The organism is Variovorax sp. FG153 (genome assembly GCF_057809595.1).
This window is the reverse complement of the sequence record NZ_JBMDKG010000023.1, coordinates 1-53667: the sequence shown is the minus strand read 5'-3', so window position 1 is coordinate 53667 and position 53667 is coordinate 1. Positions and strand designations below refer to the sequence as shown.

Sequence of the window (53667 nt, the reverse complement as noted above, 5' to 3'; positions counted from 1 at the left end):
CCCCTGGAGATCGCGCTCGCGTTGATCGATGCCGATCCCGACCAGCCGCGTCGCCGCGTTGGCGAGCAGGCTCTGGTCGAGCTGAGCGAATCGATTCGTGTGCACGGGGTGCTCGAGCCGGTGTCCGTGCGAGCGAACCGGGCTGCAGCTGGACGCTATCTGATCAACCGCGGCGAGCGGCGCGTGCGTGCCGCTCGACAGGCAGGCTTGATCACGGTGCCCGCGTTTCTGGACGATCGAGCGGACCCCTTCGCTCAGGCTGTGGAGAACCTGCATCGCGAGGACATGTCCCCACTGGACCTCGCGCTGTTCGTCCAACTGCGCGAGGCCGAGGGAATGTCGCGCGCGGACATCGCTCGCAGGCTGGCCAAGTCCCGATCTTTCGTCACGGAGGCGGCCGCGTTGAACGATATGCCGCCGCCGCTCAGGCAAGCGATCGACGAAGGGCGCATCGGCCTTGACCTTCGTGGCCTCTACCGACTTGTGACGGCCTGGCGCCGGGCGCCAGAAACGGTGGCGGCCGCCTTTGAGCGGGACGCACCGACCACCCGCGCGGAGGTTGAAGCGATGCTGGCCACGCAGGAAGCGCCAGGGCCTGCTCCGACGGAGAAGGCCGAGCGCTCTGTTGCCCGGGCGACAGCGACGCGCAGCGCGGGCCGTACGGTGCTGGTGGTCGAACACGGCGGGCGCCGGGGGACATTGCGCATCAAGGCCCACGACGCCGACAAGGGTGAGGTGCGCTTTGCCGACGGGAGTCATGCGGCGCTGCCACTGAGTGAGCTGCGCTTGGTGTGCTGGGCCGCGCAGGAGTAGTGATCGCATCGCAGCGGCTGATTGGCATTCCATCCGGCGCCGGCCGAAGTAAGCAATTTTCCTGGGACCGGGAGCGCTCGATCTCCGAGCAGTCGCGCCCCCCTCAGAACGTTTGCGTGCCTTGGACACCCAACGAGCAATGAGGCGTCCTCAGCGAAGGGGCACCAACTGCTTGAGTGCGCAGGCAATCCACGCGTTGCCATCAGATGGTCCGGCACTTGCAGGCGCCGAGCCGCCGTACTCTCTTGCGAGCGGAGGCCCTTCGCGGCTATCGCCCGCCATCTTTAAGCTGCCGACGCGGCGGTGCAGGCGGCTCAGCCTTGGGGCTCAGCCCTGGATTTCTTTCGTCCGATGGGCGTCGGATTTCGCTCCCTGTAGCGTTCCCACCAGTACAGGGCTGGAAAGGCGATGGCATGAGCGGCGGCGCAGGCGAAGCCGATGACCATGACGATGACGGCGAGAAATGGGAACACCGCGATTCCGATGAAGGTTCTGAGCACACTCATAGGTGGAGAAAGGCGCAAAGTTTCTCTTGAGCCGAGGCCGATTCCGTAGGACGCTTCCGCTGCACCTGCGGCAAGGGCGTCGATGGTGGAACTTCTTGGCGCGGCGGGCCAGCAGTTGGCGACTCTGACATCGGGCTTCAAGAGCCAAGCGGTGCGGTTCGGCCGCTAGCCGCATGGCTCATTTTGACGACGGGCAGACGCTTGCTTCTGCGGGGCTCGGTGGCTTGTCCGCACTGTCGTGCGGCGGGTGGCCCGGCGCAGGGGGGCGTGCGGCGGCACACGCCGATTTGCTGGAACGGGTGGCCGGACGCCACCGACGGTCCAGCGGGCATCAGTGCCGCTTGTTGAAGCTTGCGGTGCTGTCTTTTGCCTTGGACCACGGCGCAGGTCGATGCGATCTCGGATGGACGCGAAGCCTAGATGCATAGTCGACCAGCGCTTGGTCGACCGCATCCTTGCGGAGCAACTGCACCTTTGCGCAGTTCCCACACTGGTAGGCCTCTAACCACGGGAACACTCGCATCCAGGGACGGCGCTCTACGCTCTTCAAATGGACGATGCTGCAGGAGCAGCTGTTGAGAACTGTCATGCTCAATCCGAGGGTATGGGTGGAGCCATCGATTGTCGCATTTGAACGGGGAAATGCATACCATCCGCCGATTTCTTGGGCGAAGGGTCGTATTTGTGACTGATCGGTTATATTTTGTATGTAGAGTATCGGCATGCGCCGAGTGCGTTGTTGCGTGAGACGGCGCTCCTGCGGCGGGGAGCTTTCAGGCGATCGAGTGAGGATGCTTCGACGCCTGGACGCTGGACGACTTGTGGCCTCGGTGGAGGGGCGCGCATTCAGGCGAGTGCGTCTCGCGGTGCGTCAACATGCTCAGCGACGCAGCCCCGCAGGCTTGCTGGAATGTTTGATGGCCCATGCATGGCTCAAAAGAAAGCCCGCCGAAAGGCGGGCTCTTACGGGCGCGACGAAGCTCATGCGCCGGCCATCACCTCGGCCATCAATTCTTCCTTGCGCGCCATCAACTGCTCGCGCATGGCCACGAGGTCCAGACCCTTGGCGGCACGGGCCTTCGGGAACATCTCGTTGCGCTCTTCCTTCACATGGTGGTCGATGTACTCGCCGAGCACCTTCACCTTGGCATCGAACATCTCGTCGATGTCCTCGGCTTCCTGGATCTGAGCGATGAGATCCTTGGCGCTCGCGTGTTCGACCTCAGCCTCGTCCAGCAAGTCGGTCTCCTTGATGGCCTCCCGCACCGCGGGGTAGAAGATTTCTTCCTCGAGCTGGGTGTGTACTGTGAGTTCTGCGCAGATCTGCTGCGCAAGCTCGCGCTTTTGTGCGGTTGCGCGGGCCGACTTCGAGCTGGCGACTTCGTCGTAGGCGGTGAACATCTTCTTGACGTTCTTGTGGTCGGTGTCCAGCAGGCTGCAGGCATCGGGCTGGGAACGATTCGTGGTCATGGCATAGCTCCTGTGATATGGGTCATGGGGAGCTCAAGATCGGATCCTCGTCTCGATAGGGCCGTAGGCGATAGGCGCATCGCTTCGCCAGAATTCTCGAAAGCCCGCCAAACGCTATGGCAGTCAGAAAGGTCCGATTCGTTGGTGCGACAAGCACATCGGATCCCGAGAGCACTTGCGTTCGGCCAAGATGCGCTGCGCCAGTCGTGCGTGGGCACCGCTGCAACGGCGAATGAGGCTGAGCGGGTTGATTGCAGACGCTCTTGAAATTTTTTGCCGCTGCCGCTAACTTGAACCCGTCGAAGTTTGGGTCGACGAAGAGGAGGTTTGTATGACCACAAGCTTGCGTCAACAGATCGTGACTTCTCGTCTACCGATGCCGATCTATCGAAACGAAGAGCTCGATCAACTCCGCATCTTGCGGGCTGCCGGGCTTGTCGTCGCGGCTCTTCCCGATCCCGGCGGATTCGCCGGTCCGTTCGGTGAAGGTCTCGCAGCGCAGGTGCTGACCGTGACGCAGAAGGGTCGTGAGGAATTGGATCGATTTGAGTATCCCGGCGCTCGGGCGCCGCTTTGGCGACAGCGCATGCCGCGGATCTTCACGCGGCACCGCACGACGCCGCCGTCCTCGAGCAACTCTTCATCCGCACGCTGCAGTAGCGCGGCGCCCGACCTGCTGCCTTTCTCGGCCGCAAGAGGAATTGCCTAGGGCTTGGGGTGCGAACCGTGTAGCGGGGGCAAGCCTGGGTCTGCCTGCGGCACTCAAGGTGAACAGGTCCGAGTTTCTTTCGGCCCGTTGGCGAGGAAATTTGATTCCCGCAGCGACTCGTTCGAACCGAACGCGCCCCGAGGCATGGATGGCAGCGCCTGTCAGCGCGTGAGGAGGCGGCGTAGGCCAGGCGATCGAGCATCGCCGTTTGAGGCCTCCTGTAACCGTCGAGACGGAAAGCAGGTCGATCTGCTGAGGGGGAGCGCAGGGCTTTCATCCCCGGCGACGGGTGGGGCCGTACAGCACCGCTGCCGAAGCGGGCAAGGACGTGTATCCCCTGGTGGGCGGCTGGCGTCGCGCGCTGTCAGCTCGCCGGAGAAAGAAATTCGATGAGCGCCGCATTCACTCGTCCGGGGTCTTCGTGATGCAGCCAGTGCGAGGCCTTCTCGAGCCGCACAATGTCCGCATCTCGGCAAAACGGCAGAGCTGCGGCGGCAAGCCCCGGTTCAAGCGCAGCATCCGCTTCACCTCAGATGATGCGCACCTTCGCGTCGATCAAGCCTTGATGTGGTCGCGCGAGCGGCAGCGCGCGATACCACCGCAGCATCGCGGCGACCGCTCCCGGCTGCGCCCAAGCCTCACGATAAGCGCGCAGTTCGGCATCCTTGAAGGTGTGGGGGCGTGCACTGCGAGTCAGCGCCTTCTCCAGCAGCGCGAAGTTCCGTGCTGCGAGCACAGCGTCTGGCACAAAGGGCACTTGGAAAAATGCGATGTAGCTGCTGCGCAGCATTTGAAGGGGATGGCTGAGCGTGTACAAGAACATGCTGGCCGGGTGAGGCGCGTTGAGGATGGCGAGACGATCGACGGCCGTCTTGTCGCGAGCGGCCAGATGCCAAGCCACCATGCCGCCCCAATCGTGGCCCACCAGGCTGAATCGAGGCGCCCGAAGATGCTCGGCCAGCTCGCGAATGTCGTCGGCCAGGGTGTCGAGGGCGTAGGCAGAGATCGAACCGGGTTTGTCCGAGTTTCCGTAGCCGCGCTGATCAGGGATCGCGACGCGAAAGCCTGCATCGACCAGGGGACCGATCTGCTTGCGCCAAGCACCCCCAGTATTCTGGAAAGCCATGCAGCAGGATGACCAAAGGCGCATCCTCACTGCCTGCGAGAGCCACGTGCAAGGCGATGCCGTTCACGTGAATGGTGCGATGCGTGAGGGTGGCTAGGCTCGACATGGTTAGTTTCGATCGACAAGGCAGGGCTCTGGGTGTTGGTGTTTCAAGCCGGCCTGCCCTGGCTGCCCTGTCTCCCCTTCATGTGCGCCTGCTGCGCTCTTCGCTCCTGTTCAGGAGCGCTTGCGGACGGCGCCGTAGATGGCCAGCACGACCACTGCACCGACGACGGAAGCCACGAAGCCTGCTCCAGCGCCCGCTTCATACCACCCCAGGGCGCGTCCGAGATAAGTCGCGAGCAGGGCGCCGACGATGCCCAGAACGGTGGTCCATATGAAGCCAAGGGCTTGGCGCCCAGGCATCACGGCACGCGCGACCAAGCCTGCGACGAAGCCGATCAAAATGGTCCAGAGGAATGACATAAGCACTTCGATATTTGTGGAGGAACAACAAGCGCACAGTTCAGTCGCGCCCCAAGCGGTCGCTGCGATAGCCAAGGCCGATGTTCAGGAAGCCGAGTACAAGACCCCGTAGGCCCGGAAGCCGTCGCCGCGAATGATCCCAACATTGAAGCTGGGCGGTGGTGTTGCTTGTAGGCGCAATCCGAGAAGCGGGTCGGATGTCAAATCTCCAACCCGGCATTTCGTCGGCCGGCCCTGAGGCCGCCGATAAGGGTTGGCGTTTCTCTTCGGGTTCACCGATGCTGCGGCGTGGTGCTCGACACGGCATCGGCGGGCATGCCGTCAGCACCACGCCCCGAAGTACTGCTCAGCAACGGCCCTTCTTCGCTTGTCCCGGCGGGCAGTGATACGGTCCGTGTTCATGATGGCGATGAGCGTCCCGATCGCGACGGCGCTCGTGTCTTTCATGGTGCTCGTGCCTCTCGCGCCACCCTTCACGCCGTCGCCAGTTCCCTTCGCTCCAGCGCCATCCTCCACGATCCTCGACCCAACGACCCGGCGCGTAGTCGTAACCTGCGCGGGCCTTCACCCACCGACCTGGGCGCCAGGCGTAGTCTTGACCATTCCATGCCCATCGTCCCGGTACCCAGACAAAGCCGCCTCGCGGTGCAGGTGGCGCTTCATAGCGCGGAGCCGGCGGCGCCATGATGACCAGACCGGGTACGTTGATGTTGACGGCAACCTGTGCGGTTGCAGGCGGGCAGATGCCGAAGAAGGACAGGGCGCCTGCCAGGGCAAGTGCATTGAGATGGAGTTTCATGGGCTCAGCGTTCCTTGTTAGTGGGGCTTCGTTTCAACGCGAGCCGCATGCCGATCTTCGCCCCGCGGCAGGGCGATGTGCAAGCTGACAAGGTTGTTCGTTGATTCTCGTAGAACGCGGGGCACCTGCGGGCGCTCGCGCCCTCGCCCAATCCCGGGTCGGTGGATGAAACAGGATAGCGCGGCCGCAAGGGATGAAGCGGTCAGCTGCAATCGCGTTGTGTACCGGGCAGGAGAATGCACAAGCCGTGGTCAAGAACTGGGCCTGGGGGCGCTAGCCCGAGGCGTTGGGCCGCATGCGAGCGCAACATGCTCGCCATTCTCTCGGAGGTCAAACAGATGTTGGCCCAGCAGGGCAGCTCGCCAGGCACTCCGGTGCAAAAAAGGCCGCAGAACCGGTCCGGTCATCTGGTGTTCCCTGCGGCGGTCGAACGGTGCTGGTGGTGGTGGACGCGGGGCGCTGGGGATCCTTGCATCAGGGCTCTCTGATGGCGACGAAGCGCAGGTTCAGTGCGCCGACGGGCTACATGTGGCGCTGCCGCCTGGCGAGTCGCGACTGGTGTGCTGGCTCGTGCAGGAGCAGGAACTCTAAAGCTCGCGGCAATCGCTTGATCCGGGGCAACGAAGAGGCGAGATGCTCGGCTTGGTGGCAGCAGTGAACGTGACACACCAAATCGCTCAAGTCTTGCCAATCGGTAGCATGACCGTCGGCGCATACGTCAAGAGCATCTAACTAGAGCTACGAGTTCACACCCGTGCTCATGCGGTGGTCGAAACATCGAACGAGGGCTGCTTTTACGCCCTTGCCGAGAGATCGCATGGCAGAGGCGGGGGCCTGTGGCCGTGCAGTTGCTGCTTTGCCAGATTTCGCGATGGGCAGCGGCCCTGGGCCCAGTTGCTCTGCTATGCCCGGCGCCGCCAAGATGCTCGGTCGGCACTTGGCCCGTGACTGGTATGGCGTCGCGATGCGCCAGTCCGCACAATGATTGGATGGCAGCACTCATGGATGGGTTCGGCGAAACGCCGATTGCCGATTGTGAGCACCGACCTTCGACTGCTGGAGGCATGCAGCCTTCGCGTCAACGGTCTTGAGCCGAGCTCAGTTCATCCGCGTCAACGGAGCAAGGGGAGTAGCCGTATGCGGTGTGCTCCACGATGAACCTGGGAAGCAGGAATCGCCGAATATCGTGAGGGAGACCAGGCCTCGTTGTTTCCGCAATGGACTTTCCGTTCACGCTCAACGTCGGGTGTGGTTGCCGTGCGCCTAAGCGGAGAAGCCCGCGCAGGTGCATACCACCAGCGTTGACCCGTTTTACCGCGTTGAATGGCGCTGAAGCGCTCGCCTCCAGCAGCCTCGATCTCCAGGCCACCTCGCTGGATGCGCCATCAGCGTAGTACGAGTACCGGCACGGTCGTCTGAGTCAAGACGTGTTGAGTTTCGCTGCCGAGCAGCAGGCGCTGCAAACCCCTGCGCCCGTGCGACGCCATGACGATCAAGTCGCTGCGGTGCTTGCGCGCGGTAGCGATGATGGATTCCGCGACCAGATCGGAACTCATCGCGACTGTCTTGGCGACCACGCCTTTGTCGCTTGCTTGACTGGCGATGGAATCCAGCATTCCCTGCGCTTTTTCTGCCCACTGCTTCTCGATCCTGCCAATCTCTTCCGCCGAGAAAGTGGCTGCGCCCTCAAGAAAGCTTTGCGGATAGCGGGGGATGACATGCAGTACGACGAGATCGGCATTGCCTTGTGCCGCCATCTCAACGGCGCGTGACACGGCTTTCTTCGATAAGGGAGAGCCGTCGGTCGCGACAAGTATGCGTTGAAACACGATAGATGCGAAAGGGAGAGTTGCACTCGAGCCTAGGGGGCACTTCTCGCACACGGCTTGATCCAGATCAACTCGCACGTATTGCAGAGCCTCTAGTCTTGAATGATGCAAGCCAGCATCGCCTCTCTGCCCTTCAACTCCGAGGTCTTGATCAAGACCTCTCAGGCATGGGAGGCGCTCGACGATCAGCAGGAATGGACCGAATTCAGCGACAGGGTTGCGATCGATCCGAAGGACGATCGCTGGACCTCACAAGTCATGGTCGGCGGCATGCGTTGCACCGCGTGTGGATTCAGCGTCGAAGCCGTGCTTCGTGCACTACCGGGTGTGCTCGAAGCCCAGGTCAATCCGGCCAGCCGAAGAGCGCGCATCGTATGGGTGTCTACCGTTACCAAACCTTCTGTTTGGTTCGAGGCTTGCGCCGCGGCCGGCTATCCATTGCTGCCAGCAAGCCCAACATCGGTACACGGTGAGAATGCGCGTGAACTGCGCACCGCCCTTTGGCGGTGGCTGGTATCGGGCTTGTGCATGATGCAAGTCATGATGTATGCCTACCCGGCATACATCGCGAGGCCCGGCGAGATGTCATCGGACGCGCTGGAACTGCTGCGCTGGGCATCCTGGGTTCTCACGCTACCCGTGATGCTTTTCTGCTGCGGCCCGTTTTTTCGCAGTGCCTGGCGCGACCTGCGAGCGGGACGAATCAGCATGGAGCTCCCAGTTGCCTTTGGCGTGGCAATCACATTCGTCGTCAGCACGGCCGCGACTTTTGACCCGAATGGCTCCTGGGGCCAGGAAGTCTATTTCGATTCGCTGACGATGTTTGTCTTCTTCCTTCTCACAGGCCGCTGGCTCGAGGCGAAGCTCAAGACGCGGACTGCCGGCGCGCTCGACGCGCTGTTGCACCGATTGCCGGACAGCGTTGAACGCTTAAGCGGCGATGAGCGATGGCAGCGTGTGTCACCTCGACAGCTTGTGGTAGGCGATATCGTGCGAGTGTGGCCTGGCGAAGCTTTTCCGGCCGATGGCCTGCTGGTCGACGGCGACACCAGCGCAGATGAGGCGTTGCTTTCCGGCGAGTCGCGTCCGGTTCCACGCGGGCGCGGAGACTGCGTGCTTGCGGGCAGTCATAACATTTCTGCGCCAGTGAAAATGCGTGTGGAGCGTGTGGGAGCGGAAACGCGCTTTGCAAACATCGTGCGGCTTATGGAACGTGCGGCGCTTGAGAAGCCGCGGCTCGTCCGCTTGGCCGATCGATTCGCATATCCGTTTTTGTGGGGGGTACTGGTATCAGCCGCTGTCGCTGCCGCGTTGTGGTGGTCCGATGGTCCAGGTAAGGCATTGATGGTGGCTGTATCCGTGTTGGTCGTCACCTGTCCGTGCGCATTGTCCCTTGCCACGCCCGCGGCCATGTTGGCAAGCGCGGGTGCCTTGGCGCGTGCTGGAGTACTGACGGCCAACCTGCAATCCTTGGAGACGTTGGCGAGCATAGACACTGTCGTTTTCGACAAGACCGGCACACTGACCACCGACACGCCTCAGCTGGAGCGTGTGTACTGTCGCCGAGGGCTTCTCCCTGGCGACGCACTGGAGATTGGCGCGGCCCTGGGTAGCCTTTCTCTGCATCCCGCCGCTAGGGCCTTGGTAAATGCATGGTCAGCTCAGTTCCGAAATCCACCGCAGTGGGAGCTGTCCGGAACGCTCGAGATGGCGGGGCAGGGTGTGCAAGCCAGTCGTCGGCGCGCGAACTCAAAGTTTTCTCCAAATCCCGAGATCAAGACACGGCTCGGATCGGCGACGTTTTGCACCGTGCAGCCGCTGCAGATCGATGGAATGCAGATCCATTTGACTGATGACCAAGGGTGGATGGCAAGCTTCGTTCTGTCCGAGAACCTGCGCGCTGATGCAGCGCAAGCCGTCGTTGCCTTGAAGCGCCAGGGCATTTCGGTACGCATGCTGTCGGGAGATCAGGACGCTTCCGCGCGAAGGGCGGCAGCGCGTGCGGGTATCGCAGCGGTGCAAGGTGAATGTACGCCGGAAGAAAAGCTCAATGTCCTCTGGCGTCTACAGGCCGAGGGCAGGCGCGTGGTCATGATCGGTGACGGCTTGAACGACGGACCGAGCCTCGCTCGAGCCGATGCGTCGTTCGCGTTTGGTGAGTCGGTTCCGATGTCGCGTGCAAAAGCCGACTTCGTCGTCCTGGGCGATGAGCTGATCAAGATCCCTGACGCGATGGCACAAGCGCGACGCACGCTGCAAGTGATCAGGCAGAACCTGGCCTGGGCGGCAGGGTACAACGCCATTTGCGTTCCCGTCGCGATCGTGGGTTGGCTCCCGGCGTGGCTTGCAGGACTTGGCATGGCAGCAAGCTCCCTTGCAGTGCTGCTGAACGCCTCAAGACTCGCACTAGCGCGTCAAGCGAAGGCCTGATGGAAATTCTTTTCCTCCTCATCCCGCTGTCGGTCGTTCTGGTGCTCGCGATTCTCGGTGGGCTATGGTGGGCGATCGAGCGTGGCCAGTTTGACGATGTCGACGCAGAGGGTGAACGCATCCTGCACGTCGATTGATTTGGATCAAGCCTCGAAGGCGGCCCCGCGCGGAAACTGCCCGCAACTCAATCAAGGGCACGATGATGCAAGCACCGACAACACCCGCCGTGGAATACGACGACACAGTCGTGCGGCAATTTGCGCTGATGTCCGTGGTGTGGGGAGTGATCGGCATGCTAGTGGGCGTGGTCATTGCCTCACAGCTGACATGGCCCGAACTCAATCTTGGCGTTCCATGGCTCAGCTACGGGCGCTTGCGACCACTGCACACCAACGCAGTCATCTTCGCGTTCGGTGGCTGCGCGCTGATGGCCACAAGCTTCCACGTGGTCCAGCGCACCTGCCAGGTGCGGCTCTTCGCACCCAAGCTCGCTTCCTTCGTTTTCTGGGGCTGGCAGGCGGTGATCGTGGCTGCCGCCATCAGCCTCCCGATGGGGTATACCAGCGGCAAGGAATACGCAGAGCTGGAGTGGCCTATCGACCTGTTGATCGCAGTGGTCTGGGTGGCCTATGCCGTCGTGTTCTTCGGCACTGTCGGAACGCGCAAGGTGCGCCACATCTACGTGGCGAACTGGTTCTTCGGCTCCTTCATCATCGCGGTGGCGCTGCTGCATATCGTCAACAGCGCCGAGATCCCGGCGGGCTGGATGAAGAGCTACTCAGCCTATGCCGGCGTGCAGGACGCCATGGTGCAATGGTGGTACGGCCACAATGCCGTCGGCTTCTTCCTCACAGCCGGCTTCCTGGGGATGATGTACTACTACATCCCCAAGCAGGTTGGCCGGCCGGTGTATTCGTACCGGCTGTCCATCGTCCACTTCTGGGCGCTGATCTTCACCTACATGTGGGCGGGTCCGCACCACCTGCACTACACCGCGCTGCCCGACTGGACCCAGTCGCTCGGCATGGTGTTCTCTTTGATCCTGCTGGCGCCGAGCTGGGGCGGCATGATCAACGGAGTGATGACGCTCTCGGGCGCCTGGCACAAGTTGCGCACCGACCCGATCCTGCGCTTCCTCATCGTGGCGCTGTCGTTCTACGGCATGTCGACTTTCGAGGGGCCGATGATGTCCATCAAGACCGTCAACGCCCTGAGCCACTACACCGACTGGACCGTCGGCCATGTGCACTCCGGCGCGCTCGGCTGGGTGGGCTTCATCACCATGGGCTCGCTCTACTACCTGATCCCACGCATGTACGGCCGTACCGCCATGTACAGCACGAAGGCCATCGAGGCGCATTTCTGGATCGCCACCGTCGGCATCGTGCTGTACATCGCGGCGATGTGGATCGCCGGCGTGATGCAGGGCCTGATGTGGCGCTCCATCAACCCCGACGGCACGCTCACCTACACCTTCGTGGAGAGCGTGAAGGCCACCTTCCCGTTCTACCTGGTGCGCGTGATCGGCGGCGTTCTCTACCTCAGCGGGATGCTGCTGATGGCCTGGAACGTCTGGATGACCGTCATCTCCGGCCTTGCGGTGCGCGCCGAGATCCCGCCCCCCGCCATGGCCCATGCCTGAGGACGCACGATGAACCAGAAAACCTCCGGCTCGAGTTCCAGCTCCAGCGGCTTCACGCACGAGAAGATCGAGACCAACAACCTGCTGATGATCGTGCTGATCCTCGTCGTGGTGGCCGTGGGCGGCCTCGTAGAGATCGCGCCGCTGTTCTTCCAGAAGTCGACCACCGAAGCGGTGCAGGGCGTCAAGCCACTCACGCCGCTGCAGCTCGCCGGGCGCGACGTCTACCTGCGGGAGGGTTGCTACAACTGCCACTCGCAGATGATCCGCCCCTTCCGCTCGGAGACGCTGCGCTACGGCCACTACTCGGTGGCGGGTGAGTTCGTCTACGACCACCCGTTCCAGTGGGGCAGCAAGCGCACCGGGCCTGACCTGCACCGCGTGGGTGGCAAGTACAGCGACGAGTGGCACCGCATCCACCTGAACAACCCGCGCGACGTCGTGCCCGAGTCGAACATGCCGGCCTACAGCTGGCTGGAGAAGACGCTTGTCGACGCCGAATCGCTGCCGGCCCACATGCGTGCGCTGCGCCGCGTTGGCGTGCCCTACACCGACGCGGAGATCGCCAAGGCTTCGGAAGAGGTCACGGGCAAGACCGAGATGGAGGCCACGGTGGCCTACCTGCAATCTCTGGGCCTGGCTCTCAAGTAAGCAACAAGAGACTGCAACCATGACCGACCTCACCACATTGCGCATAGCCGCCACCGTCGTCTGTTTTGCGCTTTTCATCGGCATCGTGATCTGGGCGTACTCGCGTCGCAACGCGCGCGGCTTCCAGGATGCTGCACGACTGCCCTTCGAGCAGGACTGAGGAGCGCACGATCATGAGCGATTTCATCAGCCATTTCTGGTCCGACTACGTGGCCGTGATCTCGTTGCTGAGCATCCTCGGCTGCGTGCTGCTGCTGTGGTTCACCGCCCGCAAGCGGGTCGCGGCCAGCGCCGACAACACCACGGGCCACGTCTGGGACGAAGACCTTCGCGAGGCCAACAATCCGCTGCCCATGTGGTGGATCGGTCTGTTCGTGCTGACCATCGTCTTCGGGCTCGGCTACCTGGCGGTCTTTCCGGGACTGGGAAGCTTTCACGGCAAATCCGACTGGAGTTCGCGCGGACAGTACGACGCGGAGATTGCCAAGGCGAAGCAGGAACTTGCCCCCGTCTATGCAAAGTACGCCGCCATGCCCGTCGAGGAGATCGCCAGGGACACACAGGCCAAAGCCATCGGCGAGCGGCTCTTCATGAACAACTGCGCGCAGTGCCACGGCTCCGACGCACGCGGCAGCAAGGGCTTTCCGAACCTGACCGACAAGGACTGGCTGCATGGCGGCACGCCCGAGAAGATCGTCGAGAGCATCACCAAGGGCCGCGTCGGCGTGATGCCGCCGATGGCCGCAGCCGTCGGCACCACAGACGACGTGAAGAACGTCGCGAACTACGTGCTGAGCCTGGCAGGCGAACCGCATGATTCGGTGCGTGCCGGCCTCGGAAAGTCGAAGTTCACGGCCTGTGCGGCCTGCCACGGCATCGGTGGCGTTGGCAATCAGGTCTTGGGCGCCCCCAATCTCAGCGACAAGGTGTGGCTTCACGGCTACGGCGAGTCCGCGATCATCGAGATGATCAACACGGGCAAGCAAAACGAGATGCCAGCGCAGGAAGGTCGCCTCACGGAAGCGCAGATCCGGATGCTCGCCTCGTACGTCTGGTGCCTGTCCAACAACACGTCCACGGCCACCCCTTGAGATCCGAGAACGGCGCAATGCCATGACCCGGAAGATCATTCCCATCGTCAGCGCTGGCAGCGAGGAGGTCGGGCTCTACGAGGCCACGAAGAAGATCTACCCCCGCAGCGTGCGCGGCATGTTTGCGCGCTGGCGATGGGCCATGGTCTTTCTCACCCAGCTGCTGTTCTACGGCCTGCCGTGGGTGGAGTGGGGTGGGCGGCAGATGGTGCTGTTCGACTTGGCCGCGCGTCGCTTCTACATCTTCGGGCTAGTGCTGTACCCGCAGGACCTGATCTATCTCTCGGGCCTGCTGGTCATCAGCGCGCTGTCGCTCTTCCTGTTTACTGCGGTGGCCGGGCGGCTGTGGTGCGGCTACGTCTGCCCGCAGACGGTCTACACCGAGATCTTCATGTGGGTCGAGCACAAGATCGAGGGCAACCGCACCGCACGCATGCGGCTGGACGCCGAACCGATGTCGCTCGAGAAGCTGGTGAAGAAGTGGTTCAAGCACATCGTCTGGATCGGCATCGCGCTGTGGACCGGTTTTACCTTCGTGGGTTACTTCACGCCGATCCGCGAACTGGGCATGGCCTTCCTGCAGACGCAGATGGGCTCATGGGAGGAGTTCTGGGTCTTCTTCTACGGCTTCGCCACCTATGGCAATGCCGGCTTCATGCGCGAGCAGGTCTGCAAGTACATGTGCCCCTATGCGCGCTTCCAGAGCGCCATGTTCGACCGCGACACGCTCATCGTCACCTACGACCCCGGACGCGGCGAGCCGCGCGCGCCTCGCCGCAAGGGCCACGACCCGCGCACGCTGGCGCTGGGCGACTGCATCGACTGCGGCCTGTGCGTGCAGGTGTGCCCGACCGGCATCGATATCCGCCAGGGCCTGCAGTACGAATGCATCGGCTGCGGACTTTGCGTGGATGCCTGCGACACCGTCATGCAGAAGATGGCCTACCCGCCACGGCTGATCCGCTACGACACGCAGAACGGCATGGAGGCCGGCTGGTCGCGTCGGCAATTGTTGCGGCGTGTGCTCCGGCCACGCGTGCTGGTCTACACGACGATCCTGGCGGCACTTGTGATCGGACTGCTGGCCAGCCTTGTCGTGCGTACGCCATTCAAGGTCGACGTGGTGCGCGACCGCGCCTCGCTGGCCCGCATTGCCGAGGGCGGGCGGCTCGAGAACGTCTACCGGCTCCAGATCATGAACGCCACCGAGAAGTCGCGGCACTACCGCATCGCCGCCGACGGGCTGGATGGCCTCGGCGTCTCGCCCGACGAGCCGGTGACGGTCAATGCGGCCGAGTCGCGCTGGGTTGCGGTGCGATTGCAGGTCCCCTACGGCACTGTGCCCGCCGGTTCGCACACGGTGCATTTCCGCATTCGCGACGAGGACAGTGGAACGCAGGTTTCGGAAAAGGCGGCCTTCCTGGTGCCGCGCTGAAAGGTCGACATGAAAGCAGCAACCGCAACGACAACAACGACGGCACTCGCGATGAACGAAGAAGCCGCAGGCGCCTGGTGGCGCTATCCGCTGCTCTGGATGGTGATCGGCGGGCCGCTGGCCGTGGTGGTCGCGAGCTTCGTCACCTTCTGGCTGGCCTGGCGCAGCCCGGACGCGCTGGTGTCGGAGGACTACTATCGCGAGGGCATCGAGATCAACAAGACCCTGGCCGAGAAGAAAATGCTGCCCGCGCTGGCCGGCCGCAACCATGCGATGACGCCGGCGGACGACCTGCCGGCACCCTCGCCACGAAAGACCGCACCATGAACGGACTGCGCCAGTTCGCCGGCATCCTGTGGCCGTCCTTCCTGGTGGCCTGCGGCATGGAAGTGCTCGTGTTCGCGCTCGTCGATCCGATCAATGCGTTTTGTGGCGCCGACGCGTTGCACATGTCGCGCCAGGGCATCTACACGGCGGCTTTCTTCGTCTTCTGGCTGATGGCCGCGGCCTCGAGCGCCTGTACGGCACTGCTCGCCAGGCCTTCCGTCGCGGACCTTTCCGACGCCCCTCCTTTGCGGACACCCACGCGATGACTCACGCCGCTCTCGCTCCTGCGCCCATGCGGGTCCCGCTTCCCGTCGAGCTGTTGCGGCAGTTCGACGTCCCCGGGCCGCGCTACACCTCCTATCCCACCGCCGACCGCTTCGTCGAGGCATTCGGCGCCGACGACTACGCACGGGCACTGTGCCGCCGGCGTGAGACGGGGGTGGATGCGCCATCGCTGTCGCTGTATGTCCATATCCCGTTCTGCGAGTCGCTGTGCTACTACTGCGCCTGCAACAAGATCGTCACCCGCCACCGCGAGCGCGGCCAGCACTACCTAGCCTATCTGAGGCGCGAGGTGGAGCTCCAGGCGGCGCAGTTGGGGCGCGGCGCCACCGTTGGCCATCTGCATCTCGGCGGCGGTTCTCCGACCTTCCTCGACGACTCCGAACTCGGCGAACTCATGGCGATGCTGCATCGCTCTTTTGCCTTCGTGCCTGGCGGGGAGCGCTCCATAGAGGTCGATCCGCGCACGGTCGATGCGCAGCGCCTCGCGAACCTGGCAGCACTGGGCTTCAACCGCCTGAGCTTCGGCGTGCAGGACTTCGACCCCGCCGTACAGCAGGCCGTGCATCGCATCCAGCCGGCGCAGCAGGTCTTTGCGCTGATGGATGCGGCGCGCGCGCTCGGCTTCGAATCCATCAACGTGGACCTGATCTATGGCCTGCCGCGGCAGAACGACGCTTCCTTCGAGCGCACGCTGGCGCAGCTGCTGGAGCTGCGGCCCGACCGGGTCGCGCTCTACGCTTATGCGCACCTGCCCGAGCGCTTCAAGCCGCAGCGTCGCATCGCGGCCGAAGAACTGCCCGATGCCGCCGCGCGGGTGCGCATGCTAGCGAGCGCAATCGCGCGGCTCACCGAGGCGGGTTATGTCTACATCGGCATGGACCATTTCGCACTGCCCGACGACCCTCTCGCGATCGCCAAGAGGCAGGGGCGTCTGCAGCGCGACTTCCAGGGCTATGGAACCCGGCCTGAGGGCGACCTGATCGCACTTGGAGTCTCGGGTATCGGCCGTGTCGGCTCGACCTACAGCCAGAACGCCAAGAGCCTCGACGAATACTGCGACCTGCTCGACCAGGGGCGTCTGCCCGTGGTGCGGGGCCTTGCGCTGTCGCGCGACGACCTGCTCCGGCGCGAGGTCATCATGGCGCTGATGTGCCGCGGCAGGCTCGACTTCAACGCCATGGGCGATGCGTTCGCCATCGACTTCTGGCGCTACTTCGCCGTCGAGTTCGCGGCGCTCGGGCCGCTGGTCGCCAACGGCCTGGTGCGGTTGAGCGACCACGACCTCGTCGTCACCGAGCAGGGTTGGTTCTTGGTGCGCGCGGTCGCCATGGTGTTCGACAGGTACTGCCGCGCGAACCGCGCGCGCTTTTCCCGCGTGGTCTGACCATGCAGCTCGCGCTCGCCGGTGCCGCGCTTCTCATGGGCCTTGCCGGCGGGCCGCATTGCGTTGCGATGTGCGGTGCCGCTTCATCGGCGGTGATCCGGATCTTGCCACTCGCGACGGTGGGGCAGCAGGGTGCGATGCCAGCACTCACGGCACCCGGCGCCTTCCATCTGGGACGTATGTCGAGCTACGCGGCGGCGGGTGCCATCGCTGCCGCCAGCGTCGACAGCCTGACGCTGGCCAGCACCCACGTTGCCGCGCTGCGGCCACTGTGGGTGCTGCTGCACGTGTTCGTGTTCACGTGGGGCGCGATGCTGGCCGTCACGGGGCGGCAGCCGCTATGGGCACAGCGCATCGGCCGCTCGCTCGAATCGCGCCTTCGACCCCATGCCGGCGGCACGTGGCTGGGCGTGCTCGCGACCGGGCTGCTGTGGGTTGCGCTGCCCTGCGGGCTGCTCTATTCGGCGCTGATGCTGGCGGGGCTGGGCAACGGGCCGTTGCAAGGTGCGACGCTGATGGCGCTGTTCGCGATAGGCAGCGGCGCTTCGCTGGTTGCCGGGCCATGGCTCTGGCAGCGTTTGCGTCTGGCCAGTTCCGGAGGGCGCCAGGCCTGGGGGGCGAGGGCGGCCGGCGTGCTGCTGGCCGCCGCGGCGGTGCATGCCCTGTGGTCGGATCTCATTCGCCAGATCGACGCCTGGTGCCGATGAACCGCGATGGCTCCTCCGGGGGAGCATCGGCGGCAAGGGTCTCCCTTCCTGCAGGCGTGATGCCGACCACGGTGGCTGCGTCCTGGCGCAGGCAGTCATCGAAGTCCGCGCGGGCGGGAGGAATCAGCGCCTCGACCTGGCCGGCGGCTTCGAGGATTCGCAGCCTGTCGATCATCGCGGGATCGGCCTCCGCGCAAGGCAGCTGCGCAGTGGCGAGTCTGCGGAGCAGGTTCATGCACATCGATCCATCTCCGAGAAGCTCAGTCCAGAGTGATCCACTTGATGAAAAGCTGGAACACGAGCCACAGAACGGCGATGCCGAGCACCGCGCACAGCACGATGAACAGCAGCAGATAGACAGACATCCGATTTCTCATGACGCGGCGATGCAGGCGCATCCAACGCTCAGCGCTCGTTGTGGGAGCAGGTGCTGACGCCGAAGAGGGTGTAGGCCGGGCAATTGCCCACCACGCCCGTCAGCAGCGGCACCACGCCGATGTAGCCCCAGAACCCGATGAGTCCCTTGGCTGCAAGCACGATCAGCAGCAAGCCCGCGCAGACGCGAAGCAGGCGGTCAAGGATTCCGACATTCTTCGACAGGAAAAGCATGTGACTTTCTCCTTTGAGCGGATGGAGAAGAATCTTGCTCGCCCGACCGAAGGCAGAGGTTGAGGGGGATCAAACCTCGGATCGAGTCAACCGATCAGTGTGCCCAGGCTCTCGAGCGCCACCTTCGGATCGGCGATGCCGTGGTAGATGGGTGGCACCTCGAGGTCTAGGCCCATGAGTCCGTAGACCCCATGCATTGCGCCGCGCACCGAGTATTCGACCGTGAAGACGACGTCCTCGGGGATCTCCACGTACTGGCCCAGCAGGGCGAAGTTCTTCGCTCCAGCCGGGATGACAGGTGGTCGGTCCGATGCGCTGCGGCATGCGAACTCGCTGGTGATGTAAGGCATCATCACGGGCACCACGGTCGTGGTACGTCGTACCTCCTCGAGGATGTCCTCGAAGCCAAGGTGATGCATCAGCTCCGTGAGAATTTCCTGGCCGCTGGCCTGGGCCATCGTCTTGTCGACGTGGTTGCCCTGGATGTCGACGAGCAGTCCATAGCCCCATAGCGTGTAGATGCCCTCGGGCTGGTCCTCGAAGTGCGGCGCGTGCGGCACCACGATCGACATCAGCCAGCTCGAATCCTTGAAGGTCATGAGCCCGCCGGTGCCGGGCGGATTGCCAGAGAACGCCTGGATGCGCCGGATCAGCAACGGGCTGCGCATCGTGAGCGTGAACGACTCCCACTTGCTCTCGTCCACGTTGCCGCAGAAGGTCTCCGGCCGGCCGAGGCCCGGCGCCTTGCGCGCCATGTTGCGCCACAGGGTCCAGGCCCCGTCGCTCTGGTTGCGCACCAGCTCGGGCGCCTGCTGGTCGGTGCCGTTGCGTGAGTCGGCGGTCATGGAGCCTATGGTGACGAAGGCACATTCTTCCGCGCCGATGCTGTACGTCAGTGGCCGGCCTTCCTTCACGCAGTGCAGGGTCTCGAGCCGCAGGCCGTCGGAGCTTCTGGCAAAGTCCGCATCTATCACGCATATGCCGTACTCGAACCGCACCCCGCGATCCAGCAGCCAGGTCACCATCGGACGCACGATGGAGTCGTACTGGTTGAACTCGGTGCGCCGCACGCCGCCCAATGTGTGGATTCGCGGCAACTCCTGCAGGAAGCGCAGCATGTAGCGCTTCAGCTCGACCGCGCTGTGCCAGTTCTGGAACGCGAATGTCGTGCGCCACATGGCCCAGAAATGGGTGTCGAGGAAGTGCGTGGAAAAGCATTCCTCGATGCGCCTGGTGCCCAATGCGCGTTCCGGCGTGGCGAGCAGGCGCATCAGTTCCACGCGGTCCTGGAAGTTGAAGCCCAGGTCGCTGGCGTCGAGGATGCGGCGATCCCGGTTGATCAGACGGGCGTGTGCATCGGAGCGCCACAGCGCATTGAAGGCCTGGATCTCGTCGCGCACCGTGTGGCCCGTTGAACTGAGCGCAGGAATGCTCTGCAGTACGTTCCAGAGACAGCTATATGTCTCGTCGGTGAACATGCGCCCTCCGCGTGTCACATAGCCTTGAGCGGCATTGCCGGTGCCATCGAGCGCGCCGCCTGGTGTCGGCGCTTCTTCGAGAATTCGGATGCGCGATCCGGGCATTCCGGCGTCACGGATCAGCAGCACGGCAGCGGACAGGGCGCCGATGCCGCTGCCGACGATGCAGGCTTGTTGGAAAGATGTCATGGTGCAGTGCCCTTGGTAAGCGGGTGAATGAGGCCGAGCCACGCGGCGTCGGATGCGGATGTGCCATGACGGCATGAGCAGTGGTACGAGATCCGAGACTAGGCACGTACCACCGGCACGACCTTGCGCCGGATCAAGCCTCGGCACCACCGGAGTCAAGGCTCGCGGGTGGTTGATGCAGCGCAAGGCTGCACGCGACGAGGGGGCCTAAGGTCACCGCACCACATCCCGCCAACCCAAGGAGCCCTCATGCATACCCCGAAATCCATCCTGCTTCACCTCGACGGTTCGGTCCGTACGGCGGAGCGCATCAAGCTGGCCCGCCAGCTCGCCGAGACTTTCGATGCCGAAGTGACCGCCCAGCCGTGCACCCTGTCCGCGCTCATGCGCTACCCCTATGCGATCGAGGCCGCGGCGGAAGCGGTCGCGATCATGCAGGAGATCGACAAGGACGCGCGCGACAAGATGCACGCCACCTTCATGACGCACAGCGAGGGCTCCCAGCGCCTGCATTGGGTCGAGCCGGAAAGCGACGGCCCATGGGGATTCGGGCGGCGAGCCCTCTATGCCGATCTGTTGATCCTCGGCCAGCGCGACCGCAACGACCCGATGGACGGCGAACTGCCCGGCGATTTCCTGCCCAGCGTGCTGGTGCAGAGCGGCCGGCCAGCACTGGTGCTGCCATATGCAGGCTCCATCGGACCCATCGGCCGCAACGTGCTGGTGGCCTGGAAGGAAACCCGCGAATCCGCGCGTGCCGTGACCGCCGCGCTGCCGTGGCTGCGCCAGGCGGCGCGTGTGCATGTCGTGGCCTACGGCGTGGGCGCGGAGACGTCACTGCAGAGCCTGCAGAACTACCTGCGGGCGCAGGGCGTCCAAAACATGGCCCTGCACCCCGCGGGGGACAACGACGACGATGTCGGCAACAAGCTGCTGTCCCTTGCCTCCGACCTGAGTTCCGACCTGCTGGTGATGGGCTGCTACGGCCACAGCAGGGCGCGCGAGTGGGTGATGGGTGGTGCCACGCTGTCCATGCTCCAGTGGATGACGCTGCCTGTGCTGATGTCGCACTGAGGCGCACCGTGCGCAACGACTTCCTCGGCGGCACCGGTACCGTCACCGGCTCGAAATACCTGCTGACGCACGAAGGCCGGCGGCTGCTGGTCGATTGCGGGCTCTTCCAGGGGTTGAAGCAACTGCGCCTGCGCAACTGGGACGTACTGCCGGTCGACCCCGCCGGCATCGATGCCGTGCTTCTGACGCATGCGCACATGGACCACAGCGGCTTCGTGCCGCGCCTGGTGCAGCTCGGCTTCAAGGGCAAGGTGTACTGCAGCGCGGCCACCCGCGAACTCTGCGAACTGCTGCTGCCCGACTCGGGCCGCCTGCAGGAAGAAGACGCCGACTTCGCCAACCGCCACGGGCATTCGAAGCACAAGCCGGCGTTGCCGCTGTATACCGAGCAGGACGCGCGCGCGGCCCTCAGGCGCTTCGACGTTGTCCCGTTCGGCCAGGAATGCTCCCCGTGGCCGGGTTGGTCCTGGCAGCTCCGCAGGGCAGGGCACATCCTCGGTGCCGGCAGCCTGCGAGTGGGCTGGGAAACATCGAGCATCCAGTTCTCGGGCGACCTGGGGCGCAGCGATGACCTGCTGATGCGTCCGCCCGCGGCCGTCGAGCCGGCGGACTACGTGGTGATGGAATCGACCTACGGTGACCGCACGCACCCCGCCATGGACACGCTGGCCGAGCTGGCAGGAGTGATCAACCGCACGGCCGCGCGCGGCGGCATCGTGGTGATCCCGGCCTTCGCGGTGGGGCGCGCGCAGACGCTGCTGCATTGCATCCAACTGCTCAAGCAGGCGCGCCGCATTCCCGACATGCCTGTCTACCTGAACAGCCCCATGGCAGCGGACGCCACGCGCATCTACCGCAAGCACATGGACGAGCACCGGCTGAGCGCCGAACAGTGCGCCGCGATGCAGGGACAGACCATCATCGTCAACACGATCGAGGAATCGCGGCGGCTGAACACGCTGGACTTTCCTTCGATCATCGTGTCGGCCAGCGGCATGGCGACGGGCGGGCGGGTGCTGCATCACCTGAAGGCCTACGCGCCCGATCCCAGGAACACGATCCTGTTCACCGGTTTCCAGGCTGCTGGTACGCGCGGGGCAGCCATGGTGGCCGGCGCCGACGCGGTCAAGATCCACGGCGCCTACGTGCCGGTGCGCGCCGAGGTCGCAAGCCTCGAGACCCTGTCTGCCCATGCCGACCGCGACGGCCTGATCGCCTGGCTCGATGCCCAGCGGGCACCACGCCGGGTGTTCGTGACCCATGGAGAGCCGGTGGCTGCCGATGCCCTGCGGCTGGCCATCGAGGAGCGTCATGGCTGGCCGTGCATCGTGCCCAAATACCGGGAGTCGCACGAACTCTAAAACCCGCCGTGTGCTGGCTTCGTCAGGGCACGAGCACCGCGGCGCCCTCGATGCGACCAGCGCGCAGGTCGGCCAGTGCTTCGTTGGCCTGGGCTAGCGGATAGGTCTTCGCGTGCACCTGCAGCGGATGCTCCCGTACGAAATCGAGAAACTCCTTCGCATCGGCACGCGTGAGGTTCGCCACCGAAACCAGACCCCGCTCTTCCCAGAGCAGCCGGTAGGGAAATGCGGGGATGTTGCTCATCTGGATGCCGCCGCACACCACGCGACCGCCCTTGCGCACGACGCGCAGCGCGGCCGGTACCAGTTCACCGGCGGGCGCGAAGATGATGGCCGCGTCCAGCGGCTGCGGCGGTCGCTCGTTTGAGCCGCCGGCCCACGCTGCGCCGAGGCTGCGCGCGAACGCCTGCGTCGTACGGTCCGCGGGCCGGGTGAATGCGAAAACCTCGCGGCCTGGGCGATGGCGGCCTGTGTCACCAGGTGCGCCGCAGCGCCGAAACCGAAGATGCCCAGCCGACGCGCATCTTCACCGGCCGCCTTCAGACTGTGCCATCCGATCAGTCCGGCGCAGAGCAGGGGCGCGATGCGGACCGCATCGGCCTCGGGCATGTCCAGCGGAAGGCAGAACGCGGCCTCGGCGATCACGTGGCTCGCAAAACCGCCGTCGCGGTGGTAGCCGGTGAAGCGTGGCGCATCGCAAAGGTTCTCGTGGCCGCTCGTGCAGTAGGCGCAGCAGCCGCAACTGTGGCCCAGCCAGGGCACGCCCACGCGGTCGCCCAGGCGATGGCCCGTCCCCCCCGAGCCGATCGCCTCCACGACGCCCACGATCTCGTGGCCGGGCACGATCGGCAGCACAGGCAGCGGCAACTCACCGTCGACGATGTGCAGATCGGTGCGACAGACGGCACAGGCCAGCACGCGCAGACGCAATTCGCCGGGGCCGGGCTCCGGGATGTTGCGCCACTCCATCTCCAGCGGCAGCAGCGGGGCGCTCAGCATCATGGCGCGCATGGTCGGCACGACCACGGCGGAAGCCGCGAAGTCAGCGGGAGTCGGGGAGGTGGAGGTCGTGTGCATGGAAGGTCTCGCTGGACGACGGCTTCGGGCGTTGCCGCCTCAGACCATGTACTTGCCGCCGTTGATCGGCAGCGTGATGCCGTTGACGAAGCCCGATTCGTCGGCGACGAGAAACACCACGCCGCGCGCGATTTCCGCCGGTGTGGCCAGGCGCCCGGCCGGGATGGTCGTCAGGATGCGCGCCATCACCTCCGGCGCGACCGCGGCCACCATGGCGGTGTCGGTGTATCCCGGGGCCACCACGTTGGCGGTGATGTTGTGCGAGGCGCCCTCGAGTGCGAGCGACTTGGTGAAGCCGACGAGGCCGGCCTTCGTTGCCGCGTAGTTGGCCTGGCCAGCCTGACCGGACTGGCCATTGACCGAACCCATGTTCACGATGCGGCCGAAGCGCCGCTCGCGCATGCCGCCGATCGCGGCACGGCACATGTTGAAGCAGCCGCCGAGGTTCACCTCCAGCACCTCGCGCCATTGCGCGATGCTCATCTTGTGGAGCATCGCATCGCGCGTGATGCCGGCGTTGTTGACCAGCACGTCGATGGGGCCGAGTTCGGCCTCCACGCGCGCGACGCCGGCCTGGCAGGCATCGAAATCTGCGACGTTCCAGCCGAAGGTGGGGATGCCGGTGCGGGCGGCGAAGGCCTGTGCGGCCTCGCTGTGGCTGGCGAAGTTAGCCGCCACGCGGTAGCCCGCGGCCTGCAGCGCCTCGGCCGTGGCTGCGCCGATGCCGCAGGTGCCGCCGGTGACGAGCGCGACGCGCATGCTCAGGCGTCCACGAGCAGGTCGTTCACCACCACCGAGACGCCGGGCGTGGCCCATGCGGCGCCTTGCACCGCGTCGCGCTCGGTCCAGGAATGAACCGTGCCACGCAGCGTGACCTGCGAGCCGTCGACCGTGATGGAGAGTTTGTTGGCTTCGCGCTCGGCCTGGCGCGAGAGCGCCTCGTGGATCTTCTTCTCGACGTCAGCAGGCGTCACCTTGGGCTTGACCTTCACGAGGTTCGACACGCCGGTGACGCCCATCAGGTTGCGCACGGCGATCTCGGCGGCGCTGCGCTGGTATTCCCACTCGACCTCGCCGGTGAGTGTCAGCCAGCCTTTTTCCGCCATGGGGCGGATCTTGCCGTCGGGCACGAGCACGTTCCACTCGAGCGCGCGCTCGGCCGCCAGAGCGATGTCGGCATCGGTGCGCTGGTTGTCGAAGGGCAGCTTGACCGTCAGCTCCACCGCCAGTGCCTTGACGCCATGCACGCGTTGCACCGCGCGCTCGATGGCGTACTTCTCGGCGTAGTGTGCGAGATGGCCGGTGAGGGTGACCACGCCGTCCTTGACGATCACGCCGATGTCGGAGGACTTGACGTCCGGTGCCCAGGCCAGTTCGGCCTGGATGTCGTCGCGCAGTTGGGTATCGGTCTTCATGGGAGTTCCTTGCAGTGGATGGACGAAGGGGCGGTCGGCGCGCGGGATGGGCGGTAACCGTGGGATCCACTGTAGGAAGCGGGCGCCGGGCCCGTATTGCGCTGGATCAAGGAGCGCGCGGCACGTCCGGGCGCCGGGCTCAGGCGATGGCGTCGAGCAGCAGGGCCTGGAGCACGAAGCGCCGGTTGTCGGCCAGAGGGGTCTGGTCTCCGAGCAGTTCGGCGAGCCGGTCGGCAGGATGGGCTTTCATGGCGGCTCCGTTGAATACAGGTATGCCGGCGTGCTGGCCGATGCGCTGCACAAGCGCGGCGTCGAGGCCCTGGCATTCCACGGCGTCATAGAGGCGGCCGAGCATGCGGGCGGTGTCCTGTACTTCCTGCGGCGCGCTCGCGAGCGAAAGACCTGGACGCATGACGGCCACGTGTGCACCCAGTTCCTCGGCCGCGTTGCGGAACAGCGCCTGCGATTCGTCGGGTGCGGCGTCACACAGCAGCCCCAGGTTCTTGCCGCGCAGCAGCCGGGGAACACTCCCGTCCAGCGCCGAGCGCTGGAGCAGCCGGGCGCGACACAGCAGGCTCGTCACCTCCAGGGGAGAGAGCGATGACGGCACGGCCTCGAGGGCGCAGGTCTGCTGGGAGAAGGGCATGGCAATGGTCATATGTGACCTTGCGAGGCTAAGTGCGCCGGAGGCCCCGGACTTGATGCAGGTCAAGGAGCAGGGGCATGCAAATGTGATCTGCTGCACGCCGCGCGCCGCTGATACACGCCGGACACATTCCATTCACCGAGCGTTACCCATCGATTCCGGCCGTTGTCATTGCGTTGCCGATGGCTTCCTAGCATCCATCCATCGACACGCGACCGACCACCAAGGAGTGCCAGATGCTCAACACCGCCACCCCCTCGATGACCGCTGCAGTCCCGCCCGGCCCGGCTCCGTTCGGCATCGGCCGGGAGTGCATGGGACAAAGCACCGCCGACACGCTGAAGCTCCTCGGCGAGCACCTCAAGCCGCAGCGCCGCGTCGTGCACACGGGCGACACGATCTACCAGGCGGGCGAGCGCTTCGGCAACCTCTACATCCTGAACTCGGGCTTCTTCAAGATCATGAATCTTTCGGCCGACGGGCGCGAGCAGGTGGTGGGCCTCAAGTTCCGTGGCGACTGGCTCGGTTTCGACGGCATCGCCAGCGGACGCTATGCGTGCGACGCAGTGGCCATGGACACCGGAGAGATCTGGGTCGTGTCATACGAGGCACTGCTGGTCGCCTGCGCGGCGAATCCCGCCTTGCTGCAGGTGCTGCACGCCGCCATGAGCCGCGAGATCGCACACGACCGGGATTCGCTGATGTCCGTCTGCACGCTGCCGGCCGATGCCCGTGTGGCCGACTTCCTGCGCTACTGGGCCGAGACGCTGGCCGAGCGCGGCATGCGCACAGACGAGATCACCCTGCGCATGACGCGTGCGGAGATCGGCAACTACCTGGGAATGACGCTCGAGAGCGTGAGCCGTGCGCTTTCGCGGCTGGCACGAGACAACGTCATCGGCTTCACCACGAAAGGACGCCGCGACGTGCAGATTCCCGATGTGGGCGCGCTGTCGGCTTTCGTCCAGCGCTGCTTGGCACCGGCGCCTGCGATGCTCCATTAAGAGAGCGCCGTGCCTGCGCGCTCAGGCGCGGCCGGCCAGCACCTTCGCCATGGCCCGCGCGAGTTCGGAGCGCGCATAGGGTTTGCGCAACAGTTCCCAGCTCTGCGGCACTTCGCGGTCCGCATCGAGAAGTTCCGACGAGAAGCCCGACATCAACAGCACTGCCATGCGCGGAAAGCGTTGTTGCACCTCGGAGGCAAGCCGTGTGCCGCGCATGCCGGCGCCCAAGGCGATATCGCTCAGCAGCAGATCCAGGGGCCCGACGCCCGCATCCAGCGCGGACAACGCCTGCTCGGCCGTGGCAGCGGTGAAGACCTCGCAGCCCAGCGTGGTCAGGAAGGTGTGCACGACTTTGCGGACCTCTGCATCATCCTCGACCAGCATTACGCGCAAGCCGGGCGGAATTGTCTCGTCAGCGCGTTCATCCTCATCGGTGGCCGCGGCCGCGGCGTCTTCCAGCTGCGGCAGGTAGAGCGTCACGGTAGTGCCCTGTCCGACCCTGCTGTCGATCGAGACTGCGCCCCGGGACTGGTTGACGAAGCCGTACACGGTGCTCAGGCCCAGGCCGGTGCCACGGCCGACTTCCTTTGTCGTGAAGAAGGGCTCGAAGGCATGTTCTTTCACCTCCTCGGACATGCCGGTGCCACTGTCGGCGATGGATATCGCGACGAAGCACGCGGTGGCATCGTTGCCCGGATCGTTGCGCTGGCTGCGCAGGGCCGGCGGCAACGCACTGCACAGTTCGGTGCGAAAGCGAAGCATGCCGCCATCGGGCATGGCGTCGCGCGCATTGATCGCGATGTTGAGCAGCGCCGATTCCAGCTGGCCCGGGTCCGCCATCACGGGCGGACAGCCGGGCACGGTGTCGATCTCTATGCGAATGCGCTGGTCCAGCGTGCGACGCAGCATGTCCGCCAGCGAGTGCAGCAGCGCTTGCGTGTCGACGGCGATCGGCTGCAGCACCTGCCGGCGGGAAAACGCAAGCAGCTTGCCGGTGAGCTCCGCGCCGCGCCGCGAAGCGCGGGCGGCGGCGCTCAGCAGCTGTTGAGCATGGCTGTTCTGCTCCAGGGCGGGGAGCTCCTCCAGGACCTGGAGGTTGCCCTGGATGACGGTCAGCAGATTATTGAAGTCGTGCGCGATGCCGCCCGTGAGCTGGCCGACGCTTTCGAGCCGCTGCGCATGGTTGAGCGCCTCCTCGGTCTGCATACGCTGCAGGCTGGTGGCAAGCAGGTTGGAGAGCGATTCGAGGAAGCGCACCTCCTCGTCCCCGAAGCGCTTGGACTCCTTCGAGCGCACCGACAGCATGCCGATCACGCGCCCCCGATCCGACAGCGGCACGGCGAGCGCGCTGACGAGGCCGGCGTCAAGGTAGGCCTGGGGCACGGAGAAACGGTTTTCCTTGCCGTAGTCCGGCACCACGACCGGCCGGCCCTGGGAGAACACGAAGCCCGGCGGGGTGTCGGGGCGGTTGGCGATGCGTGCGCCTATCTCCTCGCCGTCGACCAGGCCGACGCCGCTGGCCACGCGGAACTCCAGGCGGTTGCTGTCGAGCAGCCACACCACTGCGACTTCGACCTGCAAGGCCGTGGTGATGATTCCCGGCACATGCTGGAGCACCACCTGCAGGTCGCGCGTATCCACCGCCAGGCGCCCGAGCTGGGCCAGGTGTTCGCTGTAGCGGGCGCGTTGCAGCGCCTGCTTAACCCGCGGGTAGGCGCCGATGTCCCTGATGGCCGCCACGACGAACGGCAATCCATGGTTCTGCAGCGGGCTGAGCGCAATCTCGACCATGACCTCGCTGCCATCCTTGCGCTTGGCCACCAGCTCCATGTGCGTGCCCATCGGGCGGGGACGGGGAGCGCGGCTATAGGCCTCGCGGTAGGAAGCATGGCGCGGGCGGATGCTGTCGGGCACCAGCACGTCGACGTTCAGGCCTGCGAGCTCGTCTTCTGCATAGCCAAGCAGTGCTGCCGCCGAAGGGTTGGCGAGCATGATGGAGCCGAACTGGTCCACCACCAGGAGCGAATCCGGATAGGCGACGAAGAGCGAACGGAACACGCTGCCTTCGTCGAAGTCCGAGAGCGAGCCGGGGACGACCGCATCGGGCAGGAAGGGCGGGTTGTCCGCAGCGTCAGCCATGGGAAACTGGTAGCACCAGGATGTAGCCCGCGCCTCGCACCGACTTGATGAGTTGCGGGTCGTCCGCATCCGCCTCGATCTTCTTGCGCAGCCGGCCGACCTGCACGTCGATCGTGCGGTCGAATGGGGCAGCCTCGCGCCCGCGTGTCTGCTCGAGCAGGAAGTCGCGCGACAGCACGCGGCCGGGATGGCGGGCAAACGCCTGCAGCAGGTCGAACTCGCCACCGGTCAGGGCCACTTCCTCGCCCCGCGGATTCCTGAGGTTGCGCGCGGCGGTGTCGAGCTGCCAGCCGGCAAAGCGCAGCTTGTCGGGAGACGCCAAAACGCCGGCGGCGAATGCGGGTGTTTCCGGGGTCAAACGCCGCAGTACGGCCTTCACCCGCGCCACCAGTTCTCGCAGGTCGAAGGGCTTGGTCACGTAGTCGTCGGCGCCCACCTCGAGGCCCACCACCTTGTCCACCGCATCGCCCCGGCCGGTGACGATGACGAGGCCGCAACGCCAGCTGTCCCGCAGGCGGCGTGCAATGGAGAAGCCGTCTTCGCCGGGCAGGCCGAGATCGAGCAGCACGAGGTCTGCGGGGTCGGTATCCATCAGCGTGATGAGGCTGCGGCCGTTGTGGATCTGGGTGACGCGGAAGCCGTGGCTCTGCAGGTAGTTGGCCAGCAGCAGCGTGATGTCAGCCTCGTCGTCGAGGACTGCGATATGTGGGGCGGGTTTCATGTGCTGGCAAGGAAATTGAGCACGAATCTCTTGAACATTCTTTCTCAAGATGAGCGTAGCACGCAAGCGACGCCGACAGCACCTTGGGTACCCTTCGGCCGGCAGCTATCGTGTCCAGCGCCAGTTCTCGATCTCCGGCATGTCCCGGCCGTGGCGGGTGATGTAGGCCCTGTGCTCCAGAAGCCGGTCGCGCAGGTGCTGCTGCACATGGCCCGTGCTGTCGCAAAGCCCCGGCGTGCGAGAGATGGCGTCGGCCGCCAAGTGGAAGCGGTCGAGCCGGTTGAGCACCGTCATGTCGAAGGGCGTGGTGGTCGTGCCTTCCTCGCAGTAGCCGTGGACATGGAAGCCGGGGTGGTTGCGCCGCCTGTAGATCAGCCTGTGGATCAGCGCGGGGTAGCCGTGGAACGCGAAGATCACGGGCCGATCGGTGGTGAAGATGGCGTCGAAGTCCTCGTCCGCGATGCCGTGGGGGTGCGCGGAGGGAGACTGCAGCGCCATCAGGTCGATCACGTTCACCACCCGCACCTTCAGCTGCGGCACCTTCTCGCGCAGCAGGTCGACGGCCGCCATCGTCTCCAGCGTGGGCACGTCGCCAGCGCAGGCCATCACGACGTCGGGCGCACCGCCTTCGTCGTTGCTCGCCCAGTCCCAAATACCGAGGCCGGCAGTGCAGTGGCGCATCGCGGCGTCGATGTCCAGCCATTGGGGCGCGGGCTGCTTGCCGGCCACGATCACGTTCACGTAGTCGCGGCTGCGCAGGCAATGGTCGGTGACCGAGAGCAGGGTGTTGGCGTCCGGCGGCAGGTACACGCGCACGACCTCGGCCTTCTTGTTGACCACGTGATCGAGAAAACCCGGGTCCTGGTGGCTGAAGCCGTTGTGGTCCTGGCGCCAGACGTGGCTCGTGAGCAGATAGTTCAGCGATGCGATCGGCCGTCGCCATCCGATATCGCGCGACACCTTGAGCCACTTGGCATGCTGGTTGAACATCGAGTCGACGATGTGGATGAAGGCCTCGTAGCACGAGAAGAAGCCGTGCCGCCCCGTCAGAAGGTAGCCTTCGAGCCAGCCCTGGCAGAGGTGTTCGCTGAGCACCTCCATCACGCGGCCGTCGGGCGAGAGGTGGTCGTCGTCCGGCCATACCTGGGCGGTCGTGGTTCGTCCGGTCACCTCGAACAGGGCGGTGAGCCGGTTCGATGCGGTTTCGTCCGGCCCCATCACCCGGAAGTTGCGCTCCTGCTCATTTGCCCGCATGACTTCGCGAAGAAAGTTGCCCGCGACGCGCGTGGCTTCGGCATCGATGGCGCCCGGCGCTTCCACCGGGACGGCATGCACGCGAAAGGGCGGCATCGCCAGGTCCTTCAGCAGCAGCCCGCCGTTGGCGTGCGGGTTGGCGCTCATGCGGCGCCTGCCTCTGGGGGCAAGCGCGGCAATCTCGGGACGCAAGGCACCGTTCGCATCGAACAACTCCTCGGGTCGGTAGCTGCGCAGCCATTGCTCGAGCAATTCGACGTGGTCCGGTTTGGTGGCGAAGTCGGCCAGCGGCACTTGGTGCGCGCGGAAGGTGCCTTCGACCTGCAGGCTGTCGACCCGGCGCGGGCCGGTCCAGCCCTTGGGAGATCTCAGCACGATCATCGGCCAGCGGGGCCGTGTGCGAAAACCCCCGGTGCGCGCGTTTGCCTGGATGGCGCGAATGCTCTCCAATACGGTGTCGAGCACCGACGCCATCTGCCTGTGCATTTCGGCGGGCTGGTCGCCCACGACGAAGTAGGGCTCGTGGCCGTAGCCGCGCAACAACTGCGCCAGTTCTTCCTCGCCGATGCGCGCGAGCACTGTGGGACCCGCGATCTTGTAACCGTTGAGATGCAGGATCGGCAACACCGCGCCGTCGCGCCGCGGATTCAGGAACTTGTTGGAATGCCAGCTCGCAGCCAGCGCACCGGTCTCGGCCTCGCCGTCGCCGATCACGCAGCAGGCCAGCAGCGAGGGGTTGTCGAAGACCGCGCCGTAGGCGTGCAGCAGCGCGTAGCCCAGTTCGCCGCCCTCGTGGATGGAGCCGGGCGTCTCGGGGGCGACGTGGCTCGGAATGCCGCCGGGGAACGAGAACTGTGTGAACAGGCGTCGCATGCCATCGGCGTCCTGCCCGATCGCCGGATACACCTCGCTGTAGGTGCCTTCGAGCCAGGTGTTGGCCACCACGCCCGGTCCGCCGTGCCCCGGACCGGCGATGAAGATCGCGTCGAGGTCCCGCGCGTTGATCGCGCGGTTCATGTGCGCGTAGATGAAGTTCAGGCCCGGCGTCGTGCCCCAATGCCCCAGCAGACGCGGCTTGATGTGCGAGAGCTCCAGCTTCTCTTGCAGCAGCGGATTGTCCATCAGGTAGATCTGGCCCACCGAAAGGTAGTTGGCGGCACGCCACCAGGCATCGAGCAGCATGAAATCGTCCGGAGCAGCCGGCAAAGGAGTGAAGGCCATGTCGAGTCGCTTTCTCTTTCTGGGTGGACGGAAATTCCAGTATGGGCATGCCGGCGCGCGCGAGGTTGACCGCGATCAAACCGGTAACAACCGATACAGCGGGCGTGGTTTTGCGTTGCCTTGATCACGCGCAAGGCGGGAGGGGTATCGCGGCCTCAGCATCCGTCCAGGCGCCTACCGGGCGAGAGGACACACCATGAGCAACGACCTGACTTTTCCGCTGGCGCTGTGCAAGGCGCAGTTCGGCATCTGGCTGCACTCGCTGGAGATGCTCGAGACGGTCGGATCGCGCATCCTGCAGGACAGCATCGCGCTGACCCGCGCCGGGGCGGACGCCGTCATGCGGGCCGAGGACTGGCCAGCGCTGGCCATGGCGCCGGTGAGGGCGCTGCGAGGCTCTGGCGTGGACGGCACGCCTCGCGCGCCGGCAACTGCCGCAGCGGTGACGCCGACCATCGCTGCAGCTCGTGCGGGTGTCGGGTTGCCGGCCTCCCGGCGGACCGTCGTGACCGACGCGCTGCATACCCTGTACGTGGCGCTTGCCACGGCACCGCCGGCGCGCCCGCCGCGCATCGGCCACAAAAGCCCTGCAAAGCGAGCCAAAGCATGACGCTGCCGATCATCTCCGTGCACCTCGACCACACCGAGCGGTGCGAGGTCCGCACTCGTCTGGCGGCCCGTCTCGCCAGGAGGCATCGCAGCCACCTCATGGACATCGTGCCGACCGGCGTGCCGGAAGATCGTGCACAGGAGCCTTCATGCGCTGGCAGTGAAGGCGCGGCCGGCGTCCTCGTGATTGTCGGGCAGGTGGACGAAGCGGCGGCCGTGGGTGATGCGGAGCGCCGCTTGCCGGAGGACGTGATGCTCGAGGCGGGACGGCCCGTGCTCATCGTTCCGCGCACGGGCCACATCGCGGCGGGACTGGACCGCGTCCTCGTGGCCTGGGATGGGAGCCGCGAGGCGTCGTTGTCGCTGCACCGCGCCATGCCGCTGCTGCGCATGTCACGCTGATTTCGCTCTTGCGCGAAGGCGAAGCCGATTCCGAGATTGCGCCGAACCCTGCGGGGATGAGCGGTTGGCTGATGCGGCACGGCGTGAGGGCCGATGTGGAGCGAACAGTGACGTCGCTGCGCATCGCCGATGCCCTGCTGGATCGCACCGAGGCGCTGGGCAGCGAGTTGCTCGTGATGGGCGGCTACGGCCATGCCCGCATGCACGAGCAGCTGCTGGGCGGCGTGACGCGCGACGTGCTCGCGCAGTCGCGGGTTCCCGTGCTGATGACGCACTGAAACGCGCGGCTACAGCAGTCCCTCGTTGGTGGCCACGGTGACCGCCTGCGCGCGCGTGCGGGCGCGCAGCTTCTGGCAGATGTTCTTCATGTGCGCGCATACCGTCTGGGTGCTGATCGACAACCACCGGGCGATCTCCTGCGTGACGTGACCCTGGGCCACGAGCTGGAGAACTTCGCGTTCCCGGGCCGACAGCATCCTGCGGACGGCACCGTTGTCGCCTGCCCGAGCGGGGACGGGTCGTCCCTGGCGCAAGAGCAGGTGCCGGATCACGTCCGGCGAGACCGCCGCGCCTCCGTTGACGACCTGCAGCACCGCCTGCGTGAAGTTCAGGAACCACGAGTTCTTGACCAGGAAGCCCGAGGCACCAGCGGCGAAGGCCCGACGGACCTGGAGCTCGTCGTCCAGCGTCGAGTGCACGATGACTTCGGCCGAACTGCGGTTGAGCCTGGCGCTCTCGATCAGCTCGAATCCCTTGCCGCCGCCGAGCCGCACGTCGAGGATGAGCACGTCGAACTCCTGCTGCGCCAGCAGCCGCCTGGCTTCGGGCAGGCGGCCCGCTTCGCCGACGACGCACACGCGAGGGTCGACAACCAGTTCATGGGTGATCGCGCGCCGCGCATCGTTGTCTTCGTCTATCAGAAGCACCCTGACCGGCTTCTCTGCCTGACCGGCCAGGAAGCTCGGCCAGGGGGTCAAAGCAGTCGCGTCGGGACTCTTCGCGCGAGAGCTTTCGATGCCTTTGAGCCATTGCGGTGCACCGCGCGTCAACGGCGCCGGTTCGGGCGTGGTCATGTCCAAGGTCAGGTTTCTGTTGTTCTTGGTTGCTTCTGGCCCGATTCTTTTGGCGCACCCGGCGACATGTCTTGATGCATATCAAGGTGTTCGCCAGGAGGGCGAATAGGTCTACCACGTCGGGTGGCAGACGGGGCCCGCTCAGGCCGGATGGATTCCGGCCCTCACGGCGACCGGGCGGACGATGAGTCTGTTCAGCAGCGTCGTCAGGCCCTCGGTGCGGCGAGCCGCGCGCTCGGCCGCTGTGCGCTGGGCCTCGTCGGCCACCTCGCCGCGAAGCGTGACCACCCCGTCCTTCACGCACACGTCGACATCGCAGGCGTTGACGGCGGGGTCCCAGTTGAGTTGCGCGAAGACGTCGTGCCGGAGTTGAATGTCAGGATTCATCGCAGTGCTTTCTGAAGATCGGGGGAGGGATGTCACTTCTTCTCCGCGCTCGCCGGCCGGGCCGCGCGCTTCGCGGCCTCGAGCGTGCGTGCGGATGCGTCGGCGACGGTCTTTGCCGCCGAGCGCATGGCTTCATCGGCCTTGTCGAGCGCCTCGCGCGTGGCCTGCGCCGCCTTTTCGGCTTCTTCCTTGCTGGCCTGGGCGGAACGGCTGACCGATTCCTCGGCGCGCGCAAGGGCCTCCCTGGAGGCCTGTGCAGCCTTGCTGCTTTCTTCCTGGGCCGACCGCGCAATGTCCTTGCTTTCGTCGAGTGCCTTGCCGGCCGACGCGGTGGCCTTTTCCTCCAGACGCGTCGCGGCCTGCGCGGCTTTCTGCGCAGCCTGGCGGATGCGTTCCGCCAAGGCCCTGGACACCTTGCCGGTGGTCAGCTTGCTCTTTTCGGCTGCGGTCCTGGCTGCATCCGCCGCCTTGCGCGCTGCCTTCTCCGCGTCGCGGGCGGCCCGGCCGGCAGCATCTCCCGCTTTCTGCATCGAGCTTTCCGGCGGGCTGAGCTGCCCGGGGGCCGTGTAGTCGGCGGCAAATGCGCAGGCGCTTGCGGCAAGGGCCGCCGATGCCAGCAGGGTACGGAGAGTGTTGTTCGTCATGTTCTTCCTGTCGGGTGAAGTTGATGGAATTCGCAATAGCGGCCGGATCGCAGTGGCCTGGGTCAGTTCGCCGACGCCCCGCGCACGAGCAGCACAGGCACCGGGCTGCTGCGCGCCACACGGTCGGCGTCGCTGCCGAGTGCGAGCCGGCTCAGCCCGCGGCGACCGTGAGTGCCCATCACGATCAGGTCGCAGGAGGCCTTGGCGGCTTCGTCGGTCACGACGTCGGCGATACGGCCCTGCGTGACCTCGCGCAGCACGGTCTCGGCTTCCACGCCGGCGGCGGTGGCCTGGGCCAGCGCCCTGGACAACACCGACTCGCCGTATTCGCGCACCTTCTGGAGGCCTGCCTCGAAGCTGGAGATCGTCGATATCTCCGCCAGCATCGGAAAGTCGTCGATCACATGAAGCAGCCGCAGCTTGCTGTCGAGATCGCCGGCGAGACGGATGGCTTCCTGCAGGCCGCGATCGGCCGTGGGGCTGCCGTCCAGCGGAACCAGCAGGTGCTTGTAGATGGACATTGCTTTCTCCTCGGGACCGCCTGCGATGGGCACCTGCCGCCGGCCCCGGCGCGACGGGCAGGCGAATTCTTCCGCTGCGCGGTGATGCCGGTCTTGCGCCATATCAACATCGTTCCAACTCACCGGCGGCTTGATGCGTGTCAAGCCGGCGCGCCACGGCGCGTGGAGACTTCCGGTCATCGGCGCGCAATGCCGAACGACTGGATACCTGCCATGCACTCACGAATCCTTGTCTATCTGGACAGCTGCCCCGCATCCTTGCGGGGGCTGGATGAAGCCGTCCGCCTGGCCGTGCTCGAGGGAGCGGCCCTGCGACTCATGCACGTCGTCGATGCATCGAGGCTCCGCCTTGGCGATGGCGTCATCGCAGTCCGTGATGCGGACCTGATTCCGTGCATGGAGGAAGCAGCCATTCAGATGCTTCAGCAGGCGAGGGAGCGCGCGGCCGCCACCGGCATCGCGACGCAGACGCTGCTCCTCACCGTGCAAGCGGCCCGTGCCGCGGACGTCATCATCGAACAGGCCTGGGCCTGGAATGCCGATCTGATCGTGGCGGGCACGCACGGAGGCAGTCGCGGGCTGGGGCCTGCATTGCGCGACGGTTCACCGATTCCCGTGCTGCTGGTGCATGCCGCGCGTGCAGAGGAGGCCGGGGTCGCTCCGGCGGATGCCTGTGTCTCAGCCATCGCCTGAATCGCCGCGGTCGGCATGGCCCGCGCGCCTGTGGAAGGCCGTCAGGCCGCGCCTGCCTGTCGCGCTCGTGCTGGCGTCGGCGCTGGCTGCAGGCCTCTGGATGGGGCCGCCACTCCTTTACGGCCCGCGCGTGGAGGTAATGGCCGTGGTGCGGCGGGATTTTGTCCAATCGGTCGTGGCCAGCGGGCATGTCGAGACGCCGCACCGCGTGAACATCGGCACCCAGATCACCGGCAAGGTGAAGCGCGTACCGGTGACCGAAGGCCAGAGCGTGCGTGTGGGGCAGGTGCTGATCGAACTCGAAAGCGCCGAGTGGTCGGCAGCACTCGCGCAGGCCGACGCAGCTGTGTCACAGGCACGGGCCCGCCTGCGGCAATTGCGCGAGGTGCAGGCGCCGGTGGCGGTGCAGGTCGTGCGCCAGGCGCAGGTGAACCTCGACAACGCGCGCGCGCAACTGCGCCGCAACACCGACCTTTTCCGGCAGGGCTTCGTCGGACAGGCGGCACTGGACGACGTGCACAAGAGCGTCGACCTCGCCGAGTCGCAGCTACGGTCCAGCCAGAGCCAACTCGACGGCACACGCGTCGGCGGCAGCGACTACGCCATGGCCGAGACCGCGCTCGCGCAGGCGATGGCGGGCGCGGCCATGGCGCATTCGCGCCTGGTCTACGCCACCATCGCGGCGCCCGTGGACGGCACGCTGATCGACCGCGCCGTGGAGCCCGGCGACGTGGTTCAGCCGGGCAAGGCACTGATGGTTCTCTCTCCGGCCGGCAAGACCCAACTGGTGGTGCAGATCGACGAGAAGAACCTGCAGTTGCTCGCGCCTGGCCAGAAGGCGGTCGCCTCGGCCGATGCCTACCCCGAGAAGCGACTGACGGCCGAACTGGTCTACATCAACCCGGGCGTGGACGTGCAGCGCGGCTCGGTCGAGGTCAAGCTGGACGTTCCCGAGGCGCCGGCCTACTTGCGGCAGGACATGACGGTGTCGGTCGATATCCAGGTCGCACAACGGTCGCAGGCCGTGCTGGTGGCTTCCGACGCGCTGCACGACGCAGACCGGGCTGAACCCTGGGTGCTCAAGGTGGACGGGCGCCACGCGCGGCGCCAGCCGGTGCGACTGGGGCTGCGCGGTGGCGGCTTCAGCGAGGTGCTCGAAGGCCTGCGCCCGGGCGATCTGGTGCTGCCCGCGAAGACGGCGGACATTCATGACGGATCTCGTCTGCGCGCGGTGCTCGCCGCGCCGGTCGATACGCGCCCAGCATGGCCATGAGAAACCGCTGGCTGCCCTTCGAATGGATCGTCGCGCTGCGCTTCCTGCGCGAAGGGCGCATGCAGACCCTGTTCATCCTCGCCGGCATTGCGATCGGAGTGGCTGTGATCGTGTTCATGTCGGCGTTGCTTACGGGCCTGCAGTCCAATTTCATCCGTCGCGTGCTCACGGCGCAATCGCATATCCAGCTGCTGCCGCCCAAGGAGGCGGCGCGAACGCTCGGCGCCGGGCGCGCGGATGGCGCTCTCCCGCTCGAAGACGCCATCGTGCAGGCACCGCTTCAGCGTCTGAAGTCGATCGATCAATGGCAGTCGATCGCGGCGCAAGTCCGCGCCATGCCCGACGTGGAAGTGGTGGCGCCCGCGGCGGGCGGCTCCGCGTTGGTGATCATCCTGATTGGCACCGATCTCGCCATCGACCTGGGCGTGGGCATCGGCGACAAGCTGCGCGTGTCTTCCGCCAGCGGTGCTGACCAGACGCTCATGGTCACAGGCCTGTTCGACCTGGGCAGCAAGCCCGCCAACCAGCGCACCACCTTCGTGGCGCTGCGCACGGCGCAGAGCCTGCTGGGTCTCGTCGGCGGTGTCTCCAGCCTGGAGGTGAAGGTGAAGGACATCTATGCCGCCGAGACCGTCGCGCAGCGCATCACCGCGGCCACCGGTGTGGAAGCCGACAGCTGGATCGCGACCAACGCACAATTCTTCACCGCCGTGCAGGCGCAGAAGACGTCGAACACCACCATCCGCTTCTTCGTCGGTCTCTCGGTGGCTTTCGGCATCGCCAGCGTGCTGGTGGTGTCGGTGGTGCAGAAGTCGCGGGAGATCGGCATCCTGCGCGCCATGGGCATCTCGCGCGGGCAGGTGCTGCGGGTCTTCCTGTTGCAGGGCGGGCTGCTCGGGCTGCTGGGTTCCTTTGGCGGCGCGGGCATCGGGCTGATGGCGCTGCTGCTGTGGCAACGCTACGCGCTCAACCCCGACGGCACGCCGCTTTTTCCGCTGGCCGTCGAGCCGGGCCTGTTCGTGGCGTCGCTCCTGCTGGCCACGCTCACCGGTCTGGCAGCCGCATTCGCGCCGGCGCTGCGCGCGGCGCGCCTTGACCCCGTGGTGGCGATCCGTGGTTGAACCCGTCGTCAGCCTGCACGGCGTGCACAAGGCTTTCAATCTCGGTCTGCCGAACGAGACCGAGGTGCTGCACGGCATCGACCTCACCCTGGCGCGCGGCGAATTCTGCGCGGTCATGGGGCCGTCGGGTTCGGGCAAGAGCACGCTTCTCAATATCGTCGGTCTGCTGGACCGGCCCACGCGCGGATCGCTGCGCATCGGCGGTAAAGAGACCCGCGTGCTCGACGAGCGCGCGCTCACGCGCCTGCGCGGGCACAACATCGGTTTCATCTTCCAATATCACAACCTGCTCGCTGGCTTCACCGCTGTGGAGAACGTGATGATGCCGATGCTCGGCGATGCAGGCTTCCTCAACGAGGACATGGAGCGGCGCGCGGCTGAGCTGCTCGACAACGTAGGCCTGGAGAGATGGCGCGACAGCATGGTCACCCAGCTCAGCGGCGGCCAGCAACAGCGCGTGGCCGTGGCCCGGTCGCTCGCCATGGACCCGCCGCTGCTGCTCGCGGACGAACCCACGGGGAACCTCGACACCAAGGCGGCCGACGCGGTGTTCGAGCTCCTGCAAAAAGCCAATCGCGAGCGTGGCATGGCGATCCTGTTCGTCACCCACAACCCGGAACTCGCCCGGCGTTGCGACCGCATCATCCAAGTCGTAGACGGTCAGATCCAGGCCTGAGCCGGGCCGCCCCGGTCCTCACAGGCGGAAGGGCTGGATCGATTTCGTCCTCCTTGCACCGGATGTTCATGCGGCTCCGCGTCCATTGATGCATGTCAAGCCATCGCCGCGGGCCATGTACAGAATGAGACGACATTCAATGCAACCCGGAAAGAAGATGACGTCATGAACAGCATGATTGCCAGGACCGCCACTGCATCGATCGAGAAATCGAGCAGGGCACGGCACGGCCGCTTCGTGTCTGCGCTTCGATGAGCTTCGTGCTCACGGCAAGCCCGTTCCCGGCGAAGAAGTCTCTTGTGTATCGACGAATACTCGTTCCCATCGACGGCAGCCCGGCGGCGGTCCGGGCAGTCGAGGAAGCGACTCGCCTTGCCAGAGCGATGAATAGCCAGATCCGGCTTCTTCATGTGATCGACGAGTTGTCCATTGCGCAAGCCGGCTATGCGCGCAATGGGCCTGCGGACCTGCGCGCCGAGGCCACGCGCCTGGTCGACCGGAGCATCGATCTCGTGCGCCACGCGGATGTCGAGGTCGACTCTGTGCTCTACAACGAATGGGACGGCACCGTCTCCAGCCTGGTCGCCGACGAAGCAAGGCGGTGGCATGCCGATCTTGTCGTGGCCGGCACACACGGCCGGCGCGACCTGGGCGAGGTGCTGCTGGGAAGCAGTGCGGAGCGGATCTTGCGTGGTTCGGCGGTGCCCGTGATGCTCGTGCACGCGACGGCGAACGAGTCGGCAGCTCTTACTGCTTGAGTTCGATCGACGGCGGCCTCAACCCCCAAGCAAGGAATAGCCATGAAGAAACTGTTCGCACTGTGCCTGGCGCCTTTCCGGCGACGCGCGCCTATGCGGCGGCAGGAGGACGAATCCGACTTCCTGAAGCGCGTGCGTGAAGCGGGCCTCTGACTGCACTGGCTCCTTCAACGATGGAGCCGTTCGAGGATTTCGAAGATTCCCATGCCCGTCAGCATCGCGGCCACGAAGATGAGGGCCTTGCCTTCGCCCATTCCGAGAGCGACCAGGCCCGGACCGGGACAGAATCCGGCGAGACCCCAGCCGATGCCGAAGAGCAGGCTGCCTCCGATGAGGCGGCGGTCGAGGCGGCGCGCCGAGGGCAGACACATCTCGGCACCGAGGATCGATACCCTGCGACGTCCCGCCACCATGAACGCCGCCATGGCGACCGCGATGGCGCCAGCCATGACGAAGGCAAGGGACGGGTCCCAGGCACCGGAAAGGTCGAGGAAGCCGAGCACCTTGGCCGGATTGGCCATGCCGGAAACGATGAGGCCGAGCCCGAAGACCAGGCCGGCGAGCAGTGAAGCGAAAACGAGCATGGCGTCTCCTCAGGCCCCGAGCAGATGACGTGTCACGAACACAGTGGCAAAGCCGGTGCCCATGAACGCCAACGTGGCCACGAGCGAGCGTGGCGACAGGCGGGAAATGCCGCAGACCCCATGACCGCTCGTGCAGCCGGACCCGTAGCGCGTGCCCACGCCGACGAGCAGCCCGGCGAGGATCAGCGTGCCGTATCCTGCGTCGATCTGCGGCCTGGGCAGCGCCGCGAAGAGCAGATAGACCAGAGGTGCACCGACGAGTCCCAGCGTGAAGGCGCCGCGCCATGCCACGTCGCCCCTGAGCGGCCTGAGCAGTCCCCCGAGCACGCCGCTGATGCCTGCGATGCGCCCGTTGAGCAGCAAGAACATCGCCGCGGCGATGCCGATGAGCACGCCACCGGCCAGCGCTGCGAGCGGGGTGAAGTGCTGCCAGTCGATGGTCATCATTCTTCCTTCGGGCAGTAGAGGCGATACAGGACCGCGAGGATTTCCAGCATTGCAGGGTCGGCCACGCTGTAGAAGATGTTCTTGCCTTCGCGGCGGGTGTTGACGACGCCCTCGTTGCGCAGCACGCCCAGTTGCTGCGACAGCGTGGGCTGGTGGATACCTAGTGTCTGCTCCAGGTCGCTGACGCACATTTCGCCTTGCGACATCTGGCACAGGAGAAGGAGGCGGTCTTCGTTGGCCAGGAGCTTGAGTGCCGTGACCGCCTTGCCGGCGGCTGAGCGCAGGAGCGCAGGGTCAATGACCAGGGACAAAGTCTTCATGGGTTCGAAGTTTCGCTTTCGATTGACATATTATATTTAAGTATATATTGTTTGTGCGAACAACGGAACATCCCTGAATGGAGCACTCATGGCAACCCGCACGATGATTGAAGGCTTCTTCGACCCCGGGACAGGGACGATTTCCTACGTTTTGTGGGAGGAGGCCACAAGGCATGCTGCGGTCATCGACCCGGTGCTGGACTACGACTTCAAGTCAGGGCATACCAGCACCGCGTCGGCCGACAAGCTGCTCGCCTATGTCCGCGACCACGGCCTGAGCATCGACTGGATCCTGGAGACCCATGCGCATGCAGATCACCTGTCCGGAGCCCGCCACATCCAGGAGCGGGTGGGCGGAAGAATCGCCATCGGCAAGAACATCCGCGTCGTCCAGTCGACCTTCCAGAAGCTCTTCAACCTCGAACGCGGCTTCCTGCCCGACGGAAGTCAGTTCGACCACCTGTTCAAGGACGGCGAGGTATTCAAGATCGGCGACGTCGAGGCCACCGCCTTGCTGGTGCCGGGGCACACCCCTGCGGACATGGCCTATCTGGTGGACGGCGCCGTATTCGTCGGCGACACGCTCTTCATGCCCGATCTCGGCAGCGCACGCGCCGACTTTCCCGGCGGCGATGCCCGCCAGCTCTATAGGTCGATGCGCAGGCTGCTGGCGCTGCCGCCCGACACCGCCATGTACGTCTGCCACGACTACCCGCCGGCGTCGCGGCAGGCCCGCTGGCAGACCACGGTTGCGGAACAGCGTGCGCACAACATCCATGTGCGCGACGGCATCGGCGTCGACGAGTTCGTCGCGATGCGCACGGCCCGCGACGCGACCCTGGATGTACCGACGCTCATCCTCCCGTCGATCCAGGTGAACGTGCGGGCGGGGCGGTTTCCGCCTGTCGACGACAACGGCGTCGCGTACCTGCGCATTCCGTTGAATGCGCTCCCGGTGCACCGCGCCCCGGCCCGGGGGTAGCAGGGCAGGCTCAGTGCGCCTCGGTCAACTGGTCGAGGATCGCCGGGTTCTCCAGCGTCGACACGTCCTGTGTGATCGCTTCGCCCTTGGCCACAGAGCGCAGCAGGCGGCGCATGATCTTGCCGCTGCGCGTCTTGGGCAGGTTGTCCGCGAAGCGGATCTCCCTGGGCTTGGCGATGGGGCCGATCTCCTTGCCGATCCAGGCGCGCAACTCGCCCGCCAGCCGGTTGGCCTCCGGCCCCTGGGGTCGAGGCTGCTTGAGCACCACGAACGCGCAGATCGCCTCGCCTGTGGTGTCGTCGGGTCGCCCGACCACCGCTGCCTCGGCCACCAGCGCCGTGCAGGCCACAAGCGCCGACTCGATCTCCATCGTGCCCATGCGGTGACCGCTGACGTTCAGCACGTCGTCGATGCGCCCGCCGATGGTGAAATAGCCCGTGAGCGCGTCGCGCGAGGCACCGTCGCCCGCCAGGTAGTAGCCGCGCAGCTCGGGCGGGTAGTAGCTTGAACGGTAGCGCGCGTCGTCGCCCCACACCCCGCGGATCATGCTCGGCCAGGGCTTCTTGATGACCAACAGGCCACTCTCGCCGTTGGGCACGTCGTTGCCGGTCTCGTCGACGATGGCCGCGGCGATGCCCGGGAAGGGCAAGGTGCAGGAGCCCGGCACGAGATCGGTGGCACCCGGCAGCGGCGCGATCATGTGGCCGCCGGTCTCGGTCTGCCACCAGGTGTCGAGCACCGGGCAACGGCCGCCGCCCACATGCTGGCGATACCACTCCCAGGAAGCCGGGTTGATCGGCTCGCCGACCGAGCCCAGCACGCGCAGGCTGCCCAGGTCGTAGCGGTCGGGGTGCACGGCCGGGTCGCCTTCGGCGGCCTTGATGAGCGAGCGGATTGCCGTGGGTGCGGTGTAGAAGGCCGTCACGCCGTGCCGCTCGATCATCTGCCAGAAGCGGCCTGCGTCGGGGTAGGTGGGCACGCCCTCGAACACCACCTCCGTGGCACCGATCGCCAGCGGGCCGTAGGCGATGTAGGTGTGACCCGTGACCCAGCCGATGTCGGCCGTGCACCAGAACACGTCGTCGTCGTGCATGTCGAAAGTCCACTTGGTTGTGAGCGCCGCGTGCAGCAGGTAGCCGCCGCTGCAATGCTGCACGCCCTTGGGCTTGCCGGTGGAGCCGGACGTGTAGAGCAGGAACAAGGGGTGTTCGGCGCCCACCCATTCGGGCGAGCAACGATCGTCCTGCACTTGCGTGATCTCATGCATCCAGAGGTCGCGCTGAGTCCACGCGATGGGGGCGCCGGTGCGCCGATAGACGATGACGGACGCCACCGCCTCGCAGCCGCCAAGCGCGAGCGCTTCGTCGACCAGCGCCTTGAGCGGTAATTGCTTGCCCGCGCGCACCTGCTGGTCGGCGGTGATGACCACTGCGGCACCGGTGTCTGCGATGCGGTCGCGCAACGCATGCGCCGAGAAGCCGCCGAACACCACCGAGTGCACCGCACCGAGCCGCGCGCAAGCCTGCATCGCCACCACGCCCTCGACCGACATCGGCATGTAGATGACGACGCGGTCGCTTTTCTTCACGCCGCGCGCCTTCAGCGCGTTGGCCATGCGGCAAGTCTGTGCGAGCAGTTGCGAATAGGTCGTGCGGGTGACCTTGCCATCGTCCGACTCGAAGACGATCGCCACCTTGTCGCCCTTGCCGGCCGTCACCTGGCGGTCCAGGCAGTTCCACGACACGTTGAGGGTACCGTCCTCGAACCAGCGGTAGTGGGGCGCATCGCTGCTGTCCAGCGTCCTGGTGAACGGTGTCTTCCAGCCGACGAATTCGCGCGCCAGACGGGCCCAGTAGCCCTCGTGGTCGGCATCGGCTTCGGCCACCAGTGCGTCATAAGCGGCACGGCCTGCAACATGGGCGTTGCGGGCGAGTGCTTCCGGCGGCGCATAGGTCGGGAGGCGGGACGGGAGGTCGGGAGCGTTCATGTCTCGTGTCTTTCGCAGGGAAGTGGAGCCAGGTGAAGTGACGCGATCTTGCAGGCGGCGAAGAACAAAACCTTGCGCCAGCGCAAGCTTCGGCGAGGCGCGCGCGCTCCTAATCCGCCCATTGCAAAACAGGAGACCTCGATGGAAGACGAACTGGTCGCGCGCATCGCCGCGCATCCCCAATACAGGCAACTCAAGCGCCGGCGTGACCGCTTCGGCTGGACGCTGGCGGTGCTGATGCTCATCGCGTATTACGGATTCGTGCTGCTGGTGGCCTTCGACAAAGAGTTCCTGGCGCGGCGTATCGGCGACGGCGTCATGACCCTGGGCATGCCGATCGGCTTCGGGGTGATTGTCTTCACCGTGGCCATCACCGGCTACTACGTGCGCCGGGCGAACGCGGAGTTCGACACCCTCTCCGACGCCGTGGTCAAGGCGGTACAGAAAGCGGCCAAGCCATGAGCGCCCATCTTCCGAGTCCATCCCGCGTGCGATCCGCCGCCGCCTTCTTCGCGCTGTGTGCCGTGTCGGCAGGTGCTTTCGCGGCCGGTGCCGACCTGGGCCAGTTGCAGCGGCAGGCCACCAACTGCACCGCGATCGGCATGTTCGGGCTCTTCGTGGTGGCGACCCTCTTCATCACGAAGTGGGCCGCGGCGCGCACACGGTCTGCATCCGACTTCTACACGGCCGGCGGCGGCATCACGGGCTTCCAGAACGGGCTCGCGATTGCCGGCGACTACATGTCGGCGGCATCGTTCCTCGGAATCTCGGCCGCGGTGATGGCCACCGGCTACGACGGGTTGATCTATTCCATCGGCTTTCTCGTCGGCTGGCCGGTCATCACCTTCCTGATGGCCGAGCGGCTGCGCAACCTCGGCAAGTTCACCTTCGCCGACGTGGCGGCCTTCCGCTTCAAGCAGTCGCCGGTGCGCATCTTCGCGGCCTCGGGCACGCTGGTGGTGGTGGCGTTCTACCTCATCGCGCAGATGGTGGGGGCGGGGCAGCTCATCAAGCTGCTGTTCGGCCTGGAATACTGGGTGGCGGTGGTCATCGTCGGCTCGCTCATGATGGTCTACGTGCTCTTCGGCGGCATGACGGCCACCACCTGGGTGCAGATCATCAAGGCCGGCCTGCTGCTGGGCGGCGCGAGCTTCATGGCTCTCTCGGTGTTGTGGCACTTCGGCTTCAGCCCCGAGGCGATGTTCGCCGGCGCGGTCAAGGTCAAGACAGACCTGGCACTCAAGGACGGCAAGACCGCCCAGGTGGCCGCGAGCATCGGGCAGTCGATCATGGGGCCGGGCAACTTCGTGAAGGACCCGATCTCGGCGATCTCCTTCGGCATGGCACTGATGTTCGGCACGGCCGGCCTGCCGCACATCCTGATGCGCTTCTTCACCGTGCCCAGCGCCAAGGAGGCGCGCAAGTCCGTCATGTGGGCCACGGGCTGGATCGGATACTTCTACCTGCTGACCTTCATCATCGGCTTCGGCGCCATCACCTTCGTGCTGACCAACCCCGACTTCCTCGACGCCAAGGGCGTGCTCAGGGGCGGCGGCAACATGGCGGCGATTCACCTGGCCAATGCGGTGGGCGGCAACGTGTTCCTGGGCTTCATCTCGGCGGTGGCGTTCGCGACCATCCTCGCGGTGGTGGCAGGCCTCACGCTGTCGGGTGCCTCGGCGGTGTCGCACGACCTGTATGCCACCGTCATCAGGAAAGGCGACGCGGGCAGCGCGGCCGAACTGCGCGTGTCGAAGATCACCACGCTGGCGCTCGGTGCGCTAGCGGTGCTGCTGGGCATCGTGTTCGAGAAACAGAATATCGCCTTCATGGTGTCGCTGGCCTTCGCGATCGCGGCCTCGGCCAACTTCCCGGTGCTCTTCATGTCGGTGCTCTGGAAGGGCTGCACCACGCGCGGCGCGGTGGTCGGCGGCTTCCTGGGGCTGGTCTCTTCGGTGGCCCTGACCGTGGTGTCGCCCTCGGTCTGGGAGGCCACTCTCGGCTACCCGGCAGGCTCGGCACCGTTCCCGTACACATCGCCGTGTCTTTTCTCGATGAGCATCGCATTCGTGGGCATCTGGCTGCTCTCGATGCTCGACCGAAGTGCACGGGCCCAGATGGACCGCGGTGGCTTCCTCGCGCAGCAGGTGCGTTCGGAGACCGGCATCGGAGCACACGGCGCGAGCGGGCACTGAGCCCTGCACGCTGACCGCTGCCTCGCGCAGTGGTCAGTCGGCGCCGATCAAGACCTTGACGTGGGCTGCGGCGCTGCGGGCGAGGGCACTGAGCGCATAGCCGCCTTCCAGGCACGAAACGACGCGACCCTGGCAGTGCCGTTGCGCCACGTCCATGATCTGTCGCGTGACCCTGACGTAGTCATTCTCCACCAAGCCAAGATTGCCCATGTCGTCCTCCCGATGCCCGTCGAAGCCCGCCGAGACGTAGACGAACTGCGGCGCGAAGGCGTCCAGCGCCGGCAGCCAGCGCCCGGTGACGGCTGCGCGGAACGCATCGCCGCCGGAGCGCGCGGGAAGGCCTACGTTCACCATGCGCGGGCCGTTGTCTTCCTCGCCGGAGAAGGGGTAGATCCCTCTCTCGAAGATGGAGCACATGAGCACGCGGTCGTCATCGCGGAAGATGTCGGCGCTGCCGTTGCCGTGGTGAACGTCGAAGTCGATCAGTGCCACGCGCTGCAGGCCGTGCACGTCCAGCGCATGCCGGATGCCCACCGCCACGTTGTTGGAGAAGCAAAAGCCCATGGCTGCGTCGCGCGTGGCGTGGTGCCCGGGGGGGACGCACGTTGCAGAAGGCCGTCGACGCCTTGCCCGCCAGCACCAGGTCGGTGGCCAGCACAGCGGCCCCCGTGGCGCGAAGAGCGGCCCGCACCGTGTGCGGGTTCATGAGGGTGTCGGGATCGACGAAGCGATGGCCCTCCGCCGGAGCTTCGGCAATGAGTTCGCGCACGTACGCCATCGTGTGCGCGCGCACCAGCTGGGTATGGGTCGCAAGAGGCGCGTCGTGCGGGACCATGCAGTCCAGCAGGCCCGCGATCAGCAGCCGGTCATGAATGGCGGAAAGCCGCTCGGGGCATTCCGGGTGGCCTGCGCCCATGTCGTGGCGGGCGCAGTCGGGATGGGTGATGTAGGCGCCGAGCATGCGGGCTCCTCGGAAGACCAGGGCGGTCCGCGCGGGAAGCCCGCTGCCGGCGGCGCCGGTCGGGCTGTGGTTACTGGATCTTCAGTACGTTGTGGGTACTGTTCGCGCGCTTGGGCAGCGTCAGGTGCAGCACGCCGTCTTCGAGCTTCGCCATGGCGTTCTTGTCGTCGACCTCGCTGGCCAGCGAGAAGCCGCGCGACACGCTGCCGCGATAGGTTTCGCGGACGATCGAGCGGCCGTGCTTCTTCTCCTCGTCCTTCCTGATCTCGGCGGAGATCGAGACATAGCTTCCATCGACCGACACGCGCACGTCTTCCTTCTTCGCGCCGGGAATTTCAGCGGTGACGAGGTATTCCTTGTCGTTTTCGGTGACGTCGACGCGGATGTCAGCCGGCAGTTCAGCTTCGTCGATCAGCTGCAGCGGCCGTGCCCAGCGGCGCAGCATGTCGGGAAAGAGGTTTTCGATACGGTCCAGGCGGGACAGTGCGGTGTTCATGCGCGGTGCTCCATGAATGAGTTGAGGAGCCTTCAATTTAAGTACTCGCATCGCAGGCTTCGTTGCGCTGGATCAAGCGAATGTCTGGTTACCAGGGGAGGATGGAGCCTTAGCCGACTACGCCCCAAAGGGGAGTCCCATGCGCCTCATGTTCACCTCGTTCCTTCGTTGCGGCATGCCGAGCCTGGCCACGCCGGCGGCGGTCGCGCTGGCGGCCTTCGCGGCCCTGCACGGGAGTGCGGCCCAGGCACAGTCGCCATCGCGCGGCGAACTGCTCTACAACGCGAACTGCGTGGCCTGTCACAACGAGAAGATGCACTGGCGCGGCAGGAAGCTGGTCTACGACTGGGACAGCCTCGAGGAGCAGGTGCGGCGCTGGCAGCAGGCCTCCTCGCTCGGCTGGCGCGACGAAGACATCAGAGAGGTCGCCCGCTATCTCAACGATCGCTTCTACGGATTCACACCGACGAACACGACGGGTTTGCTGAGGTCTTCAGTTCCAGCCCCATCCGGCGCAGGCCCTACGAAGGTGGCTCTGCCGGATCGACCATGAAGCCCATTGTGGCGGACAGCTTCAGCATGCGGGTGTTTTGCGCGGCACCAGTCCGAGGCGCAAGGCGCGCAAAACGGCGAGGGCGGAGCGGCAAGACCCGGCGAGTCATCTCGCACATGGATGCCACGCGCAACGCGCATTGACCTGCATCAATCCCCAGGGCGGGCGCGGTCCGCAGAATCGCGCGATTGTCCAAGAGGTACGAATGCAATCCCTGCTTTATTCCGGCGTTCTCGATCTTCCCTGGTGGGGCGCTGTGCTCGCGGCACTGGCGCTCACCCACGTCACCATCGCGTCGGTCACCATCTTCCTGCACCGTCACCAGGCGCATCGCGCGCTCGAGCTCCATCCGGCGGTGAGCCATCTCTTCCGCTTCTGGCTGTGGCTCACCACCGGCATGGTGACCAGGGAGTGGGCCGCGGTGCACCGCAAGCACCACGCCAGGTGCGAAACCCCCGAAGACCCGCACAGCCCGCAGATTCATGGGCTCAACCGGGTGCTGTGGGGCGGCGTGTTCCTCTACGTGCGCGAGGCCCGGCATGCGGAAACCCTCGAACGCTACGGCCATGGCACGCCCGACGACTGGCTGGAGCGCAATCTCTATTCGAAGCACAAGATCCTCGGCATCGTTCTGATGGGCATCGTCGACATGGCGCTTTTCGGAGTGTTGCCGGGCGGCCTGATCCTGCTCACGCAGATCGTGTGGATTCCGTTCTGGGCGGCGGGCGTCGTCAATGGCATCGGCCACTACTGGGGGTACCGCAACTGGCCGGCACGCGACGCCAGCACGAACATCTTTCCGATCGGCATCCTGATCGGCGGGGAGGAGCTGCACAACAACCACCACGCCTTTCCTGCCTCGGCCAAGCTCTCGAACAGGTGGTTCGAATTCGACATCGGCTGGCTCTACATCCGTACCCTGCAGGCCTTTGGTCTGGCGAAGGTGAAGCACGTGGCGCCGACGCCGCGCCTCGTTGCACCGAAGGCGAACGTCGACCTTGCAACCGTGCAGGCGGTCATCCGCTGCCATTACGACGTGCTGTCGAACTACACCCGCTCGCTGAAGAAGGCCTGCACCACGGAACTCGGCCGCCTGCGCCGCCTGTCGCCGGAAGCCGCGCGCACCCTCAAGGCGGTGAAGCCATGGCTCGGCAAGGACCAAGAGTTGCTCGGCCCCTCCCGCTACCAACAGGTGATTCAGGCATTGAATGCCTCGCAGGCGCTGGCTACGATGTATTCGATGCGTGGGGAACTGACGGCGCTGTGGAGCCGATCCACCGCTACCGGCGAGCAGCTCGCGAAGCAGTTGCAGGACTGGTGCCTGCGCGCCGAGGCGAGCGGCATCGCGCCTCTTGCAGACTTTTCGCGCCGCCTGCGTTCCTACGCTTGAGCTAGGCGGCGCCACGGAGATGCAGATGAAGAAAGTTGCGCCGGTTCTTTGCGTTTCGTGTACGGCGCTGGTGCTGGCCGGATGCAGCGGTCTCTTCTCGCGGGAGCCGGCAGGCGGCACGCTCACCGGATCTTTCGGTGCCGTACCGGGCAGCGTGGCAGCCAGGGCGATGGGCGACGATGACCGTCGCCGCGTGGCAAACGCACTGGACGCCCTGGCGAACGGCGAATCCTCGGCATGGCGCAACCGCGAGACGGGCGACAGCTTCGTGTTCACGCCCACGCGCAGCTTCGAGCGCGGCAGCATCCGGTGCCGCGACTTCAGGCTCGAAGTAGTGGCCGGTGGGCGGCCCGACAGCATCGGCGGCAGCGCATGCCGGCAGGCCGATGGCAACTGGCGCCTTCCGGCCTGAGTCAAGCGGGCCCGAGGCTGCGCCATGGTCCGGCGATTCGATGTCTGCAACGGCGACGCCGACGGGCTGTGTGCCGTCTTGCAATGGCGGCTGCACGAGCCCGGGCCTGCCGAACTCGTGACGGGGCTCAAGCGCGACATCGCGCTGCTCGGGCGCGTCCGCGCGGGCGCGGGCGACGAAGTCAACGTGTTCGACATCTCGATGCAGCGCAACCGCTCCAGCCTGACGCATCTGCTTGGCGACGGCGTTCGCGTGCGTTACTTCGACCACCACGCTGCCGGCGAGATGTCGGTGCATCCGAATCTCGAGACGCACGTCGACGAGTCGAGCGACGTCTGCACCAGCCTGCTGGTCAATCGCTACCTGGGCGGCGCGCATCGCGCCTGGGCGCTGGTCGGCATCTACGGCGACAACATGGGCGCGGTGGCGGACCGCCTGGCGCTCGACGGCGGCTTCGAGCCCGGCGACTGCGCGGGGCTGCGCCGGCTGGGCGTGCTAATCAACTACAACGCCTACGGCGAGTACGAGCACGACGTGTGCATCGCCCCCGCGTGCTGTTCACGCGGATGGCGCGTTACGCGGACCCGCGCGACATGCTGGCCCACGAGAATGTCGTCGATGAGATCGATGCGCTGCGCCACGAAGACCTTCATCAGGCCGCTGCAGCCGCCATGTTGTGGCAGGGCCCCCAGGGCAACGTGCGCGTGCTGCCCGACGCGCCCTGGAGCCGGCGCGTAATGGGCTGTCTCGCCAACGAACTGGCCAACGCGGAACCCGGTCTCGCGCATGCTGTGCTGAAAGCGCAGGGCGCTGGCTATGTCGTCAGCGTGCGTGCGCCGCTGGCGCTTCCGCGCGGTGCCCACGCGCTGTGCAGCAGCTTCGGCGGTGCCGGCCGGTCGCGCGCCGCGGGCATCGACCGGCTGCCGCGCGCCGAGCTGTCGCGCTTCGTCGATGCATTCGCGAAGGCATCCTGGGGCTAGCCGGAGCCTGGGCCCGGGAGGCCGCTCAATGCGCCATCCAGACCGGAATCGTGGCTGATTCGAGCACGGTGCGGGTGGCCCCACCGAGCACGAGCTCGCGCGCCGGGCTGTGGCCGTAGGCGCCCATGACGATCAGGCCGGCGCCGGTCTTTTCCGCCAGCAACAGCAGCGCCTCGCCGGCGTGCCTTCCTTCGTCCGGCGCCCGATGTTCCAGTACCGGCCCGATGCCGTGCAGTCGCAGGTAGCCGCGCAGCCTCGACAACGACGAGGCAAAGTCGTCGCCGTGTGCGAAGGGCGCCAGATGAACTTCCTGCGCCGCCTGCAGCAGGGGCAAAGCGGTCTCGAGCGCCCGGGCGGATTCGCGCGTCGGCCGCCAGGCGAGCAGTACCTTCTCCGGCCTCGGAGAGACCCGGCCGGCAGCGGGCACGACCAGCGCCGGCTTGCCGCTGCCGAGCAGGACAGCCTCGACGAAATCGGACGGCACGTCGAAGCCGGCCGTGTCGCGCGGATTGCGCTGTCCGAGCACCATGAGATCGCAGGTGAGCGCATGGCCGATGAAGCTCTCGACAACGGGCTCGCCGCGCAATTCGCGCCAGTCGCTTCGGCTGGCGTGGTCCTGCAGAAGACGCTCGAACACCGCGACTGCGTGGGCGCGGTGTTCGGGATCGATATCGCCGGCCGTGGGCATGGGTGGGAGCCCTCCCATCATCGGCAGCACGGCCAGCACGCGCGGCGACACCGCGAAGAGCGCGGCCAATGTCGAGTCGTACAGTGCCGCCAGCCGGTGCGCGAGGCGCAGCCGCACTTCGGCCCGGTCGGTACCGTCCAGGTGGACGAGGATCGAACGCAGTGTGTTCATCCGGAGACCCGCTCGACAATTTTTTGCAGCGGGGCATGCCCGGAGGCTGCCGCGACTGGGCCGGCCGCGTCGCCACTCGCGTCCAGCCAGCGGAAGATGGAGCCGTCGCCGAACCTGCCGGGCCGGCGTTCATACAGGAAGCCCCCCGCAAGCTCGCCGCCGGCGTCCAGCGGAATGCCGGCGGCCTGCAACAGTGCGATGCGCTCCGGTTCCGTGGTCCCGAAAGGAACCCTGATAGTGATGTCGGGTGTGCGAAAACTGCGAACCATGCCGTCCTTTCTCCCGTCCGGGCGATGCGATGAATGTCGGAGCACTCTAGGAGTTCACGCTTTCCAGCGGCTTGCGCTGGATCAAGTTTCGCGGGAAGCAGCCGCTCATCATGGGCATCTCATACGAACCGGCAGCCATCCCCATGGCAAGCGACATCACCCACGCTCAGCCGCCTTCCGCGCCGCCCGCTCAGCAGATCAGCGGTGACGTGCTGATGGAGAAGTACGCCCGGGAGGACGAGCATGGCATCGACGATATCCACCGTCGCGTGGCCCGGGCTCTGGCGCAGGCCGAGAAGCCGCAGGACAGGGAGGCATGGGCATCGCGTTTCCTCCAGGCCTCGCGCGATGGCTTCGTGCCCGCGGGGCGCATTCAGTCGGCCGCCGGCACGACGCTGGCGGCCACGCTCATCAACTGCTTTGTGCAACCCGTGGGCGATTCGATCACCGGCGACGACGAGGGGTACCCGGGCATCTAGGTCGCGTTGGCCGAGGCGGCCGAGACCATGCGCAGGGGAGGGGGCGTGGGCTACGATTTCTCGCGCATCCGGCCTCGCGGCGCGTGGGTGGCCGGAACGCGGTCGAGTGCCTCGGGGCCCGTGCCGTTCATGCGCGTTTTCGACGCTTCGTGCAGGACCGTGGAGTCCGCGGGCGCTCGCCGGGGAGCGCAGATGGGCGTGCTGCGCTGCGATCACCCCGACATCGAGGGTTTCATCGGCGCGAAGGACGGCGGCGAGCTGACCAACTTCAATCTGTCCGTGGGGCTGACCGACGTCTTCATGCGGGCGGTGCGCGACGACCGGGTGGTCGAGTTGGTGCACCGGGCCGAACCCGGGCCGCGCATCCGCACCGACGCCCACCACCGGCGCGACGACGGCCTGTGGGTCTACGGCGCGCGCCCCGCGCGGGCGCTGTGAGAACGGATCATGCGATCGGCTTACGCCCATGCGGAGCCCGGCGCGTTGTTCCTGGACCGTATCAACACCGACAACAATCTCTCCTGGTGCGAGACGATCGCGGCCACCAACCCATGCGGCGAGCAGCCCCTGCCGCCCTACGGATGCTGCTGTCTCGGCTCGATCGACCTGACCCGCTTCGTCGAGAACCCGTTCGAGCCGTCCGCGCGCTTCGACGAAGCAGGCTTCTCGCGCCTTGCCGGCATGGCCGTGCGCATGCTGGACAACGTGCTGGACATCACCGTCTGGCCGCTGGGGCGCC

The 53667-nt window shown here is 65.9% G+C and carries 58 protein-coding genes and 4 pseudogenes (1 of these 62 only partly in view); 33 read left to right on the top strand and 29 right to left on the bottom strand.

All coding sequences use genetic code 11. The features are described from left to right. On the top strand, nucleotides 1-813 hold the 3' portion of the coding sequence (locus tag ACODT0_RS23470) for a ParB/RepB/Spo0J family partition protein (protein WP_057590548.1). It extends 96 nt beyond the left edge of the window; only the last 813 of its 909 coding nucleotides appear in the window; its start codon lies off the left edge, out of view; the stop codon is at nucleotides 811-813. Nucleotides 814-1127: 314 nt separating this feature from the next. Here the strand turns inward: ACODT0_RS23470 and ACODT0_RS23465 are convergent, their stop codons facing one another. Together ACODT0_RS23465 and ACODT0_RS23460 are read right to left on the bottom strand one after the other, a co-directional pair. Then, complete coding sequence (locus tag ACODT0_RS23465; protein WP_489042400.1) at nucleotides 1128-1460, bottom strand: hypothetical protein; 333 nt, start codon at nucleotides 1458-1460, stop codon at nucleotides 1128-1130. An 840-nt stretch (nucleotides 1461-2300) separates the two neighbouring features. Further along, on the bottom strand, nucleotides 2301-2789 hold the full coding sequence (locus ACODT0_RS23460) for a hemerythrin domain-containing protein (protein ID WP_261211787.1): 489 nt from the start codon (nucleotides 2787-2789) through the stop codon (nucleotides 2301-2303). Between the two features lie 331 nt (nucleotides 2790-3120). On the opposite strand from ACODT0_RS23460, the gene ACODT0_RS23455 reads away from it, so the two are divergent. Continuing rightward, on the top strand, nucleotides 3121-3498 hold the full coding sequence (locus ACODT0_RS23455) for a hypothetical protein (protein WP_261211789.1): 378 nt from the start codon (nucleotides 3121-3123) through the stop codon (nucleotides 3496-3498). A 529-nt stretch (nucleotides 3499-4027) separates the two neighbouring features. Here the strand turns inward: ACODT0_RS23455 and ACODT0_RS23450 are convergent. The 5 genes and pseudogenes from ACODT0_RS23450 to ACODT0_RS23430 form a co-directional block, all read right to left on the bottom strand. Then, nucleotides 4028-4624: an alpha/beta hydrolase gene (locus ACODT0_RS23450; RefSeq protein WP_261211790.1), complete on the bottom strand. Its 597-nt coding sequence runs from the start codon at nucleotides 4622-4624 to the stop codon at nucleotides 4028-4030. Between the two features lie 216 nt (nucleotides 4625-4840). Continuing rightward, on the bottom strand, nucleotides 4841-5089 hold the full coding sequence (locus ACODT0_RS23445) for a GlsB/YeaQ/YmgE family stress response membrane protein (protein WP_057590540.1): 249 nt from the start codon (nucleotides 5087-5089) through the stop codon (nucleotides 4841-4843). 321 nt (nucleotides 5090-5410) lie between these two features. Next, complete coding sequence (locus tag ACODT0_RS23440) at nucleotides 5411-5536, bottom strand: hypothetical protein (protein ID WP_489042447.1); 126 nt, start codon at nucleotides 5534-5536, stop codon at nucleotides 5411-5413. A gap of 127 nt (nucleotides 5537-5663) precedes the next feature. Further along, nucleotides 5664-5774, bottom strand: a pseudogene (locus ACODT0_RS23435) (hypothetical protein); the annotation flags it as partial. 1499 nt (nucleotides 5775-7273) lie between these two features. Then, on the bottom strand, nucleotides 7274-7717 hold the full coding sequence (locus tag ACODT0_RS23430) for a universal stress protein (protein ID WP_261211793.1): 444 nt from the start codon (nucleotides 7715-7717) through the stop codon (nucleotides 7274-7276). A gap of 105 nt (nucleotides 7718-7822) precedes the next feature. Between ACODT0_RS23430 and ACODT0_RS23425 the strand changes: the two genes are divergently transcribed. From ACODT0_RS23425 to ACODT0_RS23375, 11 genes are all read left to right on the top strand, one after another. Beyond that, nucleotides 7823-10147, top strand: a complete 2325-nt coding sequence (locus tag ACODT0_RS23425; RefSeq protein WP_489042399.1) for a heavy metal translocating P-type ATPase — start codon at nucleotides 7823-7825, stop codon at nucleotides 10145-10147. After that, the gene (gene ccoS / locus ACODT0_RS23420) at nucleotides 10147-10284 is read left to right on the top strand and encodes a cbb3-type cytochrome oxidase assembly protein CcoS (RefSeq protein WP_203208236.1); all 138 of its coding nucleotides are present in this window, start codon (nucleotides 10147-10149) and stop codon (nucleotides 10282-10284) included. Before ACODT0_RS23425 ends, ccoS begins: the two co-directional genes overlap by 1 nt. 65 nt (nucleotides 10285-10349) lie before the next feature. Beyond that, nucleotides 10350-11789, top strand: coding sequence for a cytochrome-c oxidase, cbb3-type subunit I (gene ccoN / locus ACODT0_RS23415; protein ID WP_261211911.1), 1440 nt, complete (start codon nucleotides 10350-10352; stop codon nucleotides 11787-11789). Between the two features lie 9 nt (nucleotides 11790-11798). After that, nucleotides 11799-12440, top strand: a complete 642-nt coding sequence (gene ccoO / locus ACODT0_RS23410) for a cytochrome-c oxidase, cbb3-type subunit II (RefSeq protein WP_489042398.1) — start codon at nucleotides 11799-11801, stop codon at nucleotides 12438-12440. Nucleotides 12441-12459: 19 nt separating this feature from the next. Further along, nucleotides 12460-12600: a cbb3-type cytochrome oxidase subunit 3 gene (locus ACODT0_RS23405; RefSeq protein WP_261211798.1), complete on the top strand. Its 141-nt coding sequence runs from the start codon at nucleotides 12460-12462 to the stop codon at nucleotides 12598-12600. A 13-nt stretch (nucleotides 12601-12613) separates the two neighbouring features. Next, the gene (gene ccoP / locus ACODT0_RS23400) at nucleotides 12614-13531 is read left to right on the top strand and encodes a cytochrome-c oxidase, cbb3-type subunit III (protein ID WP_489042397.1); all 918 of its coding nucleotides are present in this window, start codon (nucleotides 12614-12616) and stop codon (nucleotides 13529-13531) included. Between the two features lie 22 nt (nucleotides 13532-13553). After that, entirely contained in the window at nucleotides 13554-14966 is a 1413-nt protein-coding gene (ccoG, locus tag ACODT0_RS23395; RefSeq protein ID WP_489042396.1) for a cytochrome c oxidase accessory protein CcoG, read from the top strand. 51 nt (nucleotides 14967-15017) lie between these two features. Further along, nucleotides 15018-15293 carry a FixH family protein gene (locus tag ACODT0_RS23390; protein ID WP_057590530.1) on the top strand — a complete coding sequence of 92 codons (276 nt, stop codon included), beginning with the start codon at nucleotides 15018-15020 and terminating at the stop codon, nucleotides 15291-15293. After that, on the top strand, nucleotides 15290-15559 hold the full coding sequence (locus ACODT0_RS23385; protein WP_057590528.1) for a hypothetical protein: 270 nt from the start codon (nucleotides 15290-15292) through the stop codon (nucleotides 15557-15559). Before ACODT0_RS23390 ends, ACODT0_RS23385 begins: the two co-directional genes overlap by 4 nt. 26 nt (nucleotides 15560-15585) lie before the next feature. Continuing rightward, nucleotides 15586-16962, top strand: a complete 1377-nt coding sequence (gene hemN, locus ACODT0_RS23380) for an oxygen-independent coproporphyrinogen III oxidase (protein ID WP_489042395.1) — start codon at nucleotides 15586-15588, stop codon at nucleotides 16960-16962. A 2-nt stretch (nucleotides 16963-16964) separates the two neighbouring features. Further along, complete coding sequence (locus ACODT0_RS23375; RefSeq protein WP_489042394.1) at nucleotides 16965-17669, top strand: sulfite exporter TauE/SafE family protein; 705 nt, start codon at nucleotides 16965-16967, stop codon at nucleotides 17667-17669. Here the strand turns inward: ACODT0_RS23375 and ACODT0_RS23370 are convergent. The 3 genes from ACODT0_RS23370 to ACODT0_RS23360 all read right to left on the bottom strand — a co-directional run bounded on the left by ACODT0_RS23370 (nucleotide 17638) and on the right by ACODT0_RS23360 (nucleotide 19945). Further along, the gene (locus ACODT0_RS23370; RefSeq protein WP_057598072.1) at nucleotides 17638-17904 is read right to left on the bottom strand and encodes a hypothetical protein; all 267 of its coding nucleotides are present in this window, start codon (nucleotides 17902-17904) and stop codon (nucleotides 17638-17640) included. The genes ACODT0_RS23375 and ACODT0_RS23370 overlap by 32 nt on opposite strands. Before the next feature lie 170 nt (nucleotides 17905-18074). Then, complete coding sequence (locus ACODT0_RS23365) at nucleotides 18075-18278, bottom strand: YgaP family membrane protein (protein WP_409976539.1); 204 nt, start codon at nucleotides 18276-18278, stop codon at nucleotides 18075-18077. An 86-nt stretch (nucleotides 18279-18364) separates the two neighbouring features. Beyond that, nucleotides 18365-19945 carry an oleate hydratase gene (locus ACODT0_RS23360; protein ID WP_261211809.1) on the bottom strand — a complete coding sequence of 527 codons (1581 nt, stop codon included), beginning with the start codon at nucleotides 19943-19945 and terminating at the stop codon, nucleotides 18365-18367. A gap of 249 nt (nucleotides 19946-20194) precedes the next feature. Between ACODT0_RS23360 and ACODT0_RS23355 the strand changes: the two genes are divergently transcribed. Continuing rightward, complete coding sequence (locus ACODT0_RS23355) at nucleotides 20195-21019, top strand: universal stress protein (RefSeq protein ID WP_489042393.1); 825 nt, start codon at nucleotides 20195-20197, stop codon at nucleotides 21017-21019. 8 nt (nucleotides 21020-21027) lie between these two features. Continuing rightward, entirely contained in the window at nucleotides 21028-22380 is a 1353-nt protein-coding gene (locus tag ACODT0_RS23350; protein WP_261211811.1) for an MBL fold metallo-hydrolase RNA specificity domain-containing protein, read from the top strand. A gap of 22 nt (nucleotides 22381-22402) precedes the next feature. On the opposite strand, the pseudogene ACODT0_RS23345 reads toward ACODT0_RS23350, so the two are convergent. The 4 genes and pseudogenes from ACODT0_RS23345 to ACODT0_RS23330 form a co-directional block, all read right to left on the bottom strand. After that, nucleotides 22403-23391 (bottom strand): annotated as a pseudogene (locus ACODT0_RS23345) (zinc-dependent alcohol dehydrogenase family protein). Nucleotides 23392-23496: 105 nt separating this feature from the next. Then, entirely contained in the window at nucleotides 23497-24216 is a 720-nt protein-coding gene (gene phbB / locus ACODT0_RS23340; protein WP_489042392.1) for an acetoacetyl-CoA reductase, read from the bottom strand. A 2-nt stretch (nucleotides 24217-24218) separates the two neighbouring features. Then, nucleotides 24219-24872, bottom strand: coding sequence for a BON domain-containing protein (locus ACODT0_RS23335; RefSeq protein WP_261211813.1), 654 nt, complete (start codon nucleotides 24870-24872; stop codon nucleotides 24219-24221). Between the two features lie 139 nt (nucleotides 24873-25011). Further along, complete coding sequence (locus ACODT0_RS23330) at nucleotides 25012-25518, bottom strand: Rossmann-fold NAD(P)-binding domain-containing protein (protein WP_057590516.1); 507 nt, start codon at nucleotides 25516-25518, stop codon at nucleotides 25012-25014. A 236-nt stretch (nucleotides 25519-25754) separates the two neighbouring features. On the opposite strand from ACODT0_RS23330, the gene ACODT0_RS23325 reads away from it, so the two are divergent. Then, nucleotides 25755-26522 carry a Crp/Fnr family transcriptional regulator gene (locus tag ACODT0_RS23325; RefSeq protein ID WP_489042391.1) on the top strand — a complete coding sequence of 256 codons (768 nt, stop codon included), beginning with the start codon at nucleotides 25755-25757 and terminating at the stop codon, nucleotides 26520-26522. A 21-nt stretch (nucleotides 26523-26543) separates the two neighbouring features. Here the strand turns inward: ACODT0_RS23325 and ACODT0_RS23320 are convergent, their stop codons facing one another. The 3 genes from ACODT0_RS23320 to ACODT0_RS23310 all read right to left on the bottom strand — a co-directional run bounded on the left by ACODT0_RS23320 (nucleotide 26544) and on the right by ACODT0_RS23310 (nucleotide 31857). Next, nucleotides 26544-28661 (bottom strand): PAS domain S-box protein, encoded by a 2118-nt coding sequence (locus ACODT0_RS23320; RefSeq protein ID WP_261211815.1) that lies wholly within the window; start codon nucleotides 28659-28661, stop codon nucleotides 26544-26546. Continuing rightward, the gene (locus tag ACODT0_RS23315; RefSeq protein ID WP_057590513.1) at nucleotides 28654-29382 is read right to left on the bottom strand and encodes a winged helix-turn-helix domain-containing protein; all 729 of its coding nucleotides are present in this window, start codon (nucleotides 29380-29382) and stop codon (nucleotides 28654-28656) included. The genes ACODT0_RS23320 and ACODT0_RS23315 overlap by 8 nt, the downstream gene beginning before the upstream one ends. 105 nt (nucleotides 29383-29487) lie before the next feature. Continuing rightward, nucleotides 29488-31857, bottom strand: a complete 2370-nt coding sequence (locus ACODT0_RS23310; RefSeq protein ID WP_261211816.1) for a phosphoketolase family protein — start codon at nucleotides 31855-31857, stop codon at nucleotides 29488-29490. Nucleotides 31858-32053: 196 nt separating this feature from the next. On the opposite strand from ACODT0_RS23310, the gene ACODT0_RS23305 reads away from it, so the two are divergent. From ACODT0_RS23305 to ACODT0_RS23295, 3 genes are all read left to right on the top strand, one after another. After that, nucleotides 32054-32467: a hypothetical protein gene (locus ACODT0_RS23305; protein ID WP_261211817.1), complete on the top strand. Its 414-nt coding sequence runs from the start codon at nucleotides 32054-32056 to the stop codon at nucleotides 32465-32467. Further along, nucleotides 32464-32868, top strand: coding sequence for a hypothetical protein (locus tag ACODT0_RS23300; protein ID WP_261211818.1), 405 nt, complete (start codon nucleotides 32464-32466; stop codon nucleotides 32866-32868). The genes ACODT0_RS23305 and ACODT0_RS23300 overlap by 4 nt, the downstream gene beginning before the upstream one ends. A 107-nt stretch (nucleotides 32869-32975) precedes the next feature. Continuing rightward, complete coding sequence (locus ACODT0_RS23295) at nucleotides 32976-33146, top strand: universal stress protein (protein WP_261211820.1); 171 nt, start codon at nucleotides 32976-32978, stop codon at nucleotides 33144-33146. A 9-nt stretch (nucleotides 33147-33155) separates the two neighbouring features. Here ACODT0_RS23295 and ACODT0_RS23290 read toward each other — a convergent pair whose 3' ends face one another. The 4 genes from ACODT0_RS23290 to ACODT0_RS23275 form a co-directional block, all read right to left on the bottom strand. Beyond that, the gene (locus tag ACODT0_RS23290) at nucleotides 33156-33941 is read right to left on the bottom strand and encodes a LuxR C-terminal-related transcriptional regulator (RefSeq protein ID WP_261211914.1); all 786 of its coding nucleotides are present in this window, start codon (nucleotides 33939-33941) and stop codon (nucleotides 33156-33158) included. 141 nt (nucleotides 33942-34082) lie between these two features. After that, the gene (locus ACODT0_RS23285) at nucleotides 34083-34328 is read right to left on the bottom strand and encodes a BON domain-containing protein (protein ID WP_057590507.1); all 246 of its coding nucleotides are present in this window, start codon (nucleotides 34326-34328) and stop codon (nucleotides 34083-34085) included. Between the two features lie 32 nt (nucleotides 34329-34360). Further along, nucleotides 34361-34972, bottom strand: coding sequence for a hypothetical protein (locus ACODT0_RS23280; RefSeq protein ID WP_261211823.1), 612 nt, complete (start codon nucleotides 34970-34972; stop codon nucleotides 34361-34363). A 62-nt stretch (nucleotides 34973-35034) separates the two neighbouring features. Continuing rightward, on the bottom strand, nucleotides 35035-35493 hold the full coding sequence (locus tag ACODT0_RS23275; RefSeq protein ID WP_261211825.1) for a universal stress protein: 459 nt from the start codon (nucleotides 35491-35493) through the stop codon (nucleotides 35035-35037). Nucleotides 35494-35706: 213 nt separating this feature from the next. On the opposite strand from ACODT0_RS23275, the gene ACODT0_RS23270 reads away from it, so the two are divergent. The 5 genes from ACODT0_RS23270 to ACODT0_RS23250 all read left to right on the top strand — a co-directional run bounded on the left by ACODT0_RS23270 (nucleotide 35707) and on the right by ACODT0_RS23250 (nucleotide 40014). Continuing rightward, nucleotides 35707-36186 carry a universal stress protein gene (locus ACODT0_RS23270; RefSeq protein WP_057590504.1) on the top strand — a complete coding sequence of 160 codons (480 nt, stop codon included), beginning with the start codon at nucleotides 35707-35709 and terminating at the stop codon, nucleotides 36184-36186. A gap of 100 nt (nucleotides 36187-36286) precedes the next feature. Beyond that, nucleotides 36287-37459: an efflux RND transporter periplasmic adaptor subunit gene (locus tag ACODT0_RS23265; protein WP_489042389.1), complete on the top strand. Its 1173-nt coding sequence runs from the start codon at nucleotides 36287-36289 to the stop codon at nucleotides 37457-37459. Further along, nucleotides 37450-38580 (top strand): ABC transporter permease, encoded by a 1131-nt coding sequence (locus ACODT0_RS23260; RefSeq protein ID WP_489042388.1) that lies wholly within the window; start codon nucleotides 37450-37452, stop codon nucleotides 38578-38580. Before ACODT0_RS23265 ends, ACODT0_RS23260 begins: the two co-directional genes overlap by 10 nt. Further along, the gene (locus tag ACODT0_RS23255; protein WP_489042387.1) at nucleotides 38573-39256 is read left to right on the top strand and encodes an ABC transporter ATP-binding protein; all 684 of its coding nucleotides are present in this window, start codon (nucleotides 38573-38575) and stop codon (nucleotides 39254-39256) included. Before ACODT0_RS23260 ends, ACODT0_RS23255 begins: the two co-directional genes overlap by 8 nt. Nucleotides 39257-39507: 251 nt before the next feature. After that, on the top strand, nucleotides 39508-40014 hold the full coding sequence (locus ACODT0_RS23250) for a universal stress protein (protein ID WP_489042386.1): 507 nt from the start codon (nucleotides 39508-39510) through the stop codon (nucleotides 40012-40014). A gap of 167 nt (nucleotides 40015-40181) precedes the next feature. Here the strand turns inward: ACODT0_RS23250 and ACODT0_RS23245 are convergent, their stop codons facing one another. The 3 genes from ACODT0_RS23245 to ACODT0_RS23235 are packed head-to-tail and all read right to left on the bottom strand — an operon-like array spanning nucleotide 40182 to nucleotide 41365. Further along, nucleotides 40182-40598: a DUF6691 family protein gene (locus tag ACODT0_RS23245; protein WP_057590501.1), complete on the bottom strand. Its 417-nt coding sequence runs from the start codon at nucleotides 40596-40598 to the stop codon at nucleotides 40182-40184. Between the two features lie 9 nt (nucleotides 40599-40607). Beyond that, a complete protein-coding gene (locus ACODT0_RS23240; protein WP_261211834.1) occupies nucleotides 40608-41042 on the bottom strand; it encodes a YeeE/YedE family protein in 435 nt (144 codons plus the stop codon). Then, nucleotides 41042-41365: an ArsR/SmtB family transcription factor gene (locus ACODT0_RS23235; protein WP_057590500.1), complete on the bottom strand. Its 324-nt coding sequence runs from the start codon at nucleotides 41363-41365 to the stop codon at nucleotides 41042-41044. The genes ACODT0_RS23240 and ACODT0_RS23235 overlap by 1 nt, the downstream gene beginning before the upstream one ends. Nucleotides 41366-41453: 88 nt before the next feature. On the opposite strand from ACODT0_RS23235, the gene ACODT0_RS23230 reads away from it, so the two are divergent. Continuing rightward, nucleotides 41454-42347 (top strand): MBL fold metallo-hydrolase, encoded by an 894-nt coding sequence (locus tag ACODT0_RS23230; protein ID WP_489042385.1) that lies wholly within the window; start codon nucleotides 41454-41456, stop codon nucleotides 42345-42347. Between the two features lie 10 nt (nucleotides 42348-42357). Here the strand turns inward: ACODT0_RS23230 and acs are convergent, their stop codons facing one another. Further along, nucleotides 42358-44334, bottom strand: a complete 1977-nt coding sequence (gene acs / locus ACODT0_RS23225; protein WP_489042384.1) for an acetate--CoA ligase — start codon at nucleotides 44332-44334, stop codon at nucleotides 42358-42360. 141 nt (nucleotides 44335-44475) lie between these two features. Between acs and ACODT0_RS23220 the strand changes: the two genes are divergently transcribed. After that, nucleotides 44476-44796: a DUF485 domain-containing protein gene (locus ACODT0_RS23220; protein WP_057590497.1), complete on the top strand. Its 321-nt coding sequence runs from the start codon at nucleotides 44476-44478 to the stop codon at nucleotides 44794-44796. Then, nucleotides 44793-46529, top strand: coding sequence for a cation acetate symporter (locus ACODT0_RS23215; RefSeq protein WP_489042383.1), 1737 nt, complete (start codon nucleotides 44793-44795; stop codon nucleotides 46527-46529). Before ACODT0_RS23220 ends, ACODT0_RS23215 begins: the two co-directional genes overlap by 4 nt. 33 nt (nucleotides 46530-46562) lie before the next feature. Here ACODT0_RS23215 and ACODT0_RS23210 read toward each other — a convergent pair. Then, a pseudogene (locus ACODT0_RS23210) lies at nucleotides 46563-47490 on the bottom strand (histone deacetylase family protein). Between the two features lie 70 nt (nucleotides 47491-47560). Continuing rightward, the gene (locus tag ACODT0_RS23205) at nucleotides 47561-47986 is read right to left on the bottom strand and encodes an Hsp20/alpha crystallin family protein (protein ID WP_261211839.1); all 426 of its coding nucleotides are present in this window, start codon (nucleotides 47984-47986) and stop codon (nucleotides 47561-47563) included. Between the two features lie 139 nt (nucleotides 47987-48125). On the opposite strand from ACODT0_RS23205, the gene ACODT0_RS23200 reads away from it, so the two are divergent. The 5 genes from ACODT0_RS23200 (at nucleotide 48126) to ACODT0_RS23180 (ending at nucleotide 51321) form a co-directional block, all read left to right on the top strand. Continuing rightward, nucleotides 48126-48539 carry a c-type cytochrome gene (locus ACODT0_RS23200; protein ID WP_261211840.1) on the top strand — a complete coding sequence of 138 codons (414 nt, stop codon included), beginning with the start codon at nucleotides 48126-48128 and terminating at the stop codon, nucleotides 48537-48539. Between the two features lie 205 nt (nucleotides 48540-48744). Further along, complete coding sequence (locus tag ACODT0_RS23195) at nucleotides 48745-49929, top strand: DesA family fatty acid desaturase (RefSeq protein WP_057590494.1); 1185 nt, start codon at nucleotides 48745-48747, stop codon at nucleotides 49927-49929. Nucleotides 49930-49954: 25 nt separating this feature from the next. Then, the gene (locus ACODT0_RS23190; RefSeq protein ID WP_057590574.1) at nucleotides 49955-50341 is read left to right on the top strand and encodes an RT0821/Lpp0805 family surface protein; all 387 of its coding nucleotides are present in this window, start codon (nucleotides 49955-49957) and stop codon (nucleotides 50339-50341) included. A 24-nt stretch (nucleotides 50342-50365) separates the two neighbouring features. Next, the gene (locus tag ACODT0_RS23185) at nucleotides 50366-51079 is read left to right on the top strand and encodes a hypothetical protein (protein WP_261211842.1); all 714 of its coding nucleotides are present in this window, start codon (nucleotides 50366-50368) and stop codon (nucleotides 51077-51079) included. After that, nucleotides 51079-51321, top strand: a complete 243-nt coding sequence (locus ACODT0_RS23180; protein ID WP_261211844.1) for a hypothetical protein — start codon at nucleotides 51079-51081, stop codon at nucleotides 51319-51321. The genes ACODT0_RS23185 and ACODT0_RS23180 overlap by 1 nt, the downstream gene beginning before the upstream one ends. 25 nt (nucleotides 51322-51346) lie before the next feature. Here the strand turns inward: ACODT0_RS23180 and ACODT0_RS23175 are convergent, their stop codons facing one another. Together ACODT0_RS23175 and ACODT0_RS23170 are read right to left on the bottom strand one after the other, a co-directional pair. After that, nucleotides 51347-52180 (bottom strand): universal stress protein, encoded by an 834-nt coding sequence (locus ACODT0_RS23175; protein WP_261211846.1) that lies wholly within the window; start codon nucleotides 52178-52180, stop codon nucleotides 51347-51349. After that, on the bottom strand, nucleotides 52177-52449 hold the full coding sequence (locus ACODT0_RS23170) for a hypothetical protein (protein ID WP_261211847.1): 273 nt from the start codon (nucleotides 52447-52449) through the stop codon (nucleotides 52177-52179). The genes ACODT0_RS23175 and ACODT0_RS23170 overlap by 4 nt, the downstream gene beginning before the upstream one ends. Before the next feature lie 143 nt (nucleotides 52450-52592). On the opposite strand from ACODT0_RS23170, the pseudogene ACODT0_RS23165 reads away from it, so the two are divergent. Continuing rightward, nucleotides 52593-53667: pseudogene (locus ACODT0_RS23165) on the top strand (ribonucleotide reductase N-terminal alpha domain-containing protein); the annotation flags it as partial.

Coding starts and splice junctions, on each gene's coding strand:
- ACODT0_RS23460 (WP_261211787.1), bottom strand. CDS start 2,789: ATGACCACGAATCGTTCCCAGCCCGATGCCTGCAGCCTGCTGGACACC.
- ACODT0_RS23455 (WP_261211789.1), top strand. CDS start 3,121: ATGACCACAAGCTTGCGTCAACAGATCGTGACTTCTCGTCTACCGATG.
- ACODT0_RS23450 (WP_261211790.1), bottom strand. CDS start 4,624: ATGGCTTTCCAGAATACTGGGGGTGCTTGGCGCAAGCAGATCGGTCCC.
- ACODT0_RS23445 (WP_057590540.1), bottom strand. CDS start 5,089: ATGTCATTCCTCTGGACCATTTTGATCGGCTTCGTCGCAGGCTTGGTC.
- ACODT0_RS23440 (WP_489042447.1), bottom strand. CDS start 5,536: ATGAAAGACACGAGCGCCGTCGCGATCGGGACGCTCATCGCCATCATG.
- ACODT0_RS23425 (WP_489042399.1), top strand. CDS start 7,823: ATGCAAGCCAGCATCGCCTCTCTGCCCTTCAACTCCGAGGTCTTGATC.
- ccoS (WP_203208236.1), top strand. CDS start 10,147: ATGGAAATTCTTTTCCTCCTCATCCCGCTGTCGGTCGTTCTGGTGCTC.
- ccoN (WP_261211911.1), top strand. CDS start 10,350: ATGCAAGCACCGACAACACCCGCCGTGGAATACGACGACACAGTCGTG.
- ccoO (WP_489042398.1), top strand. CDS start 11,799: ATGAACCAGAAAACCTCCGGCTCGAGTTCCAGCTCCAGCGGCTTCACG.
- ACODT0_RS23405 (WP_261211798.1), top strand. CDS start 12,460: ATGACCGACCTCACCACATTGCGCATAGCCGCCACCGTCGTCTGTTTT.
- ccoP (WP_489042397.1), top strand. CDS start 12,614: ATGAGCGATTTCATCAGCCATTTCTGGTCCGACTACGTGGCCGTGATC.
- ccoG (WP_489042396.1), top strand. CDS start 13,554: ATGACCCGGAAGATCATTCCCATCGTCAGCGCTGGCAGCGAGGAGGTC.
- ACODT0_RS23390 (WP_057590530.1), top strand. CDS start 15,018: ATGAACGAAGAAGCCGCAGGCGCCTGGTGGCGCTATCCGCTGCTCTGG.
- ACODT0_RS23385 (WP_057590528.1), top strand. CDS start 15,290: ATGAACGGACTGCGCCAGTTCGCCGGCATCCTGTGGCCGTCCTTCCTG.
- hemN (WP_489042395.1), top strand. CDS start 15,586: ATGCGGGTCCCGCTTCCCGTCGAGCTGTTGCGGCAGTTCGACGTCCCC.
- ACODT0_RS23375 (WP_489042394.1), top strand. CDS start 16,965: ATGCAGCTCGCGCTCGCCGGTGCCGCGCTTCTCATGGGCCTTGCCGGC.
- ACODT0_RS23370 (WP_057598072.1), bottom strand. CDS start 17,904: ATGAACCTGCTCCGCAGACTCGCCACTGCGCAGCTGCCTTGCGCGGAG.
- ACODT0_RS23365 (WP_409976539.1), bottom strand. CDS start 18,278: ATGCTTTTCCTGTCGAAGAATGTCGGAATCCTTGACCGCCTGCTTCGC.
- ACODT0_RS23360 (WP_261211809.1), bottom strand. CDS start 19,945: ATGACATCTTTCCAACAAGCCTGCATCGTCGGCAGCGGCATCGGCGCC.
- ACODT0_RS23355 (WP_489042393.1), top strand. CDS start 20,195: ATGCATACCCCGAAATCCATCCTGCTTCACCTCGACGGTTCGGTCCGT.
- phbB (WP_489042392.1), bottom strand. CDS start 24,216: ATGCGCGTCGCGCTCGTCACCGGCGGCACCTGCGGCATCGGCGCAGCC.
- ACODT0_RS23335 (WP_261211813.1), bottom strand. CDS start 24,872: ATGAAGACCGATACCCAACTGCGCGACGACATCCAGGCCGAACTGGCC.
- ACODT0_RS23330 (WP_057590516.1), bottom strand. CDS start 25,518: ATGCCCTTCTCCCAGCAGACCTGCGCCCTCGAGGCCGTGCCGTCATCG.
- ACODT0_RS23325 (WP_489042391.1), top strand. CDS start 25,755: ATGCTCAACACCGCCACCCCCTCGATGACCGCTGCAGTCCCGCCCGGC.
- ACODT0_RS23320 (WP_261211815.1), bottom strand. CDS start 28,661: ATGGCTGACGCTGCGGACAACCCGCCCTTCCTGCCCGATGCGGTCGTC.
- ACODT0_RS23315 (WP_057590513.1), bottom strand. CDS start 29,382: ATGAAACCCGCCCCACATATCGCAGTCCTCGACGACGAGGCTGACATC.
- ACODT0_RS23310 (WP_261211816.1), bottom strand. CDS start 31,857: ATGGCCTTCACTCCTTTGCCGGCTGCTCCGGACGATTTCATGCTGCTC.
- ACODT0_RS23305 (WP_261211817.1), top strand. CDS start 32,054: ATGAGCAACGACCTGACTTTTCCGCTGGCGCTGTGCAAGGCGCAGTTC.
- ACODT0_RS23300 (WP_261211818.1), top strand. CDS start 32,464: ATGACGCTGCCGATCATCTCCGTGCACCTCGACCACACCGAGCGGTGC.
- ACODT0_RS23290 (WP_261211914.1), bottom strand. CDS start 33,941: ATGACCACGCCCGAACCGGCGCCGTTGACGCGCGGTGCACCGCAATGG.
- ACODT0_RS23285 (WP_057590507.1), bottom strand. CDS start 34,328: ATGAATCCTGACATTCAACTCCGGCACGACGTCTTCGCGCAACTCAAC.
- ACODT0_RS23280 (WP_261211823.1), bottom strand. CDS start 34,972: ATGACGAACAACACTCTCCGTACCCTGCTGGCATCGGCGGCCCTTGCC.
- ACODT0_RS23275 (WP_261211825.1), bottom strand. CDS start 35,493: ATGTCCATCTACAAGCACCTGCTGGTTCCGCTGGACGGCAGCCCCACG.
- ACODT0_RS23270 (WP_057590504.1), top strand. CDS start 35,707: ATGCACTCACGAATCCTTGTCTATCTGGACAGCTGCCCCGCATCCTTG.
- ACODT0_RS23265 (WP_489042389.1), top strand. CDS start 36,287: ATGGGGCCGCCACTCCTTTACGGCCCGCGCGTGGAGGTAATGGCCGTG.
- ACODT0_RS23260 (WP_489042388.1), top strand. CDS start 37,450: ATGGCCATGAGAAACCGCTGGCTGCCCTTCGAATGGATCGTCGCGCTG.
- ACODT0_RS23250 (WP_489042386.1), top strand. CDS start 39,508: ATGAGCTTCGTGCTCACGGCAAGCCCGTTCCCGGCGAAGAAGTCTCTT.
- ACODT0_RS23245 (WP_057590501.1), bottom strand. CDS start 40,598: ATGCTCGTTTTCGCTTCACTGCTCGCCGGCCTGGTCTTCGGGCTCGGC.
- ACODT0_RS23240 (WP_261211834.1), bottom strand. CDS start 41,042: ATGACCATCGACTGGCAGCACTTCACCCCGCTCGCAGCGCTGGCCGGT.
- ACODT0_RS23235 (WP_057590500.1), bottom strand. CDS start 41,365: ATGAAGACTTTGTCCCTGGTCATTGACCCTGCGCTCCTGCGCTCAGCC.
- ACODT0_RS23230 (WP_489042385.1), top strand. CDS start 41,454: ATGGCAACCCGCACGATGATTGAAGGCTTCTTCGACCCCGGGACAGGG.
- acs (WP_489042384.1), bottom strand. CDS start 44,334: ATGAACGCTCCCGACCTCCCGTCCCGCCTCCCGACCTATGCGCCGCCG.
- ACODT0_RS23220 (WP_057590497.1), top strand. CDS start 44,476: ATGGAAGACGAACTGGTCGCGCGCATCGCCGCGCATCCCCAATACAGG.
- ACODT0_RS23215 (WP_489042383.1), top strand. CDS start 44,793: ATGAGCGCCCATCTTCCGAGTCCATCCCGCGTGCGATCCGCCGCCGCC.
- ACODT0_RS23205 (WP_261211839.1), bottom strand. CDS start 47,986: ATGAACACCGCACTGTCCCGCCTGGACCGTATCGAAAACCTCTTTCCC.
- ACODT0_RS23200 (WP_261211840.1), top strand. CDS start 48,126: ATGCGCCTCATGTTCACCTCGTTCCTTCGTTGCGGCATGCCGAGCCTG.
- ACODT0_RS23195 (WP_057590494.1), top strand. CDS start 48,745: ATGCAATCCCTGCTTTATTCCGGCGTTCTCGATCTTCCCTGGTGGGGC.
- ACODT0_RS23190 (WP_057590574.1), top strand. CDS start 49,955: ATGAAGAAAGTTGCGCCGGTTCTTTGCGTTTCGTGTACGGCGCTGGTG.
- ACODT0_RS23185 (WP_261211842.1), top strand. CDS start 50,366: ATGGTCCGGCGATTCGATGTCTGCAACGGCGACGCCGACGGGCTGTGT.
- ACODT0_RS23180 (WP_261211844.1), top strand. CDS start 51,079: ATGGGCTGTCTCGCCAACGAACTGGCCAACGCGGAACCCGGTCTCGCG.
- ACODT0_RS23175 (WP_261211846.1), bottom strand. CDS start 52,180: ATGAACACACTGCGTTCGATCCTCGTCCACCTGGACGGTACCGACCGG.
- ACODT0_RS23170 (WP_261211847.1), bottom strand. CDS start 52,449: ATGGTTCGCAGTTTTCGCACACCCGACATCACTATCAGGGTTCCTTTC.